We start from the raw sequence: 45,961 nt of genomic DNA, 5'->3' as shown, positions 1-45,961 counted from the left end.
TTACCCTCCTGTAGACGTACTTCCTTCACTTTCTCGTTTGATGAGTGGTGGTATCGGTGGAGACAAAACTAGGGATGACCACAGTGGTGTATCTGACCAGCTTTATTCTGCATATGCAGAAGGTCGTGAATTAAGAGACCTCGTTGCGGTTGTAGGGGAAGAAGCACTTACTGAAAGGGATCAAAAATTCTTAGAATTTGCTCAAGCATTTGAAGATCAATTCATTACCCAAAGCAAAGATGAAGACAGAACAATCTTCGAAACTTTAGATCTTGGTTGGAGTTTACTCAAAATCTTACCTAAATCCGAACTTAAAAGGGTTAAAGAAGAATTTATTGAACAATACCTTCCAAAAGATGACTAATCTCATTACAGTAATGTAGGTGATTAAATGGCACAAGATATTATAGATGGAATTAATCCAACTCGTATGGAATTATTATCCCTTAAAAATAGGACTAAACTTGCTGTTAAAGGGCATGGTTTACTTAAAGAGAAAAGGGATGCTTTAATTAAAGAGTTTTTTGATATCTTGGATCGTGTCAAAGGTATTCGTGAAAACGCAGAACAAAGTCTAAAAGAAGCAAATGATGCTTTACTTGAAGCTCAAATTGCAATGGGAGATTTAGCTGTAAGAAAAGCAGCATTATCTGTAAAAGAATCCGTTGATGTTGAAATCACTTCAAGAAGTGTTATGGGTGTATCAGTACCTGTAACTGATGTCAAAATGGAAAAAAGGTCCATTATTGATAGGGGTTACGGATTTTCTGATACTACAATTCAGTTAGACGAAGCTGCTAAGAAATATGAGGAATCTATTAAGTACTTAATCGAGCTGGGTGAAGTGGAAAAAACGTAAATGCTTTGGAACACATTATGATTCCAAGATTCCAAAATACTGAAAAGTATATTGATATGAGACTCCAAGAAATGGAAAGGGAAAACTTCGTTAGATTGAAAATGATTAGATCAACAATTGAGAAAAATGAAAAAGCAGCAGCTGAAGCTGAAGCAGCTTCAAATGCAGAAGCTTAAAATTTTCTCAAAACTTTTCATTTTCTTCTATTTTTTATTATTTTTTTATATTAAGATTTAAAATTAGTTTATTTTTAAAAATGATTAAATTTATTAAGTTACTGTAAAAATTTTTTTTACTAGAAATTTCGAGAAACGGTGTTAAAATGAAAAGAAATCCAATTGACCAATATATGAAAGACCCTGACAATAAAGCAAAAGTATTTATTTGGATGACAAGGGGTATGATTGTAACAACCTTTATGATTACAATTGGGGTAATTTTGTTTATTTTGCATCTAGTTGGCTTTTTCTAGCCATGCTATTTACTTTTTCACTGGTTAATTCTACTTTTTTGTATAATTTTTCAAAATCTTTATTTTTGTCAATAATTGTCAGCAATGGTTCGTCTTTTTCGGTAATTGATCCTATGTGTGGTAGGTCATAAATGTTGTCCAAGTCTATTTTTTGGTATTTGTTTCTGTTTGGGGAATAAATAATTTTTTTATAGGAATAATATTTCACATCAGGAATTTCTGCAAGTTCTCCCTGACATGCTCTTATGTGTGCGTCAAGCATATTTATCCCAAGTGACATTTCCACACATTCAAATGTTCCCTGAAGTCTCGGATTTACTTCGATGACATATAGTCCATTGTCATTTAGGATATAGTCCACACCGTTAGAACCAAGCAGATTGAATTTACGTCCAAGATTCTCGGAAGTTCGCTTCATTGTTTCATTAATCTCATTGATGTCTTTAACGTCGGACATTATGGACTCTCTAGTTAAAGGCAGGATGTTGCCGATATATATGAAACTGTTTTCAGCCCCGAAGTCATGTTCAGTCAGAAGTCTTGTATTGATTATGTTTTTGACATTCATGTTGGTTGCAAGAATTGAAGAACTTAGGTTTATACCATCAACATATTCCTGCAAAATAAATTCACCATCATTAAATTGAATTCTTGCATCGCTATCTAGCAAGTTAATATCATAACCGCCACTTCCTTTAAGCGGTTTTAAAATAAATTGATTTTCTTTGTAAGTTTCATTAATTTCAATAGCTTCATCTATATCACTTACCCTAAAAGTCATAGGGGTTAAAAATTTGTCCTTAATTTTTTTGTAGAATCTGTATTTGTTTTCAATATCTTCTACTTCACTGCTTCCCAAAATCTTCTTTTTATCTGATTTTTTAAAATCACTTGGAGACACTCCGGAAATTGGGATGATATAGTCAACTTCATCAATATATTCTCTTGAAACTTCAATAAGATGTTCGCTTGAAAACTGATCTTCAAAACTTCCGCAGCTTTCACCGTCACTTTCATTTAGTATGATTTTCTGGTTTTTAATTTGAGGAGTATCTGAAGTTGAAAAATAACTTGTAGAATAAATTTCATAATTTAGCTTTAATGCACTGTTAAGCATACTTCTTGTATCAATTCCAATAAGTAAAAGCTTTTCCATAAAAAATCAATAAAAATAGTTAGTAATAAAATAGTCCCGAGCGGAGTCGAACCGCCGTCTCCGGGTCCAAAGCCTAGAAGGATTACCACTACCCTACGGGACTAATTATATGCATGTCGTATTTATACAACAATATAGTATATTTATTATATAGTATTTAAAGCTATCGGTAAAATCATAACTTTTGATAAAATAGACATTTTTCATGCCATGAACAATTAAAGCAGATTTCACGAACACTTTCCTTTGAATTGAAAATGCCGTCAATTTTTTCAAAAAGTTCTATTGCATCATAGTCCTTTGATGCATCCAATCTTTTTAGAACTTCATTATCCATGTGAACGATTCTTTCATTTTGTTTGCAGTTTTCACAGATATCGTCCTTTAAATTTGGACAGCACCTGCAGATGTCATCAGGTGTGTTTGTTAATGTTATTCTGGTGTTTTCTCTTTTGCGCGCATGATTGACTTCAGTCATGTTTTCAACAAAATCGTCACTGTAGCCATACCCCTGAAAACCTTTAAGGCATAAAAGGTGATGCCCTCTTAAAAGAAGTTTCATAAAAATCTAAAAAATAAAAAAAAGAAAGGTTAAAAAACCTTTTAGTCTTTTGGTAAAAATACTTTGGATACTGAAGCAGCACCTAATATTTTCACAATATCTCCAACAATGAACGGTACAAGACCCATCATTAAAACGTCAATGAATGTGAATGCCATACCTTGTGAAGACATCCATAATGCAAGACCAGCTAATCCTGGAATGTAAATTAATCCAAAGTTAGCAATTCCAATAATAATAGCCATTCTTGTAAAATTACGTGCTTTAGCATATCTTTCAGTAATTAATCCTATAAAGTATGATGCAATAATAAATCCTATGAAGAATCCTCCGGTGGATCCTAAAAATACATCGATTCCACCAGTCATTCCTCCGAACCAAGGAATGAATGCAACACCTAAAACGACATATAGGATTTGACTTAAACATCCGTATTTTTTACCTAATAATAAACCAGAACATAACACTGCAAATGTTTGAGCAGTTATAGGAACTGGAGTCCATGGGAGTGGAATAATGATTTGAGCCATTAAACCAGTAAAACATGCCATCATTAATGACATAAGCAATTTGGTTGCAGTACTTGCGTCCTGAATTCTTTCGAAGACATTTTTTCTAGTACTGTAATAATTTTCCATATTAATATTCATTTTTTACCTCCAATTTCCGAATCCTATATAATATTTATTCATGATACTATTTAGTTTTTTGTCATAACTAAACAGTTCAGTCTATAGTAATTAATTGAATGTTATTTGGTTTTTTAACAATATTGACAGAATTAAATGCGACTAATTTTTTAATTCCTTTCTGTGATGCAACATCAACTAATCTCTGGCTGATTACACCATCAAAAATTACAGTATCAGCGTTTCCTTCTATGTTTTTAATTTCTTCATAGATTTCTTCCACTTCTACCTCTTTAGTCATATTCAATGCTTCATCTAAAATTGCACCGCTGCCTGTACCTTCAAATTCTTTTAACATGTCTTTCATTAAGCTGATTTCATCATCTTCAATTACAGGCTCTTCGACACGTGGCTCTTCACGACGGTTGTATTTTTGAGGTTTTTTACCTCTTCTGTCATGTCTTCTGTTATCTTTTTTACCGTTGTTTTCATTTAGGATGTTATGACTTGCTAAAAATTGTGCTGTAGGTACTTTATCTCTTAAAGCAACTAAAACTTCATCTTTTTCCAAATCTTCTACTTCTTTTCCTTTTGGAGCACGGGTAATGTAGTCTACTTCTCCAATTTGGAGGAGTTCTTTTAAGATGAGTTCTCCGCCTCTGTCTCCATCAACAAATGCGGTTGTTGTTCTTTTTTTACTTAATTCTCCGATGGATTGAGGTACGCTAACACCTTCGACAGCAACGGTATTTTTAATTCCATATTTAAGTAAGTTTAAAACATCACTACGGCCTTCCACTACGATAATTGCATCAGATGTGTGGATACTAGGGCCTGCAGGTAAGCGATCATCTCCGTATTCTGAGATTTCATGAACACGCATTGCTTCTCTGACTTCTTCAATCATTTTCATGCTTGCAGGGCCAACACTTTCAACCATGTTTTTGTAAATTTCTTTTGCACGGTTTACAACTTGTTCTCTTTTGACAGCCCTTACATCTTCAACTTTTAAAGTTTGGATTTCAGCTTCGCAAGGTCCAACACGATTGATGGTTTCTAAAGATGCTGCGAGAATGGCGGTTTCAACTCTGTCTAAACTGGATGGAATTACAATTTCACCTTTTGCTCTTCCACTATTAGAATGGATGTTAACTTGAATTCTACCTATTCTTCCAGTACGTTGAAGCTCTCTTAAGTCTAAATCATTACTGAGTAAACCTTCAGTTTGTCCGAATACTGCACCAACAACATCCGGTTTTTCAACAATTCCATTAGCAGTAATTTGAGCATGGATTAAATATTTTGTTGTTGTTAATTCTTCTCCTTTTCCCATTATTAAGCCTCCTAAGCTTATTCAATCGGGATAATTTATGTATTTTTTTTTAAAAATTAACTTGATTTTCAGCAAGTAAATTGCATAAATTATACGATAAATTTTATAAACTGGTCTTTGACCTTTTATACACTAAAAAAGAGTTAATACATTTGGAGTGTGTTACTATTAAGGATTACTGATTCTCGAATTTAATTTTGTTATTTAATTATTTTAAATTTCTTAACTGTTATTTACCTTAATAATTGATTTTCTCCTGTCTTTTGATTAAATTAATAATAATTATAATAATGAATAATGTAATAAACTCTATGAGTATATAATAATTAAGTATTTTTTTCAATACTTCAATTAATAATTTTGATTAAACTAATATATAAAATTTGATATATGGAAAAAATATATGTTGGTGTAAATTCTATAATATAGTATACAATTTAGAAAAATTTGGTGAGTTCATGTCAATAAGTCCAAAAGAACTTTTGAATAAAAATAAAAATTTAAACAAACGAATTGATGTAGATAAGATTAATTTGGAAAATGTGACTATTGATGATTTGAAATTTAATGGAAAAAACTATGAAGAATTTATAAACTTACAGTCATTACTTGAAAATATTTCTGCATGTCAAATTTCAGATGCATATAATGCCATTTCCAGAAGATCAGGTGTCATTCAGAAAATCAAACCAATCAATAACAAGAAAGTTTGGGGTAAAATTTTCACAGCAGAAACCTCAAGCGATGATTGGGGTACTTCAGCATTGGCAATAGATGCTGCAGAAGATGAGGACATACTATTTTTCAAAGTCGACAGTGAAGACAAAGCTATCTGGGGAGAACTTGCTTCAAGCTGTGCACGTGACAATGGAATCAAGGCAACTGTCATTTACGGATCTGCACGTGATTTGGATGCGCTGCTTTACATGGATTATCCGGTTTTTGCAAGCAATTTCTGCCCTAATGCAGGTTCAGCTTTAGGTCTTGGAACTTTGAATGAAACAATTGATGTTGAGGGCACTCAAATTGCTCCTGGAGACTTCTTTTTTGGTGATGAGACAGGTATTGTCGTAATTCCTCAGCAGTTGTTTGCCTCTGTCATGGCTCAGTCACTTCTTGTAAAAATTAAGGAATCCGGTATTATTGAGGATATAAACCGTGGTAAAACCCTTGTTGAAATTGCCGGATTAAAATAGAAAAACATTTAAATAGAAATACATGTTTATATATAAATATATCGATAGGTTTATATATAACCTATTTCTAATTATATAAATGATACAGATTTGAATTTAAGTTTGATTTTATGAAATTTTTAGGAAACAGTTTGCATGTAGCAAACTCTGGAAAACTGATAGCACGATCTGATAAAACACCTTCACCAGGTGCCATTGTTTATGACAGCAAAAAGAATAAAATTGGTAAGGTCGGCTATGTATTCGGGCCTACAAAAAAGCCCTACATTTCTATTCGCCTATTTAGGTCCGCAAATAGAGATGAACTTATGAAAAACAGCGGTGAAAAACTATTTGTATCGAAACCAAAATCCAAAAAGTCTAGAAAAAGGAGGATGAGACCACGACACAAAAAGTAGAAGAAATGCCAAGAAGAGGACGTAGGAGAACAAGACAACCAGACCAACATGATGACACATACGCTCAAGATAAACAAACTGTATGTCCTGAATGTGGTTCTACTGAATTAATCGGTGACTATGAAAGGGCAGAAGTAGTATGTGCACGTTGCGGATTGGTCATTGATGAAAATCTTGTTGATATGGGTCCTGAATGGAGAGCATTCGATCACGAACAAAGAGATAAACGTACAAGAGTAGGAGCTCCAATTACTTACACCATTCACGATAAGGGTTTAAGTACAATGATTGATTGGAGAAACAAAGATATTTATGGTCGTGATATTCCTGCAAGAAACCGTGCTCAATGGTACAGATTAAGAAAATGGCAAAGAAAAATCAGGATTTCTGGTGCAACCGAAAGAAATCTCGCATTTGCTTTAAGTGAGCTTGACCGTGACTCTTCAAGATTAGGACTTCCAAGAAGCGTAAGGGAAGCTGCATCTGTGGTATACAGAAGTGCGGTGGACAATAAGCTTATTAGGGGAAGAAGTATTGAAGGAGTAGTTGCTGCATCACTTTACGCAGCATGCAGACGTTGTAATGTGCCACGTACTTTAGATGAAATCGCTGAAGTGTCAAGAGTAACTAAAAAAGAAGTAGGTCGTACTTACAGATTCTTAACCCGTGAACTGAATATTAAATTACCTCCAACTTCTCCTGTGGATTATGTTCCTAGATTCGCTTCAGAACTGGGATTATCCGGTGAAGCACAATCCAAAGCTATTGAAATTATTGAAAAAGCTATGGAAAAAGGATTAACTTCAGGAAGAGGTCCTACAGGTGTAGCTGCAGCTGCTTTATACATTGCATCTGTTTTACTTGGTGAGAGAAAAACACAAAGGGATGTTGCAGATATTGCAGGTGTAACTGAAGTTACTATTCGTAACAGGTACAAAGAATTAACAGAACAATTAGAAATGGGTGTAACTTTATAACACTCTTTTATTTTCTTTTTTTTTTGATTAAGTATATTTTTCAATTCTATAAATCAGTTCGTTTATAATTCCGTCATTGTTTGTCTTTTTAACGTTAGCAAGTTTTTTCTTATATTTTGGAAGTCTTTTCAAAAAGTTTGCTACTCTTTTTGCATTCATTACTCTATGGTACTCTCCATAACCAAGTTTTTGAACATAATATCCGTTTAATGTCTGTTCAAAGTTACCCCTTGCAGGAATGGAATAGATTGGTTTTTTAAGATGTATCGCTTCTGAGATGAATGTGAATCCTCCGTTGCAGATAACTGCCTTTGAAGATGCAAAATCATCATAGAACTCATCTTCATTGAATTTCTTGAAAGTTAAATTATCGTCAACATTATTTCTGTTAAATCCGTAAACAATGAATTTTTCATTTTTCAGTGCTTTTAGTCTTTTAACAAGTTTTTCACTTTCACGGCTTGTCTGATAGACTATTATATGGTCTCCTTCTGTAGGCTCCAGTTTCAGAATGTCTTCACGAATTATCGGAGGATAGATTACAGCATTCTTTCTAGCTTTGATTTTTGGATAAAAGAAGCTGGTTAAAATGTGTATTTTAGGGTGTACGACATAACCTCTTATGACTCCTTTAGCTTTAAGCAGTTGTCCGTACTGATCTATTGGGTAGTCGATTTTTGTCTGGGTAATAATATGGATGTTGTCCAGACTGATTAATGGTATGCTTCTAAGCTTTGATACCATTGTAGCATAAATTTCAAAATCAGTAACAATAACGTCAGGTTTTAACTGTGCGGCTTTCCTGTATAATGTTTCGTATCCAACACGGATATTGGTCGGATTTCTTTTAATAGCATTTGACAGGGTTTTCAGATTATTTACCTTATTGTTGCTGTAAACGGTATTGAATCCGCCTATCTGATAAACATTATCAAATTTTGATTTGAGATAGAGGTATGCTCTGTCGCTTGAAAATATATGAACATCATATTTGTCCTTAATTCTATCAACAATAACTCCTGTTCTTATGGCGTGACCCATTCCTTCACCGCATACACAGTAAAATACAACTTTTTTTGATCGTCTTCTGTGTGATGCTTTAATTTGGGCTCTTGCAGTATTAAATCTGCTTAAGGAATTGTCATAAGTTGATTTGATTTCGTTAACCTGGTTTATGGTTTTTTCAAGACCTTCAAATCTGGTGGTTGTAAGTTTTTCATGGCCATGACCAAAATTATAGTCCAAATCTTCAGCATCGGTACGCTTTCCTAAAAAATCGTTTATGGTACTTTTTCCGTACTGTCTGATTAGTGTTTCAATTCCTTCCTCTTCAAGCCGTCTGGTTGAAACTCCAATCTTTGCATGTCTTAAAACCTTGAAGGGTTCTTCTTTTGCCAGTCTTTCAATATAATCAGTATCTTCGCCGAATGTTAAAGATTCATCAAAGCCTCCGCACTTGTCATGCAGTTCATGTCTTGCAATGATTCCGTAGCATCCTGCACCGTGAGGCTTAATCTTTTCAACACTTATCATGAAATAATTTGCGAAATCATGGAATATCTTATCTTCCACCTTATTTGACATAGGAAGCATTTGGGTAATGGCAATTCCGAGTCGTTCCATTCTGAATTCATATAAAACATCACGGAGATAATCATCTGTGAGCTCCAAATCGGAATCCAGAAATATCAGGTATTCTCCTTTTGCGACTTTTGCACCATTGTTCCTGCCCACTGCCGGAAGGCCTCCATCAACTACTACACAACCGTATTCCTCTGCGATTTCACGGGTTCTGTCAGTGGAGTTGGCATCGGCTACAATTATTTCATAGTCCGTATAGCTTTGCTTTTTAATACTGTCCAGCAAAATAGGAAGATATTCCTCTTCGTTGTAGGTAGGTATGATAATGCTTATAATCATATGTTAAAGTTTATTTTTTCAATTAATAAATTTTTGTAAAAAAAGTTATTTTTTCACTTTTTTGCCATTTTAGATTGAATATAGGGAGAAATTTTTTCATGGTGTGGTCTATTTTTACAGTTTTTATGATTTTTTTTGAAAAATGTTCTTTTGTCAATCTTGGAGAATGATTTTTAATAATTTCTATAAATTTCTTAAATCTGTCTTTTTTATTTAAAAATATGGAATTTACATTAACATTTTATATTTTAAAGAGATATTTTCTAATTATTGTATAAAAATTATTTCCTAGTAAATCGATATTTTCATCATTTTTGCCCTTTACAATGATTAAAATGTTTATTTTTCCAATCATGAGCTATTGGGTTTTAAAATACTAAAATTAGTTACTATGAATCTTTATTGTAAAAACATTGAGGTTTTGTGCGTTTACAGTTGAAATGCACCTCTCTTTAGGTGGTGTTATTTTTCCTATCGCTTCTGCTTAATATCATCATTGAAATTATTGTAAGTACAAATCCGCAAAGCATAATTAATGTTGGTATTTCACTGTATATTATTGACCCGAAAATCAATGCCGCCAGAGGTTCAGCACCGGACATGATTATTGAGGAGATTCCCGAATCAATATAGTTTAAGCTAACTGTAGATAGAATATAAGGCATAGCAAATGAAAATGTTGAATGGATAATCAGAAATATGATTGTCAATGTAGGATTGATTGCAACAAATGTTGAAACCTGGTTAAAACTTGTAAATGGAATTAAAGCTATGGAAATGATTATGATTGCATAAAACAGAATTGTAAAAGTATGCATTCCATTTTCTATTGATTTTTTAGAGGCCATCAGATATATCGCCCAGAACAGTCCTGCACCGATTCCCAAAAGAATTCCGTATGTCGGAATGCTTGAGAGGCTTGTTTCCAAAACGCCTGTCATCAGCAAACATCCGAAAATTGCTAAAATAATGCATATTATCTTTTTGGATGTAATTTTTTCTCCAAATAATATGTATGCAAATATCAGCACATATATTGGAGCCAGTGACAGCAGAACAGCAGCAAGGGATAACGGTATGGTATTCATTGATTCGTTATAGCATATGTTAAGTCCGACAATGCACATTGCACATGCTATGATTAGGGGGAGATCTTTTAAATTAATCTTAAACAGTTTTTTGTCCATTAAACTGATGGCTATTAAAAGAGGAATTATTGCAATTGAAAACCTTAAAAATAAAAGAGTGGTGGAATCGATTCCGTTCTGTGTCAGGGTACGAACAAAAACACCGCTTGATCCAAACATAAGCCCTGCTAAAATAGGCAAAATCAAATATAATCTTTTCATTTAATCATCCTGTAAATATGAATATATGTTCCATGAAACCGTATAATACTCACACGAGTTATTCAGAGGAACCTTTAAATCATTTAAAAGTTGCATCTCATTGTAATTAGGTTCAATGTAGTATGTGATTTTATTTGTGCTGTTTTGAACGTCAAGGACGTGTGTGCTGATGTTTCCTAAGTCAATATTGTCTGTTGGATTTACAACATCGACTGTGTAGCAGTCGGCTTCCGCACCTGCAAAGGCTACAGTGAATCGTAAAAGGACTACTGCTAAAACAACAATCCATATTAGAATCAGGTTAAAGATAAATCTTATTTTGCCCATATCGACATAGCTGTAAAGTGGTGGAATTTCTTCATTTTTTTCTATAAGTTGTTCATCTTTTAAGATATGTCCGACAACCAGGTTTGTCAGGTATCCGCTTCGGTAAACGTAATAGAATCCTAAAATTCCAACCAGCGCCGGAGTTCCAAAAAGACCTCCGTCAATAGCTCCTATAAAAAGGCAACTTGCGGCGAATGCTATTATGTAGTTAGTAAACCATGGACGGTTCTGTGATGCCAGGATTATTGTGATGAATAAAACTGGCATTATCAGAATTATTAAAAACGCGAAACTCGGAACATATGCATATAAACCGACGCCCGTGTTGATGCCGCTTTGCACAAACGGCCCCATAATTGGTGTTATGACTGCTCCTAAAATTGACTTTAACAAGTGGGTGTGCAAAATGCTTGTTGAACTCATTGTACCTGTCATGGAACAGAAAATGGTGTTGAGTTTAATTCCCATCTGAAGTCTGAATATTATTTCCAGGACAATTCCCAAAACTAATAAAAGTGAACCAAGACCAATTGTTATTTTAAGATATTTTGTAGGGTCTACATCTTTTTTGATTACTTGAGGAAGAATTAAAAATATTCCTAAAAGACCAAAAAACAGTATGTCTTTGCCTTTGGATGATCCCATCAGAAATATGTGTGTGATTGGCCTTACAATTGGATTGAATATATCTGTCATGAAGATTATTCCTCCAAATAATATGCATATTAATCCAACTATAATGGTTCTATTGAGTTTCATCAAACAATATTTTTAATATTAATGCTTTAAATAAATGATGTCGTGTTTATGAAAGAGGTTTGTAAATATTTTTTTTAATCGGGTAAAATCTATTTAATGGCAATATCTGCAAAAAATAATATTTAGTATAAATATAAAATAGTTAATCATGATGTTTCCAATTGAATATTTCATAGGATTAATTCTGATTGGTATTTTTGCAGGTTTTGCATCAGGACTTTTGGGAATAGGTGGAGGATTTATTATAGTTCCTCTTCAATACTTTTTACTCAAATACATTGGTGTTGAACCTAACCTGGCGATGCTCATTTCTCTGGGAACCAGTCTGGCCATTATTATTCCTACTTCAGTAAGTGGAGCTTACAGGCATACTCGTTCAATGGATAATATTTTGGAGCCGGGAATCAAGTTGGGAATCTTTGGAATATTTGGTAGCGTTTTAGGCGGTTTTTCAGCTTCAATGCTTTCATCAGGAATATTGGAAATCATTTTTGGATTGTTATTGTTGTTCATTGCAGTTAACAATATTGTTTCTCTCAACAAGGAAAGAGAAGATGCCAGAATTCCATTCAATCTTATTTCAATAGGAATTATAGGTTTTTTAGTAGGATTCGCATCAGGTCTTTTAGGTATCGGCGGGGGCGTATTTCTTATAGCTATTTTAACTTCACTTCTCGGTTTTTCACTGATAGAAGCTATAGGTTCCTCTTCTGTTTTTATTAGCTTAACTGCAATTGGAGGATTTTTATCATATATCGTTTCAGGCTGGGGTGTCAGCACATTTCCATATTCAATTGGATATGTGAGCTTAATCAATTTTGCATTAATCGTTTGTTTTTCAGTTCCTTTGGCTTCCATTGGTGCAAAATATGCTCATAGGGTGCCTCAAAAGAAACTTAAAATCATATTTTCGATATTGGTATTGTATATGGGATTGAAAATGTTAGGAGTCTTACCGTAGGGTGATATTGTGAGTGAAGATAGAAAAGTTGGCAGGAATTTTGATGAAGATAAAGCAGCAGACATATTTGAAAAATTAAGAAATGTTGAAGGTAAAACCAAACCTAAAAAGGAAGGAAAATTTAAAAAGATCGCTGATATGATGAATGAGGCAAAATATCTTGAAGGCAAAGGCAGATTGGATGAGGCAATCGATTTGTACAAACAGGTTATTTTCGTTTTGCCTGATTCCCAAAAAGCTTATGATGCTCTTGCAGAAATGTATCGCCAAAAAGGTGATGTTTCATCTGAAAAAGATATTTTAATGAAAGCTGTTGGTAACTGCAGAGATAATGATAAGTTTAAAAAGAGATTAAAAGAAATTAACGGTTAATTTCTAAAAAAAGTGCGGTGTTAAAGTAATAGTCTTACTATAAATGTTACCACAAATATTAATATTGCAAAGTATATTATAAGTCTTCCATGCTTCCTATATAATGGAACGTCCTTTTTAAAGTAGAATAATGCTGCTCCATATATCAAACCGATTATAGGGATGATTGCGCTAATGATATAACCAATAATTGGTACTGCTATTGTTCCTTCATTTTCCATTTTTTCGCCTCATTTTTTAATCATTAAATTAATATATTCTGATTTGTTGTTATAATCTTTTTGAAAAAATGCTCATTTTTCTAATTGATTTGGAGTTATTTTACTTTAACTAAGCTATTATTAAAATTAATATTGGGTCTTTAAATATCAAAATAATTCATCGACATTGTAGTTAAATCATGTTCCATCAAAAATTTGCTATTTATCTAAATGGACATGTAGATTATTTTTTAAATTTTTAGCTGTTGGCATAGTTATTAAAAAATTATTTTGCCAAAAAATTTAAAAAATCGATTAAAAATTAGTCTGAAAGTTTGTAAAAAAAGAAAAAAGGAAGTTAATTAGAATGCAATACTTGCATAATAACCTTTAAGGTTATAGTTGTAGTTATTCCAATTAACAACATTTCCAAATGAATTTCTTGAACTTGTTGGATCGCCTACAATCCAAGTGTCACCAATTAAAACCTGTGTCCAAACGTGTCCGTAGGTACTTCCACTTAATGTGAAGTAGCAGGTTCCGTGAACATATCTTGCTGCAAGACCTGCAGTTCTATACATTGCAATTAATAAGTGGGCCTGGTCAACACAATTACCTTGTTTTGCATTTAAAGTGCCGACAGCACCATATTTAGTGTCATAATAGAAACTGTATGAAATTTGGTCACGCACATAATTGTAGATTGCAGTTGCTTTAGCTTTATCTGTAGTTAAACCTGAAGTAATTGAATTTACTATAGATTTAATTTTACTGTTGCCTACTTGACAATTGGTTGATGAAGCTAAATATGCTTTCAGGTTAGTTATTGTGTTCTTTGAATTCAATGAACTTGAACTTGAACTGGAAGCATATGTTTTTATAGATACGTAGTTAGGCATGATTGCATAATCATCATAGAATGCAACAACACGAGCTGTAGCATAAACCAAACCATTATAACCAATTGTTCCAACTTTTGAACTAACTGAATTTGGCATAACTCCTTTTGAGTTTGCGGTACTTACAACACTTTTAGCAACTGACACGTAATCATACAGGTTACCTAAAGCGGATGCTTCTCCGGGATTTGTCGGATTGGACACTGATTTAACAGCAATGTCTTTTTTATTATTGTTGTTCAAGTTAATAATAGCTTGTGAAGCTAAATACATGTATTCTGCAAGAGAATAAGTAATACTACCGATTTTAACAGTATTCGGTAATTCTTCATTGCTTTCAATGTATTTTTTAACATTTTGTGATGCTGCAATAATTTCTTTTAAAGTTACAGCATTAACAACAGTAATTATTGAAGAACCATTGGTTTTTCCATCAGTGTAAGTAACAGCATATTTTCCTGCGGACAGTGCTGGGACTGTAAGTTTTGCAATACCGTTGGAGTCAGTTTGTACAGATTGGGTTTTACCATTTAAAGTAAATTTAACAGTTGAACCGCTAACAGCTTTATTTTCTCCGTCAATTAATTTGACTTGGAATGTTCCAGTTGTATCAACACCTATTGTCATATCACTTGCGGAAAATTTGGTACCATTAACCAGAATATGTTTACTTATTTTAGATGAAGTATAACAAGTATCAACTACTTGAATGTCAACTGGGTAATATCCTACACTATCAGTAACTGCAAAGGCTGAAACACCATTTTTATCAGTCATTGAGCTTATGGTTTGTCCGTTGTAGGTGAAGTGAACGTTCGCACCAAAAACAGCTGATCCGGTTTTATTTTTCACAGTTGCTTTAAAATTGGAGAAGTCATTAAATTCCATTACTAAATCATCTGCAATCAATGTTACAGTCTGTTTAGTGATTTTAACAGTATTTGAATTAGTATTGTAATCTTTTAGACCTGCAGTTGAATAAGTAGATTTAACTGTGTAGGTTCCAGGTTTTATTGCTCCAACTGTGAGTTTTGCAACTCCTTCGCTGTCTGTTACTACAGTTGTAGTTTTTCCATTTAAAGTAATTTTCATATTTTTATTAGCTAATGCTTTTCCAGCTGAATTTGTAGCTTTCACTGAAAATACTGAACCGTCATTATATTGCATTGTAATGGCACTTGATGTTAATGTTGTAGTTGAGTCTCTTACATATAATTTTTTGGAATCTGAAACCGGTTTGTATCTGGCAGCACCTTTGTAAGAATAAGAAATAGTATAGGTGCCTTTAGATAGAGCAGGAATAGTTATAGTAGCTTTCCCGTTCCCATCAGTTAAAGTTTTCACTTGTTTATTATTGTATGTGAAAATGACTCTTGTATTTTTAAGTTTAGTGCCTTTATTGTTTTCCAATACAACTGAATATTTTAATTTTGTTTTTGGAAGCATGTAAGCATTTGATCCAGTAATTTTGGTACTGGCCTTATTAACGGTTATGGTATTTGATTTGATTTTTTCTTTAGAATATGGATTATACACTGTGACAGGATATTTTCCAGGCACAAGTTTTACACTTATGTTGGCTTGACCTTTTGAATCAGTTTTAACAGTATAGGTTTTTCCATTTACGGTAAATTTAACATTTGTATTTGCTAATCTACCGGTGTCTTTCCAAAAAATAGCTGAATAAACAGCGGTGTCTCCATAGGTTGTGACTATGTTTTTATTGTTACTTATTGAAGAAGATACCTTGACTTTCTTTGAAATAGAACTTTTAATGTAATTGTTATCTCCTTTAAATGTTGCAGTTGCAGTATATTTGCCTATTTTTAAAGAAGCGGTTTTAATATACGCTGCACCATTTGATGTTGTGCCACTATAGGTTTTACCGTTTACATTAAGTGTTACCTTTTTTCCATCCAATAAAGTTCCATTTGAATCTTTCAATGTAACCTTAAATACTGTGTTTGACTTTGAGTAGCGAGCATTACTAACTGAAATTGAAGTGTCTTTTGGAGTTGTGTTTGTGCTTTCATTTTCAGATAGCTTGTCTTGGTCGCTGCTTTGCAGTGTACTGTCATATTCATTGGCATCTGACTCAACTTTCAGGAGTGAATCAGACTCTGAAATCTCTAAATTGCCAGAAGACAATTTATCATTGCTCACCATTAAATTTCCAGTATCTGTATTTGTAACATTGTCCATTTCAGTCGCGCTAACTGCTCCTAATACTAAAAAGAACATTAACACAACAGAAACCAATAATGTTGTATTTTTTATCGAAATATTTACACCTTCTTAGTTCTCACTACGATATTTTTTTAAAAAAATTTCAAATGATTATAATATTTCATAATGAGTGGATAAATATATATTTATTTCTTTATATAAATGTTTTTAAAACTTTAATGTCTAAAATACATTCTAATAAACTTTATTTTTTTAAAAATATTGAAAAATATATAAAAAATAATTAATTAAACTCTTTTTAATTTTAATTATAAAGTTGAGTGTTTTTTATTTTTATAATGTAATTTTGATTGCTTTTTGTTTTTTTGTAAAAATAGAAATAGTTAAGCTCATTTTAAATAAATGCCCATGCCCATTGCAGTAACCTGATAGCTATCTCCTCCAAGTCCGATTACACCGTACTGTATTTCTAAATTCACAACAGAATTTCCGCTAGCTTTCTGGATATTTTGGGCTAATTTAATCAAGCATTCATCTTTTCCTTCTTTAAATTTGTTAAGTGTTTCAATCTTTGCTTTTTTAGGGTCACTATTTATTAACCTTTTGTCCTTTTCAATGATTACTGTTGCATGGAACTGGCCCAAATTAACATGGGGTCTGTCTAAAATGTCAGTGCTTGTAATGAAATAAAAATCCATACTGTTAATTCTTTCGTTACTTTCCTCTTCATTGAATTTGGTAACTGTCTGGATTTCAACAACCTCAAGCTGTTTGCGCCCGTGCTTATAATAGAAGTAATTCAGTTTGTTTGAAAAATATGATGTGATTCTTTTGAAAATTCCCAGCAGGTATGAAATTAGACCTACTCCTACAACAAGTATTATATAGTTGATTAAAGTAGGGAATGCCGCCTGCAGTATCACTCCAATTGAACCTACTGTAATAACATTGAATCCTAATGTCGGATTTTTCCAGATAAACCCGTAAATAACTGTGTCTAAAAAGAGTATAAACGCACTGATTGCACCAATACTTTCACCGATTATCTTGTTTGCAAGGTATGTTTCTGCATATCCGGCTGCAAGAGGTGCAAAAATAAGGCCTAAATTCCAGCCGAAAATATCTATCTCAAAATATAAAAAAGAGGCATATACTCCAAGGCCGACGGCTGTACCGAATGCAATGCATAATATTGCCTCCCGGATATATGCCAGTTTAACGTCACGGTTTCTAAAGTTCATTTTTCTTCATATCTGATTGCAGTACCATAAGCTGTGACTAAAATGGTATTTCCCATGGTGCCTCCAAGATTGTCATATGAAATCTTGAGTCCGATTATTGCATTGGCTCCCAGTGCTTCTGCTTTTTCTTCCATTTCTTTAAGAGCATGTTCTCTTGCTTTTTCAAGCTCATCCTCGTATGCTGATGTTCTTCCGACTACAACATCGCGAACACCTGAGAATAAATCTTTGTAAATATTGGCACCGATTAGAAACTCGCCGGTAACTAATCCTTTATATTCGATAATTTCTCTAGATTGAAGTGTGTTTGCTGATGTTAAAATCATTTATATCCCTATTTAAGAAATGTTAAACATGCCCAGATTATTAAGAATATTGCAATAACTACGTATAGAATTATCTGTGATCGTTTTCTTTGTTTTAATCTCATGTCCCAGACTTTTTGGCAATCTGGTGAGCATACAAGTTCATTTAATGGTATTGGGGTTCCGCATATCGGACAATGTTTGTGAGGTTCTACTGCCATTCTTTCATCTCCTTATATTTTAAAAAATTCTTTTGTATTCTTATTAACTTGAACTGCCAATTCCTCTGCATCAATTCCCATGCAGAGTGCAATTGTATTGAGTATATGAGGTAAATATTTTGGTTCATTCCTATTTTTTTTAGGTTTGAAATCAAAGTTTTTAGGTATTAAAAAAGGTGCATCTGTTTCAATCATTAATTTTTCAGGAGGAATTACACTAACTGCTTCCTGCAGGTCTCTTCCTCTTTTCATGTCACAAATCCATCCGGTAACACCGATATAACAACCTAAATCAATATAGTTTTGAGCTTCTGATTTTGTTCCTGTAAAACAGTGGACTACTGATTTTTCTGCAATTCCGTCATATTTTTTCAATATATTATATAAATCTTCATGTGCCTCTCTTTCATGCAGGAATAAAGGCATATCTATTCTGTCTGCAAGCTGCACCTGTGCTTCAAACCATTTTCTTTGAAGGTCCTGCGGTGAGAAATTTCTATTGTAATCAAGGCCGCATTCCCCGATAGCTACAACACAGTCCTGTTTAGCTATTTTTTCCAATTCAAACATGCTGTGTCCGTTACATGTTTTGGCATCATGAGGATGAACACCTGATGTTGAAAATAAAGTTTCCGGATATTTGGAAGCGTATTGCGCAGCTAATTGGCTTGAATTAACATTGGTTCCTGTGATAATAAACTGTTTAACACCAGCTTTTTTTGCTTCTTCAATTATTTCGATTCTGTCTTTTTTAAATGAAGAATGCATCAAATTCAAACCAATATCAATAAGATTATCCACGTAATCACCTATTCGTTAATGATTCTGGTTCCTATGGATTCGCCATTTACTGCCTTAATCAGATTTTCAGGTTCAAAACCGTTGGTAATTACAGTTTCAAGATTTGATCTTTTAATCATCTGCACGGCGGTGGTGTCGAAAAATTCATAGGTTCCTGCTTTGACATCTTTTCCACTTAAAAATTCAAGCAAATCAGTTGCAGTGATTTCAGGAACAAGTTCAGCATCATCAAATTTATTAGGGTCTTTTGTATACATTCCATCCACTGATGTTAAATTAATCAATTTGTCTGCACTGATATATTCAGCTAAGATTGCTGAAACAGCATCGGTACTGTGAGCAGGTTCAGTTCCACCCATTACTATTATTTTACCGGTTGCTGAGAATTCTAATGCTTCCTGGAAGTTATGAGGTACTCTTTGATATGCTGCATCTCCAAGTGCTGCCAACATTAATTTAGCGTTTATTCTGGTTACTTCAATTCCAATATCGTCACATTGTGCTTCTCCAGCACCTAAATCACGAACAACACTAATATATTCTCTTGCAGGTTTTCCACCACCTACTACAACAAATAATTCGTGTTCTTTTGCTAAATCTTTTAAAATAGCACTATACTCTTGGAATTTTTTACAATCATATTCTTTAAGCAATATTGATCCACCAATTGCAACAACAATTTTCATATATTCACCTTACAATAATGTATTTATTATATGTTATTTAAATTTTAATTAATTAGAAATTTAATTATTTTAAACAAGGTGTTTTTTCATGGATTTAGCAAATCAGATATATGTGAGGAAATCCTGCCGTAATTATCTGGATGATGATATTGACTTTAATCAGATACGTGATTTTATATCAAGTGTTGAACCTTTAGTAGGTGATATCAAGTTTCATTATGAAATTCTTCCCAAAGAGGATTTGAATATCAAAACCCGGTGGAAAGCTCCTTATTATCTGGCTCTTTTTAGTGAGAATAAGGATTTGGCACTGGTCAATTTGGGTTTTGTATTTCAGCAGGTGTCTTTGTATATGCAAAGTATTGGCATCGGCAGCTGCTGGGTGGGAATGGCATCTTTAAAAGCTAATGATCCGGAATTTGTAATTGCAATATCCTTTGGAAAATCAGATAGGATGACTCGTCAGCGTTCAGATTTCAAGCGTAGGGAACTGTCTGAAATCAGTGATGTTGAAGATGAATCTTTAATTCCTGCACAGCTTGCACCTTCCGCAATCAATTCCCAGCCATGGTACTTTAAACACACTGATGAAGGCTTTGATGTTTATCAGGTAAAACAGAATATTTTAAAACGCCAGATTCTTAAAAAATGGAATCCGATTGATGTGGGAATTGCATTGTCTCATCTTTATGTTTCAAATGAAAACAGCTTCAAATTTGAAGTTAAAGATAATTTTGAAAAATTGAAGGGTAAAACTTATATTGGAAGTATTAAATTTTAAAAAAAGAAAAGGGTAGAGGATTTAAGCATCCTCTGCAGTTAATCCTTTGTATAATAATCCGGCAATGACTGCACCGACAATAGGGGCTAAAATAAATACCCAAACCTGTTGTAAGGCTTGTCCGCCCATGAACAATGCAGGTGCTAAACTTCTTGCAGGGTTAACTGAGGTACCTGTTAATGGGATACCCATAATGTGTACAAAAGCAAGTGTTAAACCGATTACAATACCTGCAACAGTTGCATTTTCTGCTTTTTTAGTAACTCCGAGTACTGTGAATACAAATACAAAGGTTAAAATTATTTCTACGATTATGGCTCCGACAGCATTAAGTCCAACGCTTGATGCGGATCCAAATCCGTTTTGACCTAATCCGGTTGTCATGTATCCTCCAAGGTCTGGAGCGGAGTTAATAATAACGGCAAGGATTGCAATACCTATAATTGCTCCAATACATTGGAATACAATATATAAGATTAAGTCTTTTGTTTCCATTCTTCCATCAATCCACATACCTATTGAAACGGCAGGGTTGATGTGACATCCTGAAATGTCTCCTATTACATAAGCCATCGCTACGATTGATAAACCGAATGCAAGTGCAATTCCAAGGTTTCCCAATACTGTTCCGGCTATGGCTGCACTTCCACAACCAAATAGGACTAGAACCATTGTCCCTAATAATTCTGATATATATCTTTTCATAAATTTCCCTTCTTGATGTAATTTATTTCTTACGTTTTAATTTTGTCAGTTTAGTTATTAAAATCTTCGAATTCTCTTATATAATGTGTATGCAATGAATAATACGAACAATATTGCTACGAATGGGAATGCTTTTAATAATATGGAGTCATTAACTTTATCGAAATGATATTCCTGATTAAAGCCCATATGTTTTGCATCAGTATGGTTTTGAGTTATTTTAGCAAAGTTATATAATAAATCATAGTAACTGATGTGCGCTCCATTATATTCAATTGAATCTGGAGCTCTGCCGTTTTCATCCATATAATTTCTTACAATTCCTGCCATATTCATATAATCATAAATTGAGTAAGTGTCTTTTACTAAAAATGAGATTCCTAATGGGTTTTCAGGACCGTCAATTGCTTTCGGAATATCCAATCCGTTTCCATTCAGATATGAGCTTGTCTGGTAAAGCAGCTGTGCTGCAGTGTAGTTTCCATAAGTTCCGTTCATTTCAGTATCATTGCTGCTTAATAATGCTTTACTGGAATTAGCCATTGCACTTGGGGATATTTTGTTTGTTACAATTAAATTATCACTGTATACTTTTGTATCATTTCCGTGCGCATTTACAATATCGACAACTTCTTTAGCAATCTGTTCGTTCATCTTCTCGTCAAATCTGTCAATGTAACCGTTTCTTCCATTGTCTGGGAATTGTTTTAATGGCTGGATATAGTAAATTCCGTCATTTTTAAGGAATGTTCCTGGATCACGCATTCCCATGAATGTTTCATTGGAATAATTGTCATCCCATGCTCTTCTGAGATAATTACTATGATTGTCTAAGTCATAATCTCCTGTATTTACTAAAATAATCTGTTTAGGGGAATCCTTAGTTGATGTAGCTAATTGCATATAGTTTCCGGCATCACAGGCCGCCAGACATATGGATACATCACTTGTTACCTGTATTGCCCGGTATCCTTCGCCGGGTGATGGGGCCTGATTGTCGACAATTACCTGAAGTTCTCCTCCGCTAATTTCTTCTATGTACTTCTTGATAGAGTTTAGCATATCAATGTCTGTGTCATGGTCTACAATATTGTCTGCAGTTATAAAAACGGTTTTTGATGCAGTTACTCCTTGAACCATGGGCGCAATAATTAATAATGCTAATATTAGTATTGCAATTTGTTTTTTCATGTCTCTTTTACCTTACTTTTATTAATATATAATTATTATTTTTATTACTAAAATATTTTATTGATATCAATTTGTAATATTTCAATTGAATGGTTATATTTTCTCATTTTAACATTTAAAAATCATTTAAAACAATAAATTTAAATATAAAATCGTTTAATATCTATTTTGAGGATTTAAAATGATTATCTTTTATTTTAAGTTCAATTTAATAGAGTTTTGTAAAAATTTAATCGGGTGTATTAAATTAAAATAACTGCATAATTTTTGTCAAAATATTTGTTTAAAATATTTTGTGTTAGGTGGCTGATGACAGTTATACTATAAAATTATCTTTTATTTTTAAATTTGGTATTTGTAAATTAATATTTCATAAATTCACACTAAAATAAAAAGTTTAATTGCTATTTAATAGTTTTTTCTAATTAATGGTTTCTAATCGTCCTCGAAAAAGGTGATTGTATGTTAAAAAATTCTAAAATAGCTATTAGCAAGCATTTTCTAATTTCAATAACAGTCATTGTCCTCATGTTCACTTTTGTTGGTGTATGTATGGATGATGTCTGTGCTTCTGATTTAAATCAGAACGCTACTGGAATTGAAAATGAATTAAACATTGAAGATAAACTTGGAAATTCTCAAGAAAATATATTAAATACGAATTTGAATGAACAACAAACATTTGGTGTTGATCCAAATAATGAAATTTCTCTTTTGAAAGGAGGTAAGTTTTCAGATATTAGGGATGCGATAAATAGTGCAAAAAAAGATTATGTAATAAAATTGGGTGGAACATTTAAGGCTGAAAAGGAATTTGATCCGATAATTATAGACAAGAGACTGACTATCATGTCAGATTCATCTGCTACGCTTGACGGGAGAGGTTTAACACATATTTTTATTGTAGATGAAGGTGCTGCCAAAACAACTTTAAAAAACTTGAAAATTATTAATGGGTACCGTTCAAGTACGGCTGCAGGAATTTATGTTAAAACTCATGATGTGAAAATAACAGGTTGTGAATTCAAAAACAATGATGGGCATCATGGTTCTGCAATCTGTACGCCAAATGACAATTATACTGCAAGAAATCTGCTGGTTGAAAATTGTAAGTTTATTAAAAATCATGCAGTTACTCATGCTGGAGCAATAGTTGCAATGGCTGATAATTCAAGAATATATAACTGTACATTTGATTCAAATAATGCATATGATCCTACAGGTGTTAGGTCAGCTGTAGGTGGAGCTATTCAAATAGGAATGGATAAATTCCGTTCTAGAGGATATGTTTATGACTGTGTATTTAAGAATAATTGGGTAAAACCAACAGTAGAAGCATCCCATGGTGGTGCGGGCTGTGTTCGTGACGGTGTAGAATACAGAAATTGTATTTTCATTAACAACTCTGCTTCACAGGGTGGTGCTTTAACAATGCATGCTTCAGGGCTGATAAAAAACTGTACTTTCATAAATAATTCTGCCCTCTACTATGGTGGTGCTGTTTCAACAGGTTTTTCTGACATGGATATGAATTTAAAAATTCAAAACTGCATATTTGAAGGAAATGCTGCTCCAAAAGGTGGTGCGGTACAGTTAAAAGGAACTAACATTGAAATTATCAACAGTAAATTTGACAACAACAATGCTTCACAGACTGGTGGTGCAGTAAATATCATGGCAAAAACTGTAAATGTCGCTGATTCCACATTCAACAATAATATTGCATATGTTGATGGTGGAGCAATCTTTGTCACCGGTGAAAATACTCAAATTGCAGGTTCATCATTCATATCTAATGATGCAATTCCGGATTTGGACAAACTCGATGACGGTTTAGGTGGAGCAATTTACATTAACAGTTCTTATGCTAGCATAAAAAACAATAAATTTTATTATAACACTGCTAGAAATGGTAGTGCTATTTATTATGATAAATACGGTCTTAATCTGAATTTAACCAATAATATATTGTTTGAAAATCAGGCATGGGTTTATGCCCTTCCGATATATGCTCATGATATCTATTATGGTGAAGTGGAAAATATAGGATCTATAATTCATGGGGGAAACAATATTGGAAAATACAACAATTTAAGTGTATCAAATGCAATATACAATGGGGCAAATCATGCAAATATTGTCGTTGATGGTGAAAACCCTGTTTTAGGCGCTACAACTAACGGGCATCTATATCAGGATGACCGTGAATATAATATGAACATCTTATTGACTGTTGTTCATGAAGACGGCAGTGTTGTATATAACAAAACATTAAATTCAGACTGTTTTGGTGAAGTAAAGGATTCATTGAAAAATTTAAAAGTAGGAAAATACTATGTAAGTGCAAAACACTATGAAGATACATACTATAAAGGAATAACCAACACAACAACCTTTAAAGTCACAGCACAGGCAGACGGCAAAATCAGAAAATCAGTAAGTTCAAATGTCATTGATTATAGGGACATTGTTGTTTGGACTTTAAATATTGCAAATAACGGTCCTTCAAATGCTACAAAATTAGTCATAAGGGATGTCCTTCCTGAAGGATTAATTTACATTGAAGACGATACCAATGGAGCTTATAATCACGCTACAGGTACTCTGACAATAGACTTTTTGGAAGTTGGGGAAGTTTACACAATCAACATTAAAACTAGGGTGAACAAAACTGGTGAAATTACAAACAATGCAAATGTCACTGCAAAAGAATACGACTATAACTTAACAAACAATCATGATAACTCCACAGTCAAAGTAAATCCTGCATGTGATTTGGCTGTTGAAAAGACCTGCAATGTATCATCTGTAAATCTGACTTCATTAGTGCAATGGACTATTAAAGTAACAAATAATGGTCCGGATGTTGCAACTGGCGTTGTTGTTCGTGATGTGCTTCCTGAATCCTTGATTTGGGTAAGTGATTCCGGAAACTACGACCATAATTCTGGTGAATGGACAATCGGAACTTTAAATAAAGGAACTAGTGCTATTTTGAAAATAATTACAAAAGTCAATAAGACCGGTGCTATTGAAAATGGTGCATCAGTTTCAGGCAATCAAAAGGACTATGATGAGTCCAATAATTATGACAGCGCAATAGTTGATGTTAATCCTGCTGCTGATTTGGGTATTGTTAAAAAGGTTAGTGATATTGCTGTTAATTATACTGATGTTGTCAGATGGACTTTGATTGTTACCAATTACGGTCCGGATGCTGCAACTGGTGTTGTTATCAGTGATGTGCTTCCGAAAGGTTTTGTTTATATAAATTCAACTAGGCCATACTCCAACGGTAAAATTAACATTGGAAATTTGGCTAAAGGTGCAAGCGTTAGTGTTGATATTGATACTAAAGTGAATGTTACTGGTACTTTTGTCAATGTTGCTAGCGTTAAAGGAAATGAATTTGACCATAATTTAAACAATAACAAAGATAATGTTTCAGTCTTTGTTAAACCTGCAGCTGATTTGTCTGTGGTTAAGTTGGTTAATAATTCTTCACCTGATTTGTTGGATGTGGTTGAGTGGACTTTAACTGTTAGAAATAATGGTCCTGATGTTGCTACTGGTGTTGTTGTTCGTGATGTGCTTCCTGAATCTTTGATTTGGGTAAGGGATTCCGGCAATTATAATCATAATTCCGGTGTCTGGACTGTTGGGACTTTAAATAAGGGAGCTAGTGCTTCTTTAAAAATAGTTACAAGAGTCAATAAGACTGGTAATATTGTAAATCATGTTTCTGTCAGTGGTAATGAGTTTGACTTTGACATGTCCAATAATAATGCTTCAAGAAGTGTTTATGTTAATCCTGCTGCGGATTTGGGTATTGTTAAGCTGGTTAGCAATAGTGCTGTTAATTATACTGATGTTGTCAGGTGGACTTTGATTGTTACCAATTATGGTCCTGATGCTGCTAGCGGCGTTAAAATATATGATACCTTGCCAAAAGGTTTTATTTATATAAATTCCACTAAAAAGTATTCCAACGGCATGATTGAAATTGGAAGTTTAGCTAAAGGTGCAAGCGTTAGTGTTGATATTTATACTAAAGTGAATGTCACAGGTACTTTTGTCAATGTTGCTAGCGTTAAAGGTAATGAATATGACCACAATCCTTCAAACAACAAAGCAAACGTTTCAATATTGGTTAAACCTGCAAGTGATTTGATTGTTGGTAAAAAAGTCAACAACACAAAACCAAACTACAATAATCTTGTAACCTGGACAATAACTGTTACAAATGTCGGTCCGGATTCTGCCAGCGGAGTTGTTGTTAGAGAAATGCTTCCTAAATCTTTAATCTGGATAAATGATTCCGGTCTTGGAAAATACAATAAAAATACTGGCGTCTGGAATATCGGAAGCATGAGCATCGGTGAAACAAAATCATTAATCATAACTACCTTGGTAAATGCAACAGGTGAAGTTACAAACAATGTAACTGTTACTGGAAACGAATTTGACTACAACAGGTCCAACAATAAAGATAATGAAACTATAAATGTTTCAAAAGCAGCTGATGTTGAAGTAATCAAATTTGCTAATTCATCCTATGCGAATTATCTTCAGTTTATAAAATGGACTGTTATTGCAAAAAACAACGGTCCTGATAAAGCAAATGGTATTTATATTGAAGAAATCCTTCCTGAAGGTTTAAAATTAATAAACTATACAGCAACAAAAGGATTCTATGACAACAATATGTGGGCATTTTGCTGTCTTGAAAATGGTGAAAGTCAAACCTTGGAACTGCTGTGTCAGGTTACAAAAACAGGAACATTGACAAACATTGTCACAATCAATGCAAATGAATATGATCCGGATAAATCCAATAACAAGGATAATGAATCCATTTTGGTTCCAATATCTTCAGATTTGGCTATAGTTAAAACAGTTGATGAATCCAATCCGAACTATGGTGATATTGTTAACTGGAACATTACTGTTTACAATAATGGTCCTGATGATGCATATGATGTTTTTGTATTTGATTTGATGCCTGAAGGTCTTGAACTGCTTGAATACACTGCATCAGTCGGAAATTATCATGACGGAACATGGATTATCAACAATCTGGCAAACGGTGAAAGTGAAACTTTAATACTTCGCTGCCTTGTAAAAACATTGGATGAAGTTGAAAACTTTGCTAATGTTGTTCCTTCAGAATATGACTGGAATGAATCAAACAACAATGACAGTGAAAAAATTTCAGTAAATCCGATTGCAGATTTGGCTGTAATTAAATTGGTAAATGATACTAATCCTAATTATCTGAATCTCGTTAAATGGACATTGATTGTTACAAATTACGGTCCGAACGATGCAACCGGAGTCACAGTCAGTGATGTCATTCCAAAAGGATTGAAAATAGTTGATGTAATTGGCGACGGGGAATATGAGGATTCATTATGGTATGTCGGTGATTTGGTGGATGGTGAATATAAACAGTTAGATATAATCTGTAAAGTTCTCACTACCGGTGAAGTTACTAATGCCGCTGTAATTTGGGCGGACCAGGATGATCCTGATTTGGAAAATAATGAAGATGAAAATTATATTGATGTTCCTCCTGCCAGTGATATATCAATTACCAAAACTGTTTCAAAATACAAATATTCAGTAGGTGATTTGGTTAAATATTCAATCAAAGTAACCAATAATGGACCTGATAATGCTGAAAACATTAAAGTCCGTGAAATCATGGATGATAATTTACTTTTAAAATCATTCCGTGCCAGTGCAGGTGATTTTGATAAAGTGAATGATATTTGGTCTTTAGATGAGTTGGGTGTTGGAAAAGAAGCAATTTTGAAAATCAGTGCATTAGCGCAAAAAGCCGGAACTGCAAAAAATATTGTTGTTGCGGAAAGTGACAATTATGATCCTGATTTGAACAATAATAATGATACAGTAACTGTAAATATACACAAAAAGGATAAACCTGATAAAAATGTTTATAAAAAACATAATAAATATTCAAATGATGATTTAAGAGGATATTCTGAATCAATTCTTCAAAAACATGTGGCTGGTAATCCTTTCATGGTTCTTGTATTGTTATTTGTGTTTACAATGGGTGCAGTTTATGGTAAGAATATATTGAAGAAAAGATAAATTAAAGTAGCCTTCGGGCTACATTTTTTAATTTTTTTAAAACGATTTTTCGAAATTTCATAAGTATCAAAATTCTTAATTTCACGACTAATAATTTTAATAGTTATATATTAAAACGGTCGAATAATACTTCATTTCTTTAATTTAAACAAAACCTTTAAATAAAAGTTAAGATAAAGTTATAAGTAGATATTGATGAAATAACAATTTTTTATAAATTTTATCTAATGATTCAATATTTTTAATCAATTAAACGAGGTGTAATTATGGCTGAAGAAGAAATGATTGAAGAAACTTCTGAAGAATTTGTCGATGAAGAAGAAAAATTACCTTTCGCTAAAGCGGAAGTTGTACGTTTAATGAAAGAAAATCTTGATGATGACAAAATGATTAGGGAAAGGGTAAAAGTGGAAATGAACAAATTTTTAGGAGAAGTCTTAAAAAATGTTTGTAAACAATTAAATGAGTACCCATACACCACAATTGAGTATGAAATGCTTAAAGAATCTACTTATCCATATACTAATATTGAAAGAATTAACCAAGAAAAAGAAAGAATTTTATTACATTTAGAAGCTATTAAAGCAGACTGTAATGCATTAGCTATGGATGTACAAAAAACATTAAAATTAAAAGATGTTGTTGAAGAAGACACTTTCAGTTTTTCAGCAAATCTGGATGAAGAAGAGGAAGAAGAATAATCTTCTTTCTTAATTATCTTCAATATGACTAAAACCTGTTTTTAAATCTTTTAATTCCTCTTCAGGAATTTCTAAAATCTCAGCTTTATCACTAACTATTTTACTTTGTCCGAAAGGATCTAGAATGATTAATGTTGCTGTACGATTACCTTCTTTTAGTTCTTCGATTTGTCTTAATGCATTTTTACCATTCTTTTGAGATTCATCATCATCAAACAGCATCAATGCTTTTTTGACTGCATCTTCAAAACGGTTCAGCATTCCTTCAACATTGGTAACGTATCCTTCAGATTTTGGTCCTGGCTCTACTTTAATACCTACTTCAGGAATTGAGACTGTAGCGGACTGTGATCTGACAACTCTAACAGTTAATGTATTTTTATTGATTTCCAGAACGTATTTTGCAGGTTCATTCTGTTCCAGGGCAATAATGTCACTGTGTTTGAAGCCGCATTCAGGGCATTGAATGCTGGTTTCCAAAACTTGTCCGAAATGGGGAATTTCAAGTTCTTTCATAATTGATTTGGCTTTTCCTTCGACACCGCATGCCGGACATTTGATAATCATTTCAGTTAATTCTTCTTCATTCATTTAAAACATATCCTTTTTCTTTCAATTCTTTAATAATGTTTTCTAATTTTTCTTCATTAGGAGCACAGATTGTAGTTTTCCTATATTCTGATAATTTGTAAAGTCCTTCCAGGTCATCTTTTTTAGTTTTATCCTCTTTAAGTTTTTCAATAAATTTATTAGAGGATTCTAAATCAGAAACATTTATATTTCTAATCAATGGCTCCTTAAATCCTTTGATATTGTATGTGACATTCTGGAGGCTTCCATTGTTTTTGTTGATTATGATGTCGATAACGTCCTCCAACTCATCAACAGTGTTTATCAGGTTGATAGTTGTGCAGGATTTGTTAATAATTGATAAAATTTTATCTAATGTTTTTGGAATTTCTTCTGCTTTAATTACTGATGCATCATGACTTTCCGCTTGCTTTAACAGGTGGTCATGGATGATTCTATTTTCTCTAAAGAAATCAAGTTGTTTTCCACCTCTGTGAATTTGAACAGCCCTTTTGACAAATCTTTCCTTATGTGCCTCTTCATCAGAACTCAAAACGAAAAAGTAGATGTTTGCAAATTCTTTAAATTGGTCAATATTAATTAGCCCAGGAACCAGATGAACTCCTTCAATTATAATGTCGTCATAGTCAGTGATAGCTCTTTGTATGATTTTTTCTAATGCCGGAATTACATATGAAGCGTGTTCATCAAATCCTGCTGAAATCAGTTCTTCATAGCTTTCAAAACGATTCTTATTTCTCAAGTGTTTGTATGCATCGTATGATGAGCTGTGAAGTGCAGGGGCATATTCCTTCCCGATAATTCCTCTAACAACAGCTCTTATAAAGTCACTTTCAATTAAGTGTTTTATATTTAATGTTTTAGCCAATTCTGCAGCAATTGTTGACTTTCCAATTCCAGATGCACTTCCAATTAGTATGACATAGGGTTTTCTCATATTATCTCCCCAATTATTTTTTTTATTTATATAATATTATGGAAATTATACCATAAAACATTATACTTTATTAATGTGAAAATTTATAAATAATTATAATATCATTTTTTGAAATTTTTTTGAAAAATTAATATTATAAATTTACATGATTAGTTATAAGTTATAAATTATAGGAGAGGGGTGAAGTTTTTGTATTCAATAAATTCAGTTAAAGAAATTCAAGATTTAAATCCATTCATTGTCGTTGGATGTGGTGGAGGAGGTGAAAAATTCTCCAATCTTGAAGGTGTTGAAGCAGTAGGTTTCATTGATGATGATGAAAGAAAACAGGGTAAGGAGTTCTGCGGCCATATTGTTTGTAATAGTCTTGAAAATTGTTTAAAAGAATCTCCTGATGCAAAATCTCTTGTTATAATGTTACCTATTGGTGCTGAAGGTGCTGCATTGAAATATGCTGTTCAGGCAATTGATGCCGGTTTGAATGTTATCACTTCATTTAGATCTTTATCTATTGAAGAAAACCTGTCTTTAAAGAAGTTTGCTGATTCAAAAAATGTAGTAATAAAAGAAATTGGTCCTAGATTAGATGTAGTCGAGAAAATCGCTGGAGTAGCCCCTGAAAAATCATGTGAAGTTTTACCAAAAATATCCTATACTCCTAAAGCTCCGGTAATATTTGTTGGAGGAACCTCTCAGGAATGTGGAAAAAGAACCACAACTAAAAAACTAGGTATTGCAAGTGCTGAGAGAGGATTAACCCCGGCAATCATCTCTACTGATGAAATGGGATTGGAAGAACCAACTGATTTTAACTTTAGAGCAGGAAGCTTATCTGCAATGGATGTTCCTGCAGCAGTGTTATCTGCAATTAAATATGTTGAAGAAACTAAACATCCTGATATTATTTTTATTGAAGGTCAGTCCAGTTTAACTGAAGACGGAAACCCTCATCCAAGAGGTTTGTCTGCTGCGATATTGATTGGCGCAGCACCTGATGCGGTTATTGTTGGACACAGGCCAAATCATCCTTACAGGGAACCTCGCGGTATTGCAGAGGAAATTAAAGCTATTGAAGCTGTTGAACCTACAAAAGTTGTTGGACTGTCAATTAACTTTAAAAACTCTGAATCTGATATTGAGTCATTTGAATCTCAATTTGGTTTACCTGCTGAAGATGTTTACAATAATGGTGCTTCAAAATTATTAGATGCTATTATAGAATATTTAGAGGAGTAATAAATATGGGTTTCATGGATAATTTAAAAAGAAGTTTAGGTTATGAAGAGGAAGAACTGAATAACGGTAATAATAATAGTGATGCTCTTTCAAATTTATCCGACATGTTCAACAATCTTGTAAAACCTAAAGATGGCCCTAATCATCAACAACAGCAAAATACATATCAACAATATAGGTCTGAACCAAGGCGCACACCAACTCCAAATCCTCGTCCAGCTCCTACTCCCGTTTATGATGATTATGATGATGATTATGTGATAATTCCTGAACATTCTTTTTATGAAATTGTTTTAATCAGGCCAAAAACCATAGATGATATCAATTATGTTGTAGATCAGGTAATTGAAGAGAATAATCCTGTTATTTTGGATTTGTCATTTTTAGAAAAAGAAAGTGCAGCTAATTTTAAATTGGCTGGAGATAAAATTAAACAAATGAGAGAAAGATACGGTGTTCAAGCGTTACTGCTTGCAAGAACTGAAGATAAGGACTTGCTCATTGTATCTCCTAAAAAAGTTAAAGTTATCAATAAAGGATAAGTAGATTAATCTCTACTTTTCACTATTTTTAAGAATTTAACATATCTTATTAAGATATATAATACAATAACAGTAGCTATAGCTATTTCTATTTTTAATATACTGTCCAGAATAACATTAAATCCTAATTTTGACATTACTCCTTTTGTAGCAAGGGCACTTATTACAAATGGAAATGTAAATGCTGCAAAACTCGGATAAAACTCTAAATTTCTGTACTCGATGAATTTTGAAAGTGCAAATATGTAAAATACGCATGCAATCAGATATAATGCCAGCAGGAATTCATTAATCATGGTTTGAGATGAGTTGATGTATCCTACAATCAGAATGCTTAAAACTGCTGTAAAGATACAGATTAATGGTTTATTTGCGTCAGGGACATTGGGATGTTTTAAATATCTGTAAATTACCAGCGGCAATGTAATCAGCATTGAAATAAATCCTATGATGAAAAATATGAATCCTATTTCATTCATGCCGTGTACGTTTGATGTTATTGCCCCCATGGTTATTCCCACAAACACTATCCAGTAGCTGGGATAGACATTCGAAATATTGAAATTACGGATAATAAAATGATAGGTAAAGTAGATCATTAGCAGAATATGCAAGACTATTCCAATTATCCATATGGCATATGCAATACTTGGACTAAATTGTATGATGTATGTAGATAGAATCATCAAACTCATTGAAAAAGTCCCGGAACTGCTTACAATTACAGGATTTTTAAAGTCCTCTTTAATGGAATTCGGATAAAATATGATTTTCAGAACCATTAAAATTAAAAAAATTATTCCAATACTTCCAAATAGGTATCTGAGATATGGATGGATGTCCTGGCTGAGATTACCTAAGGATAATAATGCAAGAATCAGTCCGCAAACTGATATTGGAATATTTTTTATAAGACTCATGTTATACTATTTGGCAGTTTAAATTAGTATCTGTATCCGTATGTGATTACATATCCGTTTTCATCGACGAGACGGTAATATCCGTCGTCGTATCTTATTTCCTGATTGCCGTCAGATAGTGTTTTCCTGGAAACTTCATGTTCACTCGGATTCCATCCGTCACTGGTTACTTCACTTTCATGATAGGGATTGTAGCCTTTGTAATTCGCATTATTTGTTGGGCGATTGGCATCGATTGGATTTGTTGAACTACTTGATTCTCCGCTGGATTCGCTGATGCTTGATGTACTAACTTCATCTGAGTATGTGAACTTTTTGTGTGAATTTGCAGCTTTGTAATGATTGTCTCCATCGAATGTAACGTTAACTACGTAATTTCCATCTTCAAGATCAGTTACAGTCAATACACATAATCCATTTTCATTGGTGGTTAAATTATAATCTTTGGTTGTATTGTCGCTTTTTAGTTTTACACTAATTTTTTTGTTGGCTATTTGAGTTTTATTGAAATCAACCAGTCGGATATTGATTTTGTCTCCGTTGGATAATGATTCGTTGCATTTAATGTTAATCTTACAGTCTTCTTTGCCAAAATTTTGGGAAAATAATAAACCTAGGCATGCTGCAAGGATTACAATTATTATAATCAGTAAAATAATAATTATGTGATTGTTATTCATAATTTACACCTTTTTAAATTTTAGATATTGAAAAATCTTTGAGCGTTTTTGTGAGATGCCTTTTCAATTTCCTTTTGAGGATAATTCAGTCTATTCAGTTCCCTTACTGTTTTTGGAACTGACAGGGGATCTGAAGGCTTATTGCTGATATCACTGTTTAAGAGAAATTTATCAAATCCGTACTCATCTAAAATAGATATTGCTTCATTTTTATCCATTTTTTGAGGCTGCACGGTCAAACCCAGCATGCAATCTGTATTTATTGCATCACCAACAACATCTGGATTTATATGGTCTATTACTGCATTTTTTTCATCAAGATGTTGTGGTAAAATTTCTAAAATCTTATGTAAAACTTCTCTTTTGTTTTTTCTAGGGGTATGGATAATCACTTTGGAGTCTGTATCATTTGCAATGTCCAGCTGTTTTTTGAATGTATCAATTTCACATTCTGTTAAATCTTCAAGACCTATTTCACCGATTGCTACAATCTGGCTGTTTTCAATCCATTTGTATAAGTTTTCATAGATTATTTCAGGATTTTCAATTGAGTTTGTCGGATGTATTCCCAATGCTACTTTTAAATCAAGTCCATATTCCTTTGCCCTTTTTGTATCGTATTCCAGAATCCTGTTTAGATGATTCAGAAGTATTGTTTCGTTATCTATTTTATATGGATAATAGCTGCAGGTTATTGCAGTATCGATTCCTGCAAGATACATCATTTCAAAGTCTTCGCTACTTCTTGAATCCGCATGCATGTGAGTGTCAATCATTGTTTTTCCCCAGTAAAATTTATCTAATCACATTTTTGTCACTTTTTCTTTAAAAAAATATCCCAAAACTTCTTTATTTATAAGTGTTTTGCAAGTGCAGTTCTGTGATTTTCTTCACTTGGCATTATTTTATATTGTATAGTAATAAAAATTAGTAATTAAGTAATACTACTTAGGTGATTACATGGTAGATACTAGTGAATGTATAAAAAATTTTGATACAATATTTGAAGACGTAAAATTCACAACAAACTCGTTTGTGAGATTAAAAGTACTGGCAGTTCTTTTTGAAAAGCCAAGAAACATGAAAGAAATGACTGATGCAACACAGTTCAGCTACAGTGCAGTTTCAAGCACAATCCATGATCTGGAAAATAAAAATTGGGTTTACAGAGACCACAACAAATATTTCCTAACCAATTCAACAAAAATACGCATTGGAAACATTCTAGAATTGGATAACATGTTCTCATTGATAGATGAGTTCTTTAACATTTTACACGGACATATTGTTGATATGATTCCTGTCGATTCAATATTGGACTTTAAGATGCTTCAGACTGCTGATATGATGGAGTCCAGTGGTGTTGATGCATATAGGACATATCAGTATATCCAGAATTGTCTGGAAGGTGCTGAATGCGTGAGATGTGTAATGCCAATTTTCTATGAACCGTATTTTGAAGTGCTCAGTGAACTGATATCTGATGAAAAAGATGTTGAGATATATGTTCCTGAAAACCTTCTAAACAGTTTTGAGATTAAATCCGGTATCGAATGTCTGAATCCATTTGATGAACTTGATTCTTTTTTATTGATTATCACTGATAAAGAGATGGTTCTGGGATTTTTCATGGACAATGGTTATTTTGACCAGACAAGGATTTTAACATCAAAAAATGAGGATTCTTTAATATGGGCTAAGAATCTTTATAAAAATTTAAAAATAAATGAGTTTTAAACTCATTTATAATATTTTTCAAGGTAATCTTGTAATTCGCTGATTGCTATTCTTTCCTGAGCTTCACTGTCTCTGTCTCTGACAGTTACATGATTATCTTCAAGAGAGTCAAAATCAACGGTTACTGCAAGAGGAATACCAATTTCATCAGCTCTTGCATATCTTTTACCTATAGTTCCGCTTGCATCGTATTCGACAGTAAATCCTGCCATTCTTAAGTTTTCAGTTAATTCCTGAGCAATTTCACGAGGTCCTTCCTTGTTGACAAGAGGGAAAATTCCAACTTGAACCGGAGCTACGGATTTGTTGAATTTGAAGTAGTCTTTGCCTTCAGTTTCTGTAAATGAATGGAGCAAAACAGAATAGGTAATACGGTCGATACCGAATGAAGGTTCAATAACATGAGGAGTGATTTTTTCACCGGTTATTTCCTCTTCGACATCTTCAAAGATAAGCAGATCTTCTGTTACTTCATATTCTTTATCTAAATTAACTGTAAATTTACCATCTTTTTCAATAGCTTCTTTTACTTCATTAACATCAGCTTCTTCAATAGCCTGTTTGACTTTTGGAGAATCTCCTTTAAATATAGGTCCGAATTTGGATAAGTTAGGTTTTACAATTGTTTTTTGGACTTTTTTAGGTTCATCATATTCCACGAATACATTTAATTCATCGTTACTGAATTTGGAGTGTGATGATAAATCGTAATCTCCTCTGTCAGCTATTCCGATGATTTCAACCCATCCGTATTTGTCGGTTTTAACTTCCACGTCCCAGCAGTCAAGAGCATAGTGAGCCATTTCTCCTGCCAAATGCTGTCTGAATCTTAAAACATCTTCAGGAATTCCAATTTCAGTTAGGAATTTACGGGCTAAATATAACTGGTAAATCAACATTTCATTAGCTACAATGCCTTTATCAAGTGCTTCACGTGCTGTGATTTCCAGAGGTTCAAGATTATTTTCCTGAACTTCCTGTGAATTTAAGCGCAATACTACATTTTCAATCTGTGAGAATTTTGGATGAGTTTTGTCTTTAGGATTTAAAAAGATTTCTGCTTCTGCTTGGGTGAATTCTCTAAGTCTTATAACTCCCTGTCTAGGTGAAATTTCATTTCTGTATGCTTTTCCGAGCTGAACTGCACCAAATGGCAATTTGCCTCTGAAAAATCTTTCCAATCTTTTGAATAAAATGAATATTCCCTGTGCGGTTTCAGGTCTCATGTAACCTACTTTATCCCCTTTTGCACCGATTTCGGTTTTAAACATAAGGTTGTAATTCCAGATATTGGATAACTTTCCTCCGCACTCAGGACAAACGATATTGTTGTCAATGACAATCTGGTCAAGCTCTTCATTTTCAAGGCTTTCCACATCTTCTCCGATGACTTCTTCAATAATGTGGTCTGCTCTGAAAACTTCTCCACACTCTTCACATTTACACATTGGGTCAGTAAAGTTATCAACGTGTCCTGATGCTTTTAAAACTTCTTTTGGCATTACTGTAGGGCCTTCTATTTCATAAAATCCTTCACCTGAAACGTATTGTTTTCTCCATTTTTGCATAATGTTGTTTTTCAGGCTTGCTCCGAGAGGTCCGTAATCTGTAAAACCTGATACTCCTGAGTAAATCTCAAATGATGGCCATAAAAATCCTCTTTTCGCACTAATATTTGACATTTTATCATGATTCATAAATATTATCTCCAGTTATTTTTCTAATTCGTAATCTAATTTAACTCTACTGCTTTCAGGGCGAGTTTGACCCATATACTTACTTTTTCTATCCGGGTGTCCATATGGTATTTCGGATGGGGATGTCATTGTTTCAAAAACAATCTGACAGACTCTCTGGCCGGGATAGAGTGCTACAGGCATTGCGCCGATGTTGGATATTTCTAATGTTATTCTGCCTTCAAAACCAGGGTCGATAAATCCTGCAGTAACGTGCATTGTTACTCCTAATCTCCCCATACTTGAACGGCCTTCAACTCTTGCAACCAGGTCATCAGGAATTTTAACGTATTCCAATGTAGTTGCCAGGGCGAATTCATTAGGGTGAATTATAAAAGCTTCACCTTTATCAACGGTTGTTGATTCCATATAAGATGAAATGTCTTCTTCATCTTTAGGATCAATATAAGGTTTTCTTATAACTTTAAATACTTTAAATTCATCTCCTAATCTCATATCGACTGAAGATGGCTGTATTTGTTTTTCATCTAGAATAGGTTCAATTTCAAGTTTACCTTCTTCTAAATATTTCTTTATATCTTTATCGCTTAAAATCGCCATTTTTTCACACAAGTAAGTTTATAAAATTAAAAATCTCTTATCTCTAAAAGAGTGTCAATTCTGTTGACAACATTATCAATAGTCTTGTCAGTGTAATCAATTGTAATTGCATTGAATTTACATGTATTTACGCATAATCCGCAACCTTTGCAATTGTCAAAATCAATAGATATCTTATTGTCTTTTAAACTGATTGCCTTAAACATGCAGACTTCATCAAGACATTTCTTACACATTTTACACTTGTCCTCATGAAGCTTGACTGTAACACCGTCCAGTTTTTCCAGTTTGTCGCTGATTGAGTCATCAAGGTTTGGATAAACTTTCCAAAGACAGCAGCACGGACAGCAGTGGCAAATTGTTAGAAGTCCTTTTCTAGGCCTTATATTCATCCAGACTGAATCTATTTTATTTCTTCCTATAATATGGCTTAGGCCTGCTGCATCGGCAAGGTCAACATGGGCAAGTGCTTCTTCAACAGTTGCTTTTTTACCGATGTGTTCTGGAATTTTTCTGGTTGTAGGGCCGAGGAAAATGCATCCGATGTCATGAGGGTAATCCTGACAGTTGTTTGATGATCTGCAAAGACAGCTGTTCATAATAACAATATCGTCACATCTTTTGATGACTTCTTTGATAATCTGAGTAGGCAAGAACTCTGAGCCTTCTGATTCTATCTTTTTATTAATATTAATCGTATTTGGCACAATAACGATTTCATCCTCTTCGAAAAGCATTTTATCAATTACTTTTCTATATATTTTTGATTTTTTAGTTATTTCCGCTATCCAAAATCTCCAATTGAAGATATATTTTAGGGTAAATATACTTATGTCTGCAAATCTAGGTCGCCTCATTGTTCACCAATTTTATTATTCAATCTTCTTAAAATTCCTTTTAATGTATGGGCTTCTCTGCCGGTAATAAATGCTCTTGAAATAATATTTCTAAAGGTTTTTTTACCGTTTCTTTTCTTATGCTCAGGAATGTCCAATGTATCGATCAGTGAATTCATATCTTTTAGAAGATAATCTTTTTCCATTTCATTGCTTTCAGTAAGGTCTACCACTCCGAAATCATGTCTGTTTTTAAACAGTTCATAAAATATTATTGCAGCGGCATGTGAAATGTTCATGATAGGATATGTAGGGTCTGTTGGTATGGACACGCAAATATCGCAGTCTTCGATTTCCTTATTTGTAAGTCCGTCACCTTCTCTTCCAAATAATATTGCTATCTTATTTGATACATTCAATGATTTTCCAAGCTGTTCTGGCCTTAAGGGGATTCTTGAAAGGTTATAACTTCCTCCGGCCATTCCTGTTGATCCCACTTTAAAATCAATTCTTTGTGACTGATAAAATTCATCAAGTGATTTATAGATTTTTGCATTTTCTACAATGTATTTCCCATGTGTAGCCTGATAGAATGCTTCATTTGTTAATGTTGGCGGGTTAATCAGGACTAAATTTTTCAATCCGAAGTTTGCCATGGTTCTTGCAAGAAAACCAATGTTTCCGGGGGTTTCACACTCAACAAAAACAATGTATATATTTTCTTTAAAAAGACTTATTTCCTCGTCTTCTTTTTCACGTACAAGTTTGACTCTACCAGTTCCTCTGGACTGAGTTTTTGATTTTGCTTTTTTTGTGGAAGTTGATTTTTTTTCACTTTTTTCTTTGGATTTTTCTTCAGGTGAATTCATTGCAGCTGTTTCAACTACTTTTTCTTCACTGACAGCGGTATCTCCTATTTTAATCAACTCCTAATATAAATTCATTCATCGTAAGCTTTATTTAATAATTCAAGAAGATGCATAGCTTTTATATCCTCTTCTCCAATTGCATTCAAACCATCCTGTAGATTCAATTCACAGAACGGGCAGATTGTAACAACGGCATCAGCGCCGGTTTCTTTAATCATTTCTGCTTTGGATTTTGATAAATCAAGTGCAATGTCAGGTTTTCCGGATTTAATTCCTCCCCCTGCACCGCAGCATTGGCACGGATATTTCATTTCTTTAAATTCAACACCCGGAATTTTTTCAATAATATCACGAGGTTCATCTTTAATTCCCTGACCTCTTCCCAGATGACAAGGATCATGGTATGTAACGGTCATATTAACTTCTTTTAGTTTGGATTCGTCCAGTTTGTCAACTAAAAATTCGCTGATGTCCATTACATTTAATTTTGAACCGAACTGAGGATGATTATTCTTCAATGTTGCTCCACAGCCGGAACATATGGTAATTACAGTATCATAATCTTTAAAGACCTCTTTATTTTTATCAACAAGGTCTTGAACAATATCAGTTTGGCCAGTTCTTAAAAGCGGTGAACCGCAGCACACCTGACCTTCAGGAACATCAATGTCAATTCCATTCTCTTTTAATATTTTTACTAACTTATGGCCGGTTTCAGGAAACTTGTGGTCTACCATACAACCTGTAAAGAAAGCCACTTTTGAACCGGTATAGTTTTCAGCTTCTTCAATAAATGGAGTTTCATTGGTTTTTATAGACCTTCCGGTTTTTAAGATGTTTTCCTTAAATGCAACATGTTCAGGCAGAGGTCCTGAACCGTTGGCAACAGCAATAGCTCTCATTTTTTCTATTGCATCTCCAAAGGTGTTGATGTTTTTAGGACATACTGAAAGACATTTTCCGCAGCTGGTACATTTATATAAACCTTCATCCAATGCTTCTTTAAGTCTATCAAAGTTATCTCTAGGGTCACTTTCAAATTTACGAACATATCTCATCAGGTATGGTCCGCCAAATTCTTCTGTTGCGATATTTACAACAGGGCATGTTGAATAACATGAGTAACATTCAATACAGCTTCTGACCTTTTTGGTTTCTTGAGAATCTGCCTTTGTGATGCTTGTATCAAGTTCATCACATTTATGGTCACATTGAAGGGATAATTCCAAATCTTTGACTTTGGCCTCAATACTTGATTTGTCAACAATCAGGTCTTTAATGACCGGGAATCTAAGCGGTTCGATAATTGCCCCGTCCTTTATTTCTTTCTGACAGGCTAGAGCTCCATTTCCTTTAAATAAAATTCCACAAGACCCGCATTGGCCTGCTCTACAAGAGCTTCTAAAACTGATGTCTGCATCATACTTGTCGTTTATAGCCTGCAATGCGTCAAGAACTTTCATATGAGGGGTTTGTTCTATTTCATAACACTCCATATGTGGTTCCATATCAGTTTCAGGGTTAAATCTTGAAACATATACATTAATCATCATTTCCCTCCAAAAAATATCAAAAGCTTATAAAACATTATAATATAATATTTGTATCTTAACAAATATATTATACTTACTATTATGTTTAAAAAAATACTATTTTTCAAAAATTTTAATAAAAAAGTGCAAAATTAATAAAAAAATAAATTTTAAGGAAATTATAATTCCTCACAGGTTTAAATCTATTTCAAAACAAATTTTCTAATGTATATAATACTTAGTATTAATGTCATTATATAGCCGATTAATGAGATTACAGGCATATCAAATACTCTTGGTCCGAAAGAAACAACTGAAGAACTGATTATAAGTGCTGAGATTAATGCAATTAATGAAACCTTGTCGGTAATGTCTACTTCAAATCGGAATTGCAGCTCTTCATTTTCAATCTTGTGGATTGTTTTTGTAAGAAGCTTTGGCAATGCCTGAATCATGTGTCCATAAAGGATTGCACTGCTTTTTTTGTTTTTTATATATCTTTTTGGACTGAGTCTCTGTTTTGCAATTTGGGTTGCAACAGGTTTCAGTGATGCAAATACATCAATTTCAGGGTCAAGGTTGTTTGCAGTCGCTTCAATCATTGACAGGCCTCTTGCCATTGTAACAACTTCATTCGGGAGAATAACTCCATACTCTTGCATAAGGTTAAGCAGTGCTTCTAAGACTCCATCGAAACGATTTAACTGTACGCCGAAGTATCTTCCAAACAGGTCATTCAAATCTCTTCTTAAAGTAGCTGTATCAATGTCATAATCAAGGATGTCCATGTACATCAGTTGATTTATAAGTCCGTCCACGTCCTGGTCAACAAACAGAAGCATTAATTCGGAAAGGTCACGTTTGAATTTTTCATCAAAGAATCCCATCATGCCCAAATCAAGATAACACAATACATTATCTTCTAAAATCATGATGTTGCCCGGATGAGGGTCTCCATGGAAAAATCCGTCAATGAACAGTTGCTGGAGATATGAATCAAGGACAGTTTTTGCTAAAAGTTTCTTGTCAAATTCATCACTGGTACTTTCATAGACATCATTCAACTTTGTACCATCAATAAACTCCATTGTTAAAACTTTTGAGGAGCAGTACTTGTCATATGTAGCAGGAATATGTACATTAGGGTCGTCAATAAAATTCATTTCAATGCGTTGCATATTCATGAATTCATTATTGTAATCAATTTCTTTGTGAATGGAACGGTCAAACTCATCCATTATTCCTGGTAAGTTTATTTTTCTAATATTTTCATTCAATCTGTCTGCACGTTTGGCAATAAATTTCAATATCTTTAAGTCAAGATCAATCTTATCTGTAATTCCCTCTTTTTGGATTTTAACTGCAACTCGCTCACCTGTTATCAATTTGGCTTCATGGACCTGGCCGATTGATGCAGTTGCCAGGTGTTCATGAGAAAAGTCCTCGAACAGTTCATCAATATTGCCGTTAAGTTCTCTTTCAACAATTTCTTTGACTTGTTCGTATGTTATTGCAGGATTGTCATCCTGTAAGTTGGTTAATTCATTTGCTATTCTTTCACCGACAACATCAGGTCTTGTACTTAACAGTTGGCCTAATTTAATGAATGTGGTTCCTAATTCCTGAAGCATCAGTCTTAGTTTAACTGGAGTTTCATCATTTAATAAAAGGTTATCTGCTTCATCATCATCTTTTGGACGAATTTTATTTTTTGCTGTTTGACCTAAAATTTTGTCGAAGCCATATTTTTTGAGGGCTGCTCTAATTTCACCCAAACGTTGTTTGGTTTCCTTATCCATAGTTAATCACCAGACTCTCTAAAAAATGTATATTTAGTATTGATATAATATTATTTTTCTTTTTAGATTTAATTAATATTATCTTTTTTTAAAATTTGGTAATTGATTAAAAATAGAATGTTTGTTAAAAAAATAGGAATAGTAAATGCTTTCGCATCTACTTTTTAACTTTTGCAGTTTTTTTAGCAATAAAACTACTATATTTTGCTTGATATTTGATGGTTTTTCCTACTTTAAGCTTTTTCAGGATGCTTTGTTTAATGGTAACTTTTGCAATACCTTTGGAGTTGGTTTTTGCTTTATAGGTTTTTCCATTAAATTTGAAAGTAACCTGTTTGCCTTTAAGTGGTGATGAACCTTTTTTGAGTGTTGCCTGTAAGGTTAGTTTTTTAGCTGATTTTTTAACTGTCGCTGTTTTTAAGGTGATTTTTGTATTTTTATAAACACAATTTTTAACTGTTCCACCATAGATATCTTTACCTTTAGGTGCTTTATTGTCGCTAAAAGTACATTTCACAGCTTTAGCGCAATGAACTTTATCTGAATCGGAAGTTCTGAATCCGTAGATTGCTCCTCCTCTTTCACCTGCAACATTGTTTGCAAAAGTGGAACCTTCAATTGAATTTGTGTAATATTTAATGCTGGAAACCCAGGTTCCGTTTTCATAATGTCCTGATTGCTCATGGCATTTGAAATAGACTGCTCCGCCATACATTGTGACCTGATTTTTATTAAATTTTGAATTTTTAATAAAGAGATCTTTACATCCAAACACTGCTCCACCTTTTTCGCCGGCCTTATTTGAATTGAATGTAGATGAACTGATGTCTATATGGGAGAATGCATAAACTGCTCCTCCACCACGGCCGTTAGCTATATTGTTGGTAAATACACAGTTGGTTATGGTATCTTTTCCATGTTCAAGAGCTGCTTGCAATGCAATACTTAAAAGAAGGTTAACATCTTCAGTTGCATTTTTACCTGCAAAATAATTTGCATAGAACTGTGGGCCTTTTTTAAGGGTTAGTGAGAAAACCGCTCCAGCATCTCCTCCCGCAGAATTCTTATTGAATTTTGAATTTTTTAAAGTTAATGCTCCTAAGGAATTTACAGCTCCTCCGGCGGTACCTGCATTATTGTTTGTGAAATAACAGTTATCTATTGTTAAATCTGCAAAGTTTAATATTGCACCACCATAAATTTTGGCGTTACCGTTTTTAAATGTGATATTTTTCAATGTAACTTTGTAAAATGATAATCCGCTTCCATAGTTGATAGTAAAAATTCTTGATTTGCCCATTGCGTCAATGACATGGCCATTACCGTTGATTGTTATGTCTTTATTGATGAAAACTCCAGTAGTAAGTTTAAAATCATCGTTATATTTGTAATCTCTTGTTAAATTTATTTCACTTCCTTCTTTAGCAGCATTGATTTTCAATTGCAGTGCAGTGAATGTTCCGTTATCTGCATCGGCTGCTAAATCTTTGGTATCTCCTAAAAGTTGATTTTCATCGTTACTGATTGCTTCTAAATTGTTCATGTCACTTTCATCATTAGCTATTGCAGTTTCATTAATGTCACTAGCAAAAACGCCTGAAACACTAAATAATATGCAGGTAACTAATAAAATAAACAATAACTTTTTTTTCATTTTATTCAACTCTGTGTTTTCTTTAAAAAATAATTAGAAGTTAATAGATAACTTCTAAAATAATCCGCTTTCCTCCAATTTTTCCTCAAAGTATTTGGAGTTTTTATCCGCTTTTTCCTTAATTGCAATTGCAACAATAACTGTCAGTATTCCGATAGCTAAAAGAATAGCTAATGCCGGCCAGTAATTTGACCAGACAACACCTAACTGTGCTTCCCGTATCAGTTTAATTGCATAAGTCATTGGCATATATGGGTATAATGTTTGGAAAAATTTATGCATGATCTCTATTGGATATATTCCTCCTGTTGCAGAAATTTGAAGAACTAAAAGAACTACTATAGCACCTTTTCCAACAGTTCCAATAGCCGAAATCACCGAATATATCAGAATCATGAACACTGCCGATACTAGTATTGATGAAAATATAAACAATGGATAATTGTCTATATAAACTCCTAGCAGATGTGCTCCAATAATTGTCACACAAGCCTGCAAAATGCTCATAACTATATAAATTAACAGTTTACCTGAATACATTTCAAATGGGGAATATTTGGTTCCTATGCTTGATTTAGGTTCCATCATCACACATGTAATTAAAGCACCGACCCACATGGATAATACAATATAAAATGGTGCTACATTGGATCCGTAGTCAGGTACTGAAAATACTTCATTTCTGTCTAGTTTAACTGGTGAGAAGAAGTAATCTCCAAGAAGTGTTTCGTTGATACCTGTAATTGCAGAAAGCTGGTTTGCAGTTGCTCCAAGTGAACCTGCAGCGGTAAATAATGCTTGTGCAGCTGAGTTTCCAAGTAATTCCGCACCTGCTGCAAGACTTAATGAACCTTCAGCTAATTGCACTGAACCGTCTGCCAGAGCACTGGCTCCTCCAGCAACTTTGCTTGACCCATCAGCTAATTGTGATGAACCGTCTGCTACATCACTGGCACCTTGTGCAACTTGACTTGACCCATCAGCTACTTTACCGCTTCCCTTTGCAAGTTCAGAACTGCTGTCAAT

General features: G+C 33.5%; 40 protein-coding genes, 1 tRNA gene and 2 pseudogenes (1 of these 43 only partly in view). 13 read left to right on the top strand and 30 right to left on the bottom strand.

Annotated elements, in window-relative coordinates; all coding sequences use genetic code 11:
* Nucleotides 1–364 (top strand): annotated as a pseudogene (locus tag QZN33_RS01650) (V-type ATP synthase subunit B); the annotation flags it as partial.
* A gap of 27 nt (nucleotides 365–391) precedes the next feature.
* Nucleotides 392–1,035: pseudogene (locus QZN33_RS01645) on the top strand (V-type ATP synthase subunit D).
* A 267-nt stretch (nucleotides 1,036–1,302) separates the two neighbouring features.
* Here QZN33_RS01645 and QZN33_RS01640 read toward each other — a convergent pair.
* The 5 genes from QZN33_RS01640 to dnaG form a co-directional block, all read right to left on the bottom strand.
* Complete coding sequence (locus QZN33_RS01640) at nucleotides 1,303–2,487, bottom strand: ATP-grasp domain-containing protein (RefSeq protein WP_296788892.1); 1,185 nt, start codon at nucleotides 2,485–2,487, stop codon at nucleotides 1,303–1,305.
* A gap of 31 nt (nucleotides 2,488–2,518) precedes the next feature.
* Nucleotides 2,519–2,590 (bottom strand) — tRNA-Gln (locus QZN33_RS01635).
* Between the two features lie 72 nt (nucleotides 2,591–2,662).
* Nucleotides 2,663–3,049, bottom strand: a complete 387-nt coding sequence (locus QZN33_RS01630; RefSeq protein ID WP_296788887.1) for a DUF1284 domain-containing protein — start codon at nucleotides 3,047–3,049, stop codon at nucleotides 2,663–2,665.
* Between the two features lie 41 nt (nucleotides 3,050–3,090).
* The gene (locus tag QZN33_RS01625; protein WP_342764130.1) at nucleotides 3,091–3,693 is read right to left on the bottom strand and encodes a biotin transporter BioY; all 603 of its coding nucleotides are present in this window, start codon (nucleotides 3,691–3,693) and stop codon (nucleotides 3,091–3,093) included.
* An 82-nt stretch (nucleotides 3,694–3,775) separates the two neighbouring features.
* Nucleotides 3,776–5,011 (bottom strand): DNA primase DnaG, encoded by a 1,236-nt coding sequence (gene dnaG / locus QZN33_RS01620; protein ID WP_296788881.1) that lies wholly within the window; start codon nucleotides 5,009–5,011, stop codon nucleotides 3,776–3,778.
* Between the two features lie 458 nt (nucleotides 5,012–5,469).
* On the opposite strand from dnaG, the gene QZN33_RS01615 reads away from it, so the two are divergent.
* From QZN33_RS01615 to QZN33_RS01605, 3 genes are all read left to right on the top strand, one after another.
* The gene (locus tag QZN33_RS01615; RefSeq protein ID WP_296788879.1) at nucleotides 5,470–6,207 is read left to right on the top strand and encodes an RraA family protein; all 738 of its coding nucleotides are present in this window, start codon (nucleotides 5,470–5,472) and stop codon (nucleotides 6,205–6,207) included.
* A gap of 110 nt (nucleotides 6,208–6,317) precedes the next feature.
* Nucleotides 6,318–6,605 (top strand): Gar1/Naf1 family protein, encoded by a 288-nt coding sequence (locus QZN33_RS01610; protein WP_296788877.1) that lies wholly within the window; start codon nucleotides 6,318–6,320, stop codon nucleotides 6,603–6,605.
* Nucleotides 6,606–6,610: 5 nt separating this feature from the next.
* A complete protein-coding gene (locus tag QZN33_RS01605) occupies nucleotides 6,611–7,582 on the top strand; it encodes a transcription initiation factor IIB (protein ID WP_296788876.1) in 972 nt (323 codons plus the stop codon).
* Nucleotides 7,583–7,609: 27 nt separating this feature from the next.
* Here QZN33_RS01605 and QZN33_RS01600 read toward each other — a convergent pair whose 3' ends face one another.
* From QZN33_RS01600 to QZN33_RS01590, 3 genes are all read right to left on the bottom strand, one after another.
* Entirely contained in the window at nucleotides 7,610–9,502 is a 1,893-nt protein-coding gene (locus tag QZN33_RS01600) for an MJ1255/VC2487 family glycosyltransferase (RefSeq protein WP_296788875.1), read from the bottom strand.
* Between the two features lie 452 nt (nucleotides 9,503–9,954).
* The gene (locus QZN33_RS01595; RefSeq protein ID WP_296788874.1) at nucleotides 9,955–10,851 is read right to left on the bottom strand and encodes a DMT family transporter; all 897 of its coding nucleotides are present in this window, start codon (nucleotides 10,849–10,851) and stop codon (nucleotides 9,955–9,957) included.
* A complete protein-coding gene (locus tag QZN33_RS01590; protein ID WP_296788872.1) occupies nucleotides 10,852–11,874 on the bottom strand; it encodes a hypothetical protein in 1,023 nt (340 codons plus the stop codon).
* A gap of 211 nt (nucleotides 11,875–12,085) precedes the next feature.
* Between QZN33_RS01590 and QZN33_RS01585 the strand changes: the two genes are divergently transcribed.
* A complete protein-coding gene (locus QZN33_RS01585) occupies nucleotides 12,086–12,898 on the top strand; it encodes a sulfite exporter TauE/SafE family protein (RefSeq protein ID WP_296788870.1) in 813 nt (270 codons plus the stop codon).
* Nucleotides 12,899–12,907: 9 nt separating this feature from the next.
* Nucleotides 12,908–13,270 (top strand): lipopolysaccharide assembly protein LapB, encoded by a 363-nt coding sequence (locus QZN33_RS01580; protein WP_296788868.1) that lies wholly within the window; start codon nucleotides 12,908–12,910, stop codon nucleotides 13,268–13,270.
* Between the two features lie 20 nt (nucleotides 13,271–13,290).
* Here QZN33_RS01580 and QZN33_RS01575 read toward each other — a convergent pair whose 3' ends face one another.
* The 7 genes from QZN33_RS01575 to pyrH form a co-directional block, all read right to left on the bottom strand.
* Nucleotides 13,291–13,491, bottom strand: coding sequence for a hypothetical protein (locus QZN33_RS01575; RefSeq protein WP_296788866.1), 201 nt, complete (start codon nucleotides 13,489–13,491; stop codon nucleotides 13,291–13,293).
* Between the two features lie 341 nt (nucleotides 13,492–13,832).
* Complete coding sequence (locus tag QZN33_RS01570; protein ID WP_296788864.1) at nucleotides 13,833–16,628, bottom strand: transglutaminase domain-containing protein; 2,796 nt, start codon at nucleotides 16,626–16,628, stop codon at nucleotides 13,833–13,835.
* A 317-nt stretch (nucleotides 16,629–16,945) separates the two neighbouring features.
* Nucleotides 16,946–17,797 (bottom strand): hypothetical protein, encoded by an 852-nt coding sequence (locus tag QZN33_RS01565; protein WP_296788862.1) that lies wholly within the window; start codon nucleotides 17,795–17,797, stop codon nucleotides 16,946–16,948.
* Nucleotides 17,794–18,123 carry a YbjQ family protein gene (locus QZN33_RS01560; protein WP_296788857.1) on the bottom strand — a complete coding sequence of 110 codons (330 nt, stop codon included), beginning with the start codon at nucleotides 18,121–18,123 and terminating at the stop codon, nucleotides 17,794–17,796. The genes QZN33_RS01565 and QZN33_RS01560 overlap by 4 nt, the downstream gene beginning before the upstream one ends.
* Nucleotides 18,124–18,131: 8 nt before the next feature.
* Nucleotides 18,132–18,323, bottom strand: coding sequence for a DUF2116 family Zn-ribbon domain-containing protein (locus QZN33_RS01555; RefSeq protein ID WP_296788855.1), 192 nt, complete (start codon nucleotides 18,321–18,323; stop codon nucleotides 18,132–18,134).
* A gap of 12 nt (nucleotides 18,324–18,335) precedes the next feature.
* Nucleotides 18,336–19,124, bottom strand: coding sequence for a TatD family hydrolase (locus QZN33_RS01550; RefSeq protein ID WP_296788853.1), 789 nt, complete (start codon nucleotides 19,122–19,124; stop codon nucleotides 18,336–18,338).
* Nucleotides 19,125–19,132: 8 nt separating this feature from the next.
* Nucleotides 19,133–19,810 (bottom strand): UMP kinase, encoded by a 678-nt coding sequence (gene pyrH / locus QZN33_RS01545; RefSeq protein ID WP_296788848.1) that lies wholly within the window; start codon nucleotides 19,808–19,810, stop codon nucleotides 19,133–19,135.
* An 88-nt stretch (nucleotides 19,811–19,898) separates the two neighbouring features.
* Here pyrH and QZN33_RS01540 point away from each other — a divergent pair, with 88 nt between their 5' ends.
* Complete coding sequence (locus QZN33_RS01540; protein ID WP_296788845.1) at nucleotides 19,899–20,591, top strand: nitroreductase family protein; 693 nt, start codon at nucleotides 19,899–19,901, stop codon at nucleotides 20,589–20,591.
* Nucleotides 20,592–20,612: 21 nt separating this feature from the next.
* On the opposite strand, the gene QZN33_RS01535 is transcribed toward QZN33_RS01540, so the two are convergent.
* On the bottom strand, nucleotides 20,613–21,296 hold the full coding sequence (locus QZN33_RS01535; RefSeq protein WP_296788842.1) for an MIP family channel protein: 684 nt from the start codon (nucleotides 21,294–21,296) through the stop codon (nucleotides 20,613–20,615).
* A 57-nt stretch (nucleotides 21,297–21,353) separates the two neighbouring features.
* Nucleotides 21,354–22,487, bottom strand: a complete 1,134-nt coding sequence (locus QZN33_RS01530) for an adhesin (RefSeq protein ID WP_296788840.1) — start codon at nucleotides 22,485–22,487, stop codon at nucleotides 21,354–21,356.
* Nucleotides 22,488–22,949: 462 nt separating this feature from the next.
* Between QZN33_RS01530 and QZN33_RS01525 the strand changes: the two genes are divergently transcribed.
* Together QZN33_RS01525 and QZN33_RS01520 are read left to right on the top strand one after the other, a co-directional pair.
* Complete coding sequence (locus QZN33_RS01525; protein ID WP_296788838.1) at nucleotides 22,950–28,604, top strand: hypothetical protein; 5,655 nt, start codon at nucleotides 22,950–22,952, stop codon at nucleotides 28,602–28,604.
* 266 nt (nucleotides 28,605–28,870) lie between these two features.
* On the top strand, nucleotides 28,871–29,305 hold the full coding sequence (locus tag QZN33_RS01520; protein WP_296788836.1) for a hypothetical protein: 435 nt from the start codon (nucleotides 28,871–28,873) through the stop codon (nucleotides 29,303–29,305).
* Between the two features lie 9 nt (nucleotides 29,306–29,314).
* Here the strand turns inward: QZN33_RS01520 and QZN33_RS01515 are convergent, their stop codons facing one another.
* A complete protein-coding gene (locus QZN33_RS01515) occupies nucleotides 29,315–29,896 on the bottom strand; it encodes a ZPR1 zinc finger domain-containing protein (RefSeq protein WP_296788835.1) in 582 nt (193 codons plus the stop codon).
* Nucleotides 29,889–30,833 carry a 3H domain-containing protein gene (locus tag QZN33_RS01510; protein ID WP_296788834.1) on the bottom strand — a complete coding sequence of 315 codons (945 nt, stop codon included), beginning with the start codon at nucleotides 30,831–30,833 and terminating at the stop codon, nucleotides 29,889–29,891. Before QZN33_RS01510 ends, QZN33_RS01515 begins: the two co-directional genes overlap by 8 nt.
* A 189-nt stretch (nucleotides 30,834–31,022) precedes the next feature.
* Here QZN33_RS01510 and QZN33_RS01505 point away from each other — a divergent pair, with 189 nt between their 5' ends.
* Together QZN33_RS01505 and QZN33_RS01500 are read left to right on the top strand one after the other, a co-directional pair.
* The gene (locus QZN33_RS01505) at nucleotides 31,023–32,069 is read left to right on the top strand and encodes a DUF1611 domain-containing protein (RefSeq protein WP_296788833.1); all 1,047 of its coding nucleotides are present in this window, start codon (nucleotides 31,023–31,025) and stop codon (nucleotides 32,067–32,069) included.
* A 5-nt stretch (nucleotides 32,070–32,074) separates the two neighbouring features.
* A complete protein-coding gene (locus QZN33_RS01500) occupies nucleotides 32,075–32,611 on the top strand; it encodes a cell division protein SepF (RefSeq protein ID WP_296788832.1) in 537 nt (178 codons plus the stop codon).
* A gap of 5 nt (nucleotides 32,612–32,616) precedes the next feature.
* Here QZN33_RS01500 and QZN33_RS01495 read toward each other — a convergent pair whose 3' ends face one another.
* From QZN33_RS01495 to QZN33_RS01485, 3 genes are read right to left on the bottom strand one after another with little or no spacing between them, the layout of a single operon-like run.
* Nucleotides 32,617–33,531, bottom strand: a complete 915-nt coding sequence (locus tag QZN33_RS01495) for a TDT family transporter (RefSeq protein WP_296788831.1) — start codon at nucleotides 33,529–33,531, stop codon at nucleotides 32,617–32,619.
* A gap of 23 nt (nucleotides 33,532–33,554) precedes the next feature.
* Complete coding sequence (locus tag QZN33_RS01490) at nucleotides 33,555–34,211, bottom strand: Ig-like domain-containing protein (protein WP_296788830.1); 657 nt, start codon at nucleotides 34,209–34,211, stop codon at nucleotides 33,555–33,557.
* Nucleotides 34,212–34,231: 20 nt separating this feature from the next.
* Nucleotides 34,232–34,987 carry a TatD family hydrolase gene (locus QZN33_RS01485; RefSeq protein WP_296788829.1) on the bottom strand — a complete coding sequence of 252 codons (756 nt, stop codon included), beginning with the start codon at nucleotides 34,985–34,987 and terminating at the stop codon, nucleotides 34,232–34,234.
* Between the two features lie 184 nt (nucleotides 34,988–35,171).
* On the opposite strand from QZN33_RS01485, the gene QZN33_RS01480 reads away from it, so the two are divergent.
* Nucleotides 35,172–35,948, top strand: a complete 777-nt coding sequence (locus QZN33_RS01480) for a winged helix-turn-helix domain-containing protein (RefSeq protein ID WP_296788828.1) — start codon at nucleotides 35,172–35,174, stop codon at nucleotides 35,946–35,948.
* A 2-nt stretch (nucleotides 35,949–35,950) separates the two neighbouring features.
* On the opposite strand, the gene glyS is transcribed toward QZN33_RS01480, so the two are convergent.
* From glyS to QZN33_RS01440, 8 genes are all read right to left on the bottom strand, one after another.
* Nucleotides 35,951–37,645: a glycine--tRNA ligase gene (gene glyS, locus QZN33_RS01475; protein WP_296788827.1), complete on the bottom strand. Its 1,695-nt coding sequence runs from the start codon at nucleotides 37,643–37,645 to the stop codon at nucleotides 35,951–35,953.
* Nucleotides 37,646–37,660: 15 nt separating this feature from the next.
* Nucleotides 37,661–38,245 (bottom strand): dCTP deaminase, encoded by a 585-nt coding sequence (dcd, locus tag QZN33_RS01470; RefSeq protein ID WP_296788826.1) that lies wholly within the window; start codon nucleotides 38,243–38,245, stop codon nucleotides 37,661–37,663.
* 26 nt (nucleotides 38,246–38,271) lie between these two features.
* Nucleotides 38,272–39,102, bottom strand: a complete 831-nt coding sequence (locus QZN33_RS01465) for a 4Fe-4S binding protein (protein ID WP_296788825.1) — start codon at nucleotides 39,100–39,102, stop codon at nucleotides 38,272–38,274.
* Nucleotides 39,099–40,007: a TrmJ/YjtD family RNA methyltransferase gene (locus QZN33_RS01460; RefSeq protein WP_296788824.1), complete on the bottom strand. Its 909-nt coding sequence runs from the start codon at nucleotides 40,005–40,007 to the stop codon at nucleotides 39,099–39,101. Before QZN33_RS01460 ends, QZN33_RS01465 begins: the two co-directional genes overlap by 4 nt.
* 14 nt (nucleotides 40,008–40,021) lie before the next feature.
* Nucleotides 40,022–41,500, bottom strand: a complete 1,479-nt coding sequence (tfrB, locus tag QZN33_RS01455; protein WP_296788821.1) for a fumarate reductase (CoM/CoB) subunit TfrB — start codon at nucleotides 41,498–41,500, stop codon at nucleotides 40,022–40,024.
* A 185-nt stretch (nucleotides 41,501–41,685) separates the two neighbouring features.
* Nucleotides 41,686–43,281 carry an AarF/ABC1/UbiB kinase family protein gene (locus tag QZN33_RS01450; RefSeq protein WP_296788819.1) on the bottom strand — a complete coding sequence of 532 codons (1,596 nt, stop codon included), beginning with the start codon at nucleotides 43,279–43,281 and terminating at the stop codon, nucleotides 41,686–41,688.
* Nucleotides 43,282–43,438: 157 nt separating this feature from the next.
* On the bottom strand, nucleotides 43,439–44,935 hold the full coding sequence (locus tag QZN33_RS01445; RefSeq protein ID WP_296788818.1) for a pectate lyase-like adhesive domain-containing protein: 1,497 nt from the start codon (nucleotides 44,933–44,935) through the stop codon (nucleotides 43,439–43,441).
* Between the two features lie 54 nt (nucleotides 44,936–44,989).
* A protein-coding gene (locus QZN33_RS01440; RefSeq protein ID WP_296788816.1) for a YhgE/Pip domain-containing protein crosses the window boundary here: on the bottom strand, nucleotides 44,990–45,961 show its 3' portion. It continues 867 nt past the right edge of the window; only the last 972 of its 1,839 coding nucleotides appear in the window; its start codon lies off the right edge, out of view; it ends in the stop codon at nucleotides 44,990–44,992.

The sequence above is a fragment of the uncultured Methanobrevibacter sp. genome (assembly GCF_900314615.1).
Classification (GTDB): Archaea; Methanobacteriota; Methanobacteria; order Methanobacteriales; family Methanobacteriaceae; genus Methanocatella.
The sequence above is the reverse complement of the archived record's forward strand: the minus strand, read 5'-3'. Positions and strand labels throughout refer to the sequence as shown.

Coding starts and splice junctions, on each gene's coding strand:
- QZN33_RS01640 (WP_296788892.1), bottom strand. CDS start 2,487: ATGGAAAAGCTTTTACTTATTGGAATTGATACAAGAAGTATGCTTAAC.
- QZN33_RS01630 (WP_296788887.1), bottom strand. CDS start 3,049: ATGAAACTTCTTTTAAGAGGGCATCACCTTTTATGCCTTAAAGGTTTT.
- dnaG (WP_296788881.1), bottom strand. CDS start 5,011: ATGGGAAAAGGAGAAGAATTAACAACAACAAAATATTTAATCCATGCT.
- QZN33_RS01615 (WP_296788879.1), top strand. CDS start 5,470: ATGTCAATAAGTCCAAAAGAACTTTTGAATAAAAATAAAAATTTAAAC.
- QZN33_RS01610 (WP_296788877.1), top strand. CDS start 6,318: ATGAAATTTTTAGGAAACAGTTTGCATGTAGCAAACTCTGGAAAACTG.
- QZN33_RS01605 (WP_296788876.1), top strand. CDS start 6,611: ATGCCAAGAAGAGGACGTAGGAGAACAAGACAACCAGACCAACATGAT.
- QZN33_RS01600 (WP_296788875.1), bottom strand. CDS start 9,502: ATGATTATAAGCATTATCATACCTACCTACAACGAAGAGGAATATCTT.
- QZN33_RS01595 (WP_296788874.1), bottom strand. CDS start 10,851: ATGAAAAGATTATATTTGATTTTGCCTATTTTAGCAGGGCTTATGTTT.
- QZN33_RS01590 (WP_296788872.1), bottom strand. CDS start 11,874: ATGACAGATATATTCAATCCAATTGTAAGGCCAATCACACACATATTT.
- QZN33_RS01585 (WP_296788870.1), top strand. CDS start 12,086: ATGATGTTTCCAATTGAATATTTCATAGGATTAATTCTGATTGGTATT.
- QZN33_RS01575 (WP_296788866.1), bottom strand. CDS start 13,491: ATGGAAAATGAAGGAACAATAGCAGTACCAATTATTGGTTATATCATT.
- QZN33_RS01565 (WP_296788862.1), bottom strand. CDS start 17,797: ATGAACTTTAGAAACCGTGACGTTAAACTGGCATATATCCGGGAGGCA.
- QZN33_RS01560 (WP_296788857.1), bottom strand. CDS start 18,123: ATGATTTTAACATCAGCAAACACACTTCAATCTAGAGAAATTATCGAA.
- QZN33_RS01555 (WP_296788855.1), bottom strand. CDS start 18,323: ATGGCAGTAGAACCTCACAAACATTGTCCGATATGCGGAACCCCAATA.
- pyrH (WP_296788848.1), bottom strand. CDS start 19,810: ATGAAAATTGTTGTTGCAATTGGTGGATCAATATTGCTTAAAGAATAT.
- QZN33_RS01540 (WP_296788845.1), top strand. CDS start 19,899: ATGGATTTAGCAAATCAGATATATGTGAGGAAATCCTGCCGTAATTAT.
- QZN33_RS01535 (WP_296788842.1), bottom strand. CDS start 21,296: ATGAAAAGATATATATCAGAATTATTAGGGACAATGGTTCTAGTCCTA.
- QZN33_RS01530 (WP_296788840.1), bottom strand. CDS start 22,487: ATGAAAAAACAAATTGCAATACTAATATTAGCATTATTAATTATTGCG.
- QZN33_RS01525 (WP_296788838.1), top strand. CDS start 22,950: ATGTTAAAAAATTCTAAAATAGCTATTAGCAAGCATTTTCTAATTTCA.
- QZN33_RS01520 (WP_296788836.1), top strand. CDS start 28,871: ATGGCTGAAGAAGAAATGATTGAAGAAACTTCTGAAGAATTTGTCGAT.
- QZN33_RS01515 (WP_296788835.1), bottom strand. CDS start 29,896: ATGAATGAAGAAGAATTAACTGAAATGATTATCAAATGTCCGGCATGC.
- QZN33_RS01510 (WP_296788834.1), bottom strand. CDS start 30,833: ATGAGAAAACCCTATGTCATACTAATTGGAAGTGCATCTGGAATTGGA.
- QZN33_RS01500 (WP_296788832.1), top strand. CDS start 32,075: ATGGGTTTCATGGATAATTTAAAAAGAAGTTTAGGTTATGAAGAGGAA.
- QZN33_RS01495 (WP_296788831.1), bottom strand. CDS start 33,531: ATGAGTCTTATAAAAAATATTCCAATATCAGTTTGCGGACTGATTCTT.
- QZN33_RS01490 (WP_296788830.1), bottom strand. CDS start 34,211: ATGAATAACAATCACATAATTATTATTTTACTGATTATAATAATTGTA.
- QZN33_RS01485 (WP_296788829.1), bottom strand. CDS start 34,987: ATGATTGACACTCACATGCATGCGGATTCAAGAAGTAGCGAAGACTTT.
- QZN33_RS01480 (WP_296788828.1), top strand. CDS start 35,172: ATGGTAGATACTAGTGAATGTATAAAAAATTTTGATACAATATTTGAA.
- glyS (WP_296788827.1), bottom strand. CDS start 37,645: ATGAATCATGATAAAATGTCAAATATTAGTGCGAAAAGAGGATTTTTA.
- dcd (WP_296788826.1), bottom strand. CDS start 38,245: ATGGCGATTTTAAGCGATAAAGATATAAAGAAATATTTAGAAGAAGGT.
- QZN33_RS01465 (WP_296788825.1), bottom strand. CDS start 39,102: ATGAGGCGACCTAGATTTGCAGACATAAGTATATTTACCCTAAAATAT.
- tfrB (WP_296788821.1), bottom strand. CDS start 41,500: ATGATTAATGTATATGTTTCAAGATTTAACCCTGAAACTGATATGGAA.
- QZN33_RS01450 (WP_296788819.1), bottom strand. CDS start 43,281: ATGGATAAGGAAACCAAACAACGTTTGGGTGAAATTAGAGCAGCCCTC.
- QZN33_RS01445 (WP_296788818.1), bottom strand. CDS start 44,935: ATGAAAAAAAAGTTATTGTTTATTTTATTAGTTACCTGCATATTATTT.